This window comes from Paenibacillus soyae, assembly GCF_024623455.1.
Lineage (GTDB): Bacteria > Bacillota > Bacilli > Paenibacillales > Paenibacillaceae > Pristimantibacillus > Pristimantibacillus soyae.
On record NZ_JANIPJ010000026.1, the window covers coordinates 1 to 57,671 of the forward strand.

General features: G+C 53.5%; 49 protein-coding genes and 1 pseudogene. 11 read left to right on the plus strand and 39 right to left on the minus strand.

The genetic code is table 11. The annotated features are described in order from the left end of the window. Positions 1 to 170: 170 nt before the first annotated feature. Positions 171 to 1,058 carry an alpha/beta hydrolase family protein gene (locus NQZ67_RS26030; RefSeq protein ID WP_257451756.1) on the minus strand — a complete coding sequence of 296 codons (888 nt, stop codon included), beginning with the start codon at positions 1,056 to 1,058 and terminating at the stop codon, positions 171 to 173. Positions 1,059 to 1,261: 203 nt separating this feature from the next. Between NQZ67_RS26030 and NQZ67_RS26035 the strand changes: the two genes are divergently transcribed. Further along, complete coding sequence (locus NQZ67_RS26035) at positions 1,262 to 1,615, plus strand: DUF1801 domain-containing protein (RefSeq protein WP_257451757.1); 354 nt, start codon at positions 1,262 to 1,264, stop codon at positions 1,613 to 1,615. A gap of 414 nt (positions 1,616 to 2,029) precedes the next feature. Here the strand turns inward: NQZ67_RS26035 and ltrA are convergent, their stop codons facing one another. From ltrA to bglX, 3 genes are all read right to left on the minus strand, one after another. After that, a complete protein-coding gene (gene ltrA / locus NQZ67_RS26040; protein ID WP_257451759.1) occupies positions 2,030 to 3,421 on the minus strand; it encodes a group II intron reverse transcriptase/maturase in 1,392 nt (463 codons plus the stop codon). A gap of 456 nt (positions 3,422 to 3,877) precedes the next feature. Further along, positions 3,878 to 4,426, minus strand: a complete 549-nt coding sequence (locus NQZ67_RS26045; RefSeq protein WP_257451761.1) for a hypothetical protein — start codon at positions 4,424 to 4,426, stop codon at positions 3,878 to 3,880. Between the two features lie 169 nt (positions 4,427 to 4,595). Further along, positions 4,596 to 6,788 (minus strand): beta-glucosidase BglX, encoded by a 2,193-nt coding sequence (bglX, locus tag NQZ67_RS26050; protein WP_257451763.1) that lies wholly within the window; start codon positions 6,786 to 6,788, stop codon positions 4,596 to 4,598. Positions 6,789 to 6,929: 141 nt separating this feature from the next. On the opposite strand from bglX, the gene NQZ67_RS26055 reads away from it, so the two are divergent. After that, positions 6,930 to 7,715 carry an AraC family transcriptional regulator gene (locus tag NQZ67_RS26055; protein WP_257451765.1) on the plus strand — a complete coding sequence of 262 codons (786 nt, stop codon included), beginning with the start codon at positions 6,930 to 6,932 and terminating at the stop codon, positions 7,713 to 7,715. 92 nt (positions 7,716 to 7,807) lie between these two features. Further along, positions 7,808 to 8,731, plus strand: coding sequence for a diguanylate cyclase domain-containing protein (locus NQZ67_RS26060; RefSeq protein ID WP_257451767.1), 924 nt, complete (start codon positions 7,808 to 7,810; stop codon positions 8,729 to 8,731). 70 nt (positions 8,732 to 8,801) lie between these two features. Here NQZ67_RS26060 and NQZ67_RS26065 read toward each other — a convergent pair whose 3' ends face one another. From NQZ67_RS26065 to NQZ67_RS26075, 3 genes are all read right to left on the minus strand, one after another. Then, entirely contained in the window at positions 8,802 to 12,554 is a 3,753-nt protein-coding gene (locus NQZ67_RS26065; RefSeq protein ID WP_257451769.1) for a glycosyl hydrolase 53 family protein, read from the minus strand. 227 nt (positions 12,555 to 12,781) lie between these two features. Continuing rightward, positions 12,782 to 14,428 (minus strand): hypothetical protein, encoded by a 1,647-nt coding sequence (locus NQZ67_RS26070; protein WP_257451770.1) that lies wholly within the window; start codon positions 14,426 to 14,428, stop codon positions 12,782 to 12,784. Positions 14,429 to 14,591: 163 nt separating this feature from the next. Further along, entirely contained in the window at positions 14,592 to 16,886 is a 2,295-nt protein-coding gene (locus tag NQZ67_RS26075; protein ID WP_257451771.1) for a beta-L-arabinofuranosidase domain-containing protein, read from the minus strand. A 242-nt stretch (positions 16,887 to 17,128) separates the two neighbouring features. On the opposite strand from NQZ67_RS26075, the gene NQZ67_RS26080 reads away from it, so the two are divergent. Then, positions 17,129 to 17,977, plus strand: a complete 849-nt coding sequence (locus tag NQZ67_RS26080; RefSeq protein ID WP_257451772.1) for an AraC family transcriptional regulator — start codon at positions 17,129 to 17,131, stop codon at positions 17,975 to 17,977. A gap of 7 nt (positions 17,978 to 17,984) precedes the next feature. Continuing rightward, a complete protein-coding gene (locus tag NQZ67_RS26085; RefSeq protein ID WP_257451773.1) occupies positions 17,985 to 18,446 on the plus strand; it encodes an NUDIX hydrolase in 462 nt (153 codons plus the stop codon). A gap of 350 nt (positions 18,447 to 18,796) precedes the next feature. On the opposite strand, the gene NQZ67_RS26090 is transcribed toward NQZ67_RS26085, so the two are convergent. The 6 genes from NQZ67_RS26090 to NQZ67_RS26115 form a co-directional block, all read right to left on the minus strand. Continuing rightward, a complete protein-coding gene (locus NQZ67_RS26090) occupies positions 18,797 to 20,668 on the minus strand; it encodes an ABC transporter ATP-binding protein (protein WP_257451774.1) in 1,872 nt (623 codons plus the stop codon). Then, positions 20,631 to 22,403: an ABC transporter ATP-binding protein gene (locus NQZ67_RS26095; protein WP_257451776.1), complete on the minus strand. Its 1,773-nt coding sequence runs from the start codon at positions 22,401 to 22,403 to the stop codon at positions 20,631 to 20,633. The genes NQZ67_RS26090 and NQZ67_RS26095 overlap by 38 nt, the downstream gene beginning before the upstream one ends. A 1-nt stretch (position 22,404) precedes the next feature. After that, positions 22,405 to 22,782, minus strand: a complete 378-nt coding sequence (locus NQZ67_RS26100; protein WP_257451778.1) for a hypothetical protein — start codon at positions 22,780 to 22,782, stop codon at positions 22,405 to 22,407. Between the two features lie 142 nt (positions 22,783 to 22,924). Continuing rightward, positions 22,925 to 23,377, minus strand: a complete 453-nt coding sequence (locus NQZ67_RS26105; RefSeq protein WP_257451780.1) for a YdeI/OmpD-associated family protein — start codon at positions 23,375 to 23,377, stop codon at positions 22,925 to 22,927. Between the two features lie 2 nt (positions 23,378 to 23,379). Beyond that, positions 23,380 to 24,189, minus strand: a complete 810-nt coding sequence (locus NQZ67_RS26110) for an alpha/beta fold hydrolase (protein WP_257451781.1) — start codon at positions 24,187 to 24,189, stop codon at positions 23,380 to 23,382. Between the two features lie 79 nt (positions 24,190 to 24,268). Further along, positions 24,269 to 24,637, minus strand: a complete 369-nt coding sequence (locus tag NQZ67_RS26115; protein ID WP_257451782.1) for a winged helix-turn-helix transcriptional regulator — start codon at positions 24,635 to 24,637, stop codon at positions 24,269 to 24,271. Positions 24,638 to 24,798: 161 nt separating this feature from the next. Here NQZ67_RS26115 and hxlA point away from each other — a divergent pair, with 161 nt between their 5' ends. Both hxlA and hxlB read left to right on the plus strand, forming a co-directional pair. Further along, positions 24,799 to 25,431 carry a 3-hexulose-6-phosphate synthase gene (gene hxlA, locus NQZ67_RS26120; RefSeq protein WP_257451783.1) on the plus strand — a complete coding sequence of 211 codons (633 nt, stop codon included), beginning with the start codon at positions 24,799 to 24,801 and terminating at the stop codon, positions 25,429 to 25,431. A gap of 1 nt (position 25,432) precedes the next feature. Further along, complete coding sequence (gene hxlB, locus NQZ67_RS26125; RefSeq protein WP_257451784.1) at positions 25,433 to 25,993, plus strand: 6-phospho-3-hexuloisomerase; 561 nt, start codon at positions 25,433 to 25,435, stop codon at positions 25,991 to 25,993. Positions 25,994 to 26,256: 263 nt separating this feature from the next. Here hxlB and NQZ67_RS26130 read toward each other — a convergent pair whose 3' ends face one another. The 6 genes from NQZ67_RS26130 to NQZ67_RS26155 form a co-directional block, all read right to left on the minus strand. Beyond that, complete coding sequence (locus NQZ67_RS26130) at positions 26,257 to 27,123, minus strand: SDR family oxidoreductase (protein WP_257451785.1); 867 nt, start codon at positions 27,121 to 27,123, stop codon at positions 26,257 to 26,259. Positions 27,124 to 27,239: 116 nt separating this feature from the next. Continuing rightward, positions 27,240 to 27,656 carry an Rrf2 family transcriptional regulator gene (locus NQZ67_RS26135; RefSeq protein ID WP_257451787.1) on the minus strand — a complete coding sequence of 139 codons (417 nt, stop codon included), beginning with the start codon at positions 27,654 to 27,656 and terminating at the stop codon, positions 27,240 to 27,242. 140 nt (positions 27,657 to 27,796) lie between these two features. Continuing rightward, complete coding sequence (locus NQZ67_RS26140; protein WP_257451790.1) at positions 27,797 to 28,153, minus strand: nucleotide excision repair endonuclease; 357 nt, start codon at positions 28,151 to 28,153, stop codon at positions 27,797 to 27,799. A gap of 62 nt (positions 28,154 to 28,215) precedes the next feature. Next, positions 28,216 to 29,613 (minus strand): hypothetical protein, encoded by a 1,398-nt coding sequence (locus tag NQZ67_RS26145; protein WP_257451793.1) that lies wholly within the window; start codon positions 29,611 to 29,613, stop codon positions 28,216 to 28,218. Then, positions 29,613 to 30,383: a dioxygenase family protein gene (locus NQZ67_RS26150; protein WP_257451796.1), complete on the minus strand. Its 771-nt coding sequence runs from the start codon at positions 30,381 to 30,383 to the stop codon at positions 29,613 to 29,615. Before NQZ67_RS26150 ends, NQZ67_RS26145 begins: the two co-directional genes overlap by 1 nt. Before the next feature lie 7 nt (positions 30,384 to 30,390). Next, the gene (locus NQZ67_RS26155) at positions 30,391 to 31,053 is read right to left on the minus strand and encodes an alpha/beta hydrolase (RefSeq protein ID WP_257451798.1); all 663 of its coding nucleotides are present in this window, start codon (positions 31,051 to 31,053) and stop codon (positions 30,391 to 30,393) included. Between the two features lie 145 nt (positions 31,054 to 31,198). Between NQZ67_RS26155 and NQZ67_RS26160 the strand changes: the two genes are divergently transcribed. Then, a complete protein-coding gene (locus NQZ67_RS26160; RefSeq protein WP_257451800.1) occupies positions 31,199 to 31,750 on the plus strand; it encodes a helix-turn-helix domain-containing protein in 552 nt (183 codons plus the stop codon). Between the two features lie 122 nt (positions 31,751 to 31,872). Here NQZ67_RS26160 and NQZ67_RS26165 read toward each other — a convergent pair whose 3' ends face one another. The 7 genes from NQZ67_RS26165 to NQZ67_RS26195 all read right to left on the minus strand — a co-directional run bounded on the left by NQZ67_RS26165 (position 31,873) and on the right by NQZ67_RS26195 (position 39,690). Next, entirely contained in the window at positions 31,873 to 32,334 is a 462-nt protein-coding gene (locus NQZ67_RS26165; protein WP_257451801.1) for a hypothetical protein, read from the minus strand. Positions 32,335 to 32,399: 65 nt separating this feature from the next. Continuing rightward, complete coding sequence (locus NQZ67_RS26170) at positions 32,400 to 32,780, minus strand: hypothetical protein (RefSeq protein ID WP_257451803.1); 381 nt, start codon at positions 32,778 to 32,780, stop codon at positions 32,400 to 32,402. Beyond that, on the minus strand, positions 32,777 to 33,976 hold the full coding sequence (locus NQZ67_RS26175; protein ID WP_257451805.1) for a ParM/StbA family protein: 1,200 nt from the start codon (positions 33,974 to 33,976) through the stop codon (positions 32,777 to 32,779). The genes NQZ67_RS26170 and NQZ67_RS26175 overlap by 4 nt, the downstream gene beginning before the upstream one ends. A 635-nt stretch (positions 33,977 to 34,611) precedes the next feature. After that, the gene (locus NQZ67_RS26180; RefSeq protein ID WP_257451880.1) at positions 34,612 to 36,126 is read right to left on the minus strand and encodes a malate:quinone oxidoreductase; all 1,515 of its coding nucleotides are present in this window, start codon (positions 36,124 to 36,126) and stop codon (positions 34,612 to 34,614) included. A 197-nt stretch (positions 36,127 to 36,323) separates the two neighbouring features. After that, entirely contained in the window at positions 36,324 to 37,025 is a 702-nt protein-coding gene (locus NQZ67_RS26185; RefSeq protein ID WP_257451806.1) for a Na-translocating system protein MpsC family protein, read from the minus strand. 277 nt (positions 37,026 to 37,302) lie between these two features. After that, positions 37,303 to 38,841: an ATP-binding protein gene (locus tag NQZ67_RS26190; protein ID WP_257451807.1), complete on the minus strand. Its 1,539-nt coding sequence runs from the start codon at positions 38,839 to 38,841 to the stop codon at positions 37,303 to 37,305. Positions 38,842 to 38,991: 150 nt separating this feature from the next. Beyond that, entirely contained in the window at positions 38,992 to 39,690 is a 699-nt protein-coding gene (locus tag NQZ67_RS26195; protein ID WP_306813074.1) for a Na-translocating system protein MpsC family protein, read from the minus strand. A 229-nt stretch (positions 39,691 to 39,919) separates the two neighbouring features. On the opposite strand from NQZ67_RS26195, the gene NQZ67_RS26200 reads away from it, so the two are divergent. After that, positions 39,920 to 40,090 carry a hypothetical protein gene (locus tag NQZ67_RS26200; RefSeq protein ID WP_257451809.1) on the plus strand — a complete coding sequence of 57 codons (171 nt, stop codon included), beginning with the start codon at positions 39,920 to 39,922 and terminating at the stop codon, positions 40,088 to 40,090. 66 nt (positions 40,091 to 40,156) lie between these two features. Next, complete coding sequence (locus NQZ67_RS26205; protein ID WP_257451811.1) at positions 40,157 to 40,546, plus strand: DnaJ family domain-containing protein; 390 nt, start codon at positions 40,157 to 40,159, stop codon at positions 40,544 to 40,546. Positions 40,547 to 40,625: 79 nt separating this feature from the next. Here the strand turns inward: NQZ67_RS26205 and pelA are convergent, their stop codons facing one another. The 3 genes from pelA to NQZ67_RS26220 all read right to left on the minus strand — a co-directional run bounded on the left by pelA (position 40,626) and on the right by NQZ67_RS26220 (position 46,359). Then, positions 40,626 to 44,417 (minus strand): pectate lyase, encoded by a 3,792-nt coding sequence (pelA, locus tag NQZ67_RS26210; RefSeq protein ID WP_257451814.1) that lies wholly within the window; start codon positions 44,415 to 44,417, stop codon positions 40,626 to 40,628. Positions 44,418 to 44,450: 33 nt separating this feature from the next. Continuing rightward, a complete protein-coding gene (locus tag NQZ67_RS26215; RefSeq protein ID WP_257451816.1) occupies positions 44,451 to 45,332 on the minus strand; it encodes an AraC family transcriptional regulator in 882 nt (293 codons plus the stop codon). A gap of 187 nt (positions 45,333 to 45,519) precedes the next feature. Next, a complete protein-coding gene (locus NQZ67_RS26220; RefSeq protein ID WP_257451818.1) occupies positions 45,520 to 46,359 on the minus strand; it encodes a sugar phosphate isomerase/epimerase family protein in 840 nt (279 codons plus the stop codon). A gap of 208 nt (positions 46,360 to 46,567) precedes the next feature. Here NQZ67_RS26220 and NQZ67_RS26225 point away from each other — a divergent pair, with 208 nt between their 5' ends. Next, on the plus strand, positions 46,568 to 47,674 hold the full coding sequence (locus tag NQZ67_RS26225; protein ID WP_257451820.1) for a hypothetical protein: 1,107 nt from the start codon (positions 46,568 to 46,570) through the stop codon (positions 47,672 to 47,674). 242 nt (positions 47,675 to 47,916) lie between these two features. Here the strand turns inward: NQZ67_RS26225 and NQZ67_RS26230 are convergent, their stop codons facing one another. From NQZ67_RS26230 to NQZ67_RS26275, 10 genes and pseudogenes are all read right to left on the minus strand, one after another. Beyond that, the gene (locus NQZ67_RS26230) at positions 47,917 to 49,242 is read right to left on the minus strand and encodes an alginate lyase family protein (RefSeq protein WP_257451822.1); all 1,326 of its coding nucleotides are present in this window, start codon (positions 49,240 to 49,242) and stop codon (positions 47,917 to 47,919) included. A 279-nt stretch (positions 49,243 to 49,521) separates the two neighbouring features. Further along, a complete protein-coding gene (locus NQZ67_RS26235; protein ID WP_257451824.1) occupies positions 49,522 to 50,685 on the minus strand; it encodes a nucleotidyltransferase domain-containing protein in 1,164 nt (387 codons plus the stop codon). Between the two features lie 71 nt (positions 50,686 to 50,756). Continuing rightward, a complete protein-coding gene (locus tag NQZ67_RS26240) occupies positions 50,757 to 51,836 on the minus strand; it encodes a glycosyltransferase family 4 protein (protein WP_257451826.1) in 1,080 nt (359 codons plus the stop codon). Then, complete coding sequence (gene pssE, locus NQZ67_RS26245; RefSeq protein ID WP_257451829.1) at positions 51,833 to 52,333, minus strand: PssE/Cps14G family polysaccharide biosynthesis glycosyltransferase; 501 nt, start codon at positions 52,331 to 52,333, stop codon at positions 51,833 to 51,835. The genes NQZ67_RS26240 and pssE overlap by 4 nt, the downstream gene beginning before the upstream one ends. Next, positions 52,330 to 52,788: a PssD/Cps14F family polysaccharide biosynthesis glycosyltransferase gene (gene pssD / locus NQZ67_RS26250; protein ID WP_257451831.1), complete on the minus strand. Its 459-nt coding sequence runs from the start codon at positions 52,786 to 52,788 to the stop codon at positions 52,330 to 52,332. Before pssD ends, pssE begins: the two co-directional genes overlap by 4 nt. Continuing rightward, positions 52,785 to 54,119 (minus strand): O-antigen ligase family protein, encoded by a 1,335-nt coding sequence (locus NQZ67_RS26255; RefSeq protein WP_257451833.1) that lies wholly within the window; start codon positions 54,117 to 54,119, stop codon positions 52,785 to 52,787. The genes pssD and NQZ67_RS26255 overlap by 4 nt, the downstream gene beginning before the upstream one ends. A gap of 24 nt (positions 54,120 to 54,143) precedes the next feature. Then, positions 54,144 to 54,809: a CpsD/CapB family tyrosine-protein kinase gene (locus NQZ67_RS26260; RefSeq protein WP_257451836.1), complete on the minus strand. Its 666-nt coding sequence runs from the start codon at positions 54,807 to 54,809 to the stop codon at positions 54,144 to 54,146. Continuing rightward, on the minus strand, positions 54,802 to 55,533 hold the full coding sequence (locus NQZ67_RS26265) for a YveK family protein (RefSeq protein ID WP_257451838.1): 732 nt from the start codon (positions 55,531 to 55,533) through the stop codon (positions 54,802 to 54,804). The genes NQZ67_RS26260 and NQZ67_RS26265 overlap by 8 nt, the downstream gene beginning before the upstream one ends. Before the next feature lie 228 nt (positions 55,534 to 55,761). Further along, positions 55,762 to 55,887: pseudogene (locus NQZ67_RS26270) on the minus strand (transposase); the annotation flags it as partial. Between the two features lie 155 nt (positions 55,888 to 56,042). After that, positions 56,043 to 57,215 carry an acyltransferase family protein gene (locus tag NQZ67_RS26275; RefSeq protein WP_257451841.1) on the minus strand — a complete coding sequence of 391 codons (1,173 nt, stop codon included), beginning with the start codon at positions 57,213 to 57,215 and terminating at the stop codon, positions 56,043 to 56,045. Positions 57,216 to 57,671 lie beyond the last annotated feature (456 nt).

Here is a 57,671-nt window from a genome sequence, read left to right on the forward strand (position 1 = left end):
GATCGCCTTCCACCTGGAAAGGAAGGCGAAGGAGGGCTAGACCAGCCCCTAACCCTCCTCAATTACGTGCGAAAACTAAAGAGAAACCCGAGCATCTTTAAAAAGATGCGGGTTTCTCGACATTCTGGAAAGGCTGCCATAACGGCAGCCTTTCTTTTTTTTCACAGCTACTACTCTTCCCCGCGTTCAGCCTCCGCCGCCTCGATCGGAAGCACCCGCAGAAGCCACTCCAATACAATCCGGCACAGCTCCCCGCGCTTTCCTTCGAAGCCATGGTCGGTGTTCTCCATCACCCGCTGTTCCATTCGATTGCCTTCCACGCTCTCGAAAGCTTGGACGAGCGGGTCGTGGTTCACATTCTTCGGAGTCGTCTCGTCATTATCGGATGCAAGGAGCAGGACCGGACGGTAGGCTAGCTGAGGGACGCAGCGAAGCAGATTCCAATTCTCGTAATTGGCGATAAGCTCTCTTGAAATATCCTTCTTCGAATAACCGGTTACGAAAGTCGTCGCATACTCGAAGGTAGTCTCGATGCTCTCGCGCACCGCCACGCTTCGGCTCATGGCCTCACCCATCCAGCCGAAGTTCACTCCCGCGATGGAGAGACATGCCGGAATCGACGGATCCTTCGCGGCCGTCATGATCGTCAGGAACCCGCCGAAGCTATGACCCGCGAGGGCGATGCGATCCGTATCGACGCCATATTGCCCGCTCACGCCGGGACTTCGCAAATAGCGAAGCACCGTCTCCACGTCTTCGAGCGCATGCGCGACAGAGCTATTGCCCGTGCTGCCCCAGCAGCCGCGGTAGTGAAACACGAGCGTCTGATAGCCGGCTTGCTGCAAGCCGGCTGCCAGATCGTGGTTCGATTGCGTACCCGGAAAGCCGTGGAGCAGAACGATCGTTGGATGCGGACCTTCCCCCGCTGGGCTATATAGTCTCCCCACCACATAATCTTCCCCAACCGGGATGCGCAGAAGATGTAGCGCAGGGAGACGACGGGGTGCCGTATCGCTGGCGTGCCCGGCAGCTGCCTGCCTATTTGACTCTGATGTCATGTTCTATCCCTCGTTTGTATATTTTTTTCATATCTTCCCCACTATTCGCTATCAAAAGAGGATTCTCCTGCGCGTTGCAGCTCGGCCGCGGGATGAGATCACCGCTTGTTACAACCGGCAACGGACGTGTTTTTTAACCTTTACGCTATTGCGTATCCTAAGAGGGCAAGCAATTTCCATCCCATATGACAGGAGAATAATCGATGTCAACTGCCGAAGTCGAAGCTTGGCTGCAAGATTACGAGCATCCCCTCAAAGACGTCATGCTGCATGTGAGGCAAGCGGTCATGGCCGCCGACCCGCGCATGCAAGAGTGTATCAAGTGGAAAAGTCCGACGTTCACCTACCAAGGCAATCTGGCCAGCTTCAACCCTCGTACCAAAAAACACGTCAGCCTTATGTTCCACACCGGCGCTTCCATATCTAACGACTTCCCGAATCTCCAAGGCGGGGGCGACACGGCCAGATATATGGCGTTCCACAGCATGGAGGAAGCCGAAGCGCGGCGCGGCGAACTGGAGGCTATCGTCCGCGTATGGTGCAGCATGAAAGGATAGCTGCACGATCGTAGCTGTTCTGACAGTCGAACAACTCATCGTCCCTCGGCACAGTAAGCAAGCTCTATAAGTTAAAATTTTACACCTAACCAGTTGTGTTATATTACGTAACACAACTAAACAGAGCATCGATTTCAATTGAGGGATGGCCGATCCGAAATCACGATATAGAGTAGAGAAATGTCGGAAATCTGCATCGAATGTTGTAGAGTAATCCCGATAAATGGCGAAGGTTCGTCGGACAAGGTGAGGGAGCATGTTAGTTAAGCTGTCCCTTATTGAAGGTGAAACTGAGGAGCCCGGCCCGTCGAGACGACGCAGGAATTCTGGAGCAAATCGAGTAGGAGGAGGCGGCTAGCCTCCGTCCTCTCACACCACCGTACATGCGGGTCCGCATACGGCGGTTCCAAAAGGTTAACAAAGCTCCAAATAACGAGAAAGCATACTCTTCAGCCCTTTCGCTTCCCAATAGGAAGTCGGAAGGGCGTTATTTGTGTTTCGGGACATTTCCCATGCGCCTCTTCTGGAATTAGCCATGACGAAACAAGCCCACTCCGGTACGCCTAGTGCTCGAAGCTCGCGGATTCGAGTGCGTACCCGTTTCCACTGCTTCCATAGACACATTCGCAGCCTTCGGCGTATCCACTGATCGAATCGTTCACAATGGCTTTTCGCCGACGCAAGTCGGAAATAGCCAAGCCATCCCATGAGATAGCGATTCAATTTCCCGATGCGGGATTCCATGGACTCGGATCGTGTTCGGTTTGTCAGTTCCCGTACTCTCTCTTTGAAGCGTGAGATGGTCTGCGGGGCGAGGCGAACCGTCGCTTTCTTGTCTCTTAAGAAACTAAAGCCAAGAAATTTACGGTTCCAAGGGCGGTCTACCGCACTTTTCTCCCGATTCACTTTCAATTTCAGCTTTCCTTCTACGAAGCTTGTCACCGATCCCATCACGCGCTCTCCTGCCCGTTTGCTCCCTACGAAGATATTGCAGTCATCCGCATATCGCACGAAACGTAATCCTCGTTTGGTCAGTTCTTTATCCAAGTCGTCCAGCAGAATGTTCGCCAAGAGCGGGCTTAACGGTCCACCTTGCGGCGTACCTTCTTCCGTTTTCGTTAGCGCTCCATCTGCCATGGCTCCGGCATTCAAGTAGGCTCGGATGAGCATGAGGACACGCTTGTCCTTTACGCTTCTCGCTACCCTTGCCATGAGCATATCGTGGTTGACTCGGTCAAAGAATTTCGCCAAATCCATATCTACGACCCATCGAAGACCACTTTGGATGTAGTTTTGGGCTTGTTTCACCGCATCATGCGCACGTTTTCCTTGGCGAAAGCCATAACTGTACCAGGAGAAGTGGGAGTCAAAGATCGGATTCATCACTTGTAGAAGCGCCTGCTGGAGGAATCGGTCCATCACAGTTGGGATGCCGAGCAGCCGCGCGCCGCCTCCGGGTTTGGGGATTTCTACCCGTTTGACTGGCGAAGGTCTGTACGTTCCCGTTAGGAGTTCAGCTTTCACTGTTTCCCAGTGCGTTTTCAGGTAAGCCTGTAGCTGCGCTACCGTTACACAGTCCACACCGGGGGCTCCTCCGTTCTGTACCACTCGCTTGTAAGCGAGCCGAAGGTTATCCCCTTCGAGCATCCGCTCCAGCAGATCGTTCTGTTCTTTGCGAGCGGAAGGGGCGATTTGTGCCGGCGAAGAACTCGGCGCTTCTGCATACCCTGGCGGCTTCACCGCTTCTATCTGCAGCAAGCTCTCTTGCGAGATATTCGGCTGTCTTTGCTCTTTGCGCGAACGCATCGGTTTCCACTCTCCTTTCGGTTCAGCCCTTCCGCAGGCTGTTGCAACAGTCTGCGTACTATGGCTTCTGCTGACTTCTGCGGGTTCAGCGCAACCTCTCGGTTGCGGTTACGAAGTGACTTCGCATTTTTTTTCTCCCGCAGATCTCCCCAGATAAGAACGTCATCTTTCTGCCCGCAGCTACTGGAGTTTACAAGGTAAGTCTTTGGCGACTTTGGATTTCATCATGTTGAGGTGACTCATCCGACTTCCCCTGCCTCAGATCCAGTTCGTGTACCTTAGCTCGTGCATTTGCCTCCAGCTTCCTTCAGATTCCACCTCACGATGGACACCCTTGCTCTTGGCTAACGGTAGGCGTTCGCCAGCCCCCGTTCGGGACTTTCACCCTAGAGATGACGCCCATGCTGGGCGTACGCAAAAAGCAGGGCATCCGCCCGGATGCCCTGCTTCCGTCTCTTAGGCGCGCTGTCTCCGAACCGTAGAGAACTGGATCGTCGTGCCGCTGATTCGGCGGCGAAGCACGCTTCGGAACGTGAAGGCGGCGACGCTGTTGTAGTTGCCGTAGTAGTCGGACAGATCGTCGTTGAAAAATTGGACGACCTGGGCCCTGAAGACCGGATAGACGAATGTCGTTCCGAATATTCGTCTGACGCGAACGAAGCTGAACCGTTCATTGGTCGCGAAGGCCTTGCGGTAGAGCTCGGCAATCTGCTGCGGCGTCAGCGTGCGGGTAATCGGGGTCACCAATTGACCGCCAGCCGTTCTTACTCTTACGGTGAGACGCGCATCGCCGAACATTCTGCGGCGGACCAGCAGCGTCGCAAGCGCCTGCGCCTTGATCTCGCCCCTTACGGTAAGCGTAACGACGAAGTCGCCGCCCGGCGTCTCGACCAGCGGTCCGACTTGGACCATATTATCCCTGCCGATCGCACTTCGAATTTCGTTGTAGTACGTAGCCGCAGGCGGAGATAATCCCGCTCGGCCATCCCTGCGCGTGAATGCCATTCCCTCTCTCCCCTCTCTGCAGAACACGTTGCATTCTATTAGCGGGAGAAACGAATCGAAACAGCATGTACCTACGAGGAGACGGGCCGTCAGGCAAAAAGAAATCCCTTAAGGCTCTGCTGGCCAAAAGGGATCTTACGTCGTTCGTTATAAAGGAATGCGCGGCAGCTTAATGGACCTGTATCGAGATGAATTGTCCCTCGCTCGCGTTCGGCCCGATCCAGATCGTAAAGCTTCCCGGTTCGACGGTCCGGTTCATATGTTGATCGATGATGGCAAGCGCGTCATCGTTCACAGGGAAGCTTATATCTGCGGATTGGCCCGGCTCCAGCAGGACCTTACGGAAGCCAATGAGCTTCTTGAGCGGCTGCGTGACGCTGGCTACTTCGTCACGGAGATAGCACTGCACCGTTTCTTCGCCGGCACGGTCCCCGATATTCGTCACCGTGACGGAAAGCGTCAGCTCCTCTCCTGCCCGCATCGTTGCGCGCTCCGCCCGGATCACCCCGTACTCGAAGCCGGTGTAGCTCAGCCCGTAGCCGAACGGATACAACGGATCCGTCGTCGAATCGATGTAATACGACGAGTAGACGCCAGCAGGCGGACGGCCGGTCTTCTTGCGGTAATAGTAGATCGGCACTTGACCGACGTTATGCGGGAACGTCACGGGAAGACGGCCGCTCGGATTGTAGTCGCCAAACAACACGTCGGCGATGGCGCACCCACTCTGAACGCCGAGATGCCACGCTTGTACGATAGCCGCGGCATATTCCTCGAGCCAAGGCAAAGCGAGCGGCCTGCCGCTCAGCAAGACCGCGATGACCGGCTTACCGGTGGCGGCCACAGCCTCCACGAGCTTACGCTGCGCGCCCGGCAGATCGAGCGACGTGCGCGAACGCGACTCTCCGCTCATCTCGAGCGATTCTCCCAGCGCGAGCAGGACGACGTCCGCTTGCTTCGCGATGCCTACAGCCGCCTCGAATCCGTCCTCACTGTCCGAGTCGATGCCGCAGCCCTCCGCGAATAGGACGGATGCCTCCTCGCCCGTCGCCTTGCTGACTCCTTCGAGCAAGCTCACCACGTCCGCGGGATTGCCGTCGAACGCCCAGCAGCCTAGCGGATCCTTATGATTGTCCGCAAGCGGCCCGATAACGGCGAGCTTGACGCTCTCCTTTGGCAGCGGAAGGACATGGCCTTCATTACGAAGCAGCACGATCGATTCTCTAGCCGCTTCGCGTGCCAGCGCCTTATAGGAGCTCTTCTCGGACGCCGCTTCATCCGGCGTCGATCGCAGGACGAACGGCTGCTCGAACAAGCCGAGCCTCAGCTTCACGGCGAGAATGCGCAGCACGGACTCGTCGATGACGCGCTCCGGCACGCGCCCGTCCCTGACTAGCTTCGGCAGATGCCTCATATAGAAGCCGGAGTGCATATCCATGTCGCAGCCCGCCATGACGCTGCGCTCGCAAGCTTCCTCCTCGCTCCCCGCTACGCCGTGCACGAGCAACTCCTGAAGCGCGTTGTAGTCGCTTGCCACGATGCCCTGGAAGCCCCATTCATCCCTCAGAATCGTCTTCAGCAAATACTCGTTCGCGCAAGCCGGAATGCCGTTCACTTCGTTGAACGAAGCCATGATGCTCAGCGCGCCCGCTTCCACGGCTTCCCGGAATGGCGGCAGAATGACTTCGCGCAGCACGCGGTCGGACAGGTCGACCGTATTATAGTCGCGCCCCGCCTCCGCCAGGCCGTAACCCGCATAATGCTTCGGACAGCTTGCGGCCGCCTGTCCAGCGCCGTCATCGACCTGCGCGCCTTCAACCCAGGCTTTGGCGTACTCGCTTGTCAGCAGCGGATCTTCGCCAATGCTTTCGGCGATACGTCCCCATCTCGGGTCGCGGCTGATGTCGATCATCGGCGCGAATACCCATGCTACACCATCCGCCATTGCTTCACGGGAGGCGGCTTCCGCCGTCCGCCTGGCCAGCTCCGGCTTCCAGGCCGATGCCTGCGCCAGCGGAATCGGGAACACCGTCTGATAGCCGTGAATAACGTCGCGTCCGATCAAGAGCGGAATACGGTGCGGCGTATGCTCCTGAATGAGACGCTGGAGCTCGTTCGCCTCTTCGGCCCCGGATAGATTGAAAACGGACCCGACTCTCCCTTGTTTGATTTCCTCCAGCAGCAGCTCTCTCTGGGAAACGCCCGTCTCGGGATTGATCGGGTTGTAGCCCCAGTCGTATTGCGTCATCTGGCCGATCTTCTCCTCGAGCGTCATGCCGGACAGGATGCGCTCTGCGCGGCCAAGGATTTCCTCCGTGAGCCATTGCCGCGGATCTGCTTGCGATTGTTGCCGTGTCTTCATCGTGCCGCTCCTTCCCCATCTATCTGAATGTCATTCTTTTTATTATAATTGGAAGCAGTTTCGTTCTTGTAGAAACAATATCATTGAATATATCAACAATCTGATTGTTATTTACTGATTAGGGCGGAGGGGGCGCACGGCATGAATGCCATTCAGGTGCTGTTCAGCGATATGTCCAAGCACGGGGAGCCGTTCCGGCATCAGTTCGCGAACGGACTGGACGCCTATATTATTCGTCTGCAGATCGAGGGCAATTGCCAGGCGCTGGTGGAGGGCGCCTTAGAAGACATCGGCCCCGGGGACATGCTTCTGTTCCAGCCCGGGGACATCTACGATTTGCGCATTGATGCAAGCGAAGGCAAGCCATTCTCCGGCGATTATTATATCTACGGCACCGGACCCGGAATGCGGGAATGGTGGGAGAGGAGACAGCGGCCGACGAGAACCAAGATTGCCGAGAACAATCGGCTGACGGCCGTCTGGCAGCAGATCGTGCAGGAGAAACGAAGACTGGACGGCGGCGATCCTGACATCCTGACGCCGTTGGTCTGGTCGCTGCTCCTGCTTATTGACCGGGCGATTGACGACTCGCGGGAGGGCTCGTCGCCGCCCGCTTACCACGCTCTCCGCATGAGGCATTACATCGAAGAGCACGCCGCCGAGGCGCTGACGCTCGAGCAAGTGGCCCGGTATACCGGACTTAGCGTCTCCCGTGCCGTCGCTCTGTTTAAGGAGCAATACGGCATCTCCATTATTAGCTACGCCCAGCAGCTGCGGCTCGCCCGCGCAATCAACCTGCTCGAACACAGCCCGCTCTCGCTGGAGCAGATCGCCGCGGAATCCGGCCTTGGCAGCTACGCGTATTTCCACCGTCTCTTCCGCGAGCGGTATGGCATGTCGCCGGGAGCCTATCGTCGAGGACGATAAGCCTCAAACTAACCATTGACTTTCCTGCTAGGGTAAGGTTTATCGTTATTGTAGTGATTCCGGCCGGAGTACGAGCAGAAAGGATACCTCTAATGAAAATAGGAGAATTCGCGGAACGAAACCAAGTCACCGCCAAAATGCTGCGGCATTACGATGAAGTCGGGCTGCTGAAGCCTGCGGCGATCGACCCGTTCACGGGTTACCGTTCCTACGAACCCGAGCAGTCCCATCGTCTGAATTGGATCCTCATATTGAAAAACTTGGGGTTCTCCCTTGGCGATATCAAGGCCATATTAGGCGGCCCCGTCGACGTGGACGTCTTGATCCGAGAGCTGATCCGCAAGCGGATCGAGATCGCTTCCGCCTTCAATGAGCAGATGCAGAAGAAAATCGCGATTGACCGCCTCATATTCATTTTGGAGAAAGAAGGGTTTGCCATGGAAAAACAAGTCGATTTACTCCATATTGAGCAATCCAGCGTACATGATATCAAAAAGAACATCCCCAATATGGAGACGTTCCTCGAGGAAGCCGCCCGAATCGTCTCACGGGGCAAGGACGGCGAAAGCATGGCCGTGCTCCGACTGGACATCAGCCGCTTCAAACAGGTCAACGACGATTACGGCTTCGACGTCGGCGATAACGTCATCGTAGCGATCTACCAGATAATTGCGGCAAGCATCGACTCCTCCCGATGCACGGCAGCCATTGGACGCGCCCACGGCGATGAATTTGTTATCTTCGCCAGGGCCGAAAAGATTGCGAGCGAACAACTGGCAGCATCCATTATTGAGACCGTCAAATCGTTCGATTTCGCCGCAATCGGCTGTCCGAGAGCGATGGGCTGCTATATCGGAGGCCTCGTCGGCTATCCCCGTACCGTTCTGGACATTCGGAGCATAATCGAGCATTCGATCGAGACGCTCGACCAGGCCCGGGCAAAAGGTCCGAACGCTTACGCGATCGAGCCGTTCATCATGCCATCCTCCCATGCGGGACAAAACTCCGCCTCCTAACACCGAGCAAGGGGCTGGCCTCCAGGCATCTTCGTTGCCTGGAGGCCAGCCCCTTCTTGATTGCCGTCCATTATTGGCCGTCAATGAGCTTCGATTTCACCAACAAACGCTGCACGATCACAGCCGTCTCCGCACGGGTGATCTCGCTCTGCGGCTTCAGCTGCCCATTGCTGCCTTGCACCAGCTGATGGTTGGCGGCTGCCGCGGCTGCTTGCTCCGCCCAAGCGCTGATGTCGCCGGCATCCGCGAACGCCGACAATGCATCGGCTGAAGCGCCTGCGTCCAAGCCGGCAAGCGCCATCGCGCGATATAGAATGACCATTGCTTCTTCGCGCGTAATGGTGGCGGAAGGTCGGAACGTGCCGTCTTCATAGCCTTCAATCAAGTCGTAAGCGGCCGCTTGGGCTATGACGCCGTTGTACCACGCATTCGCCTCCACGTCTTTGAACGCGTCGGTCGATGCTTGATCGCCTAGCCCCAGCGCGCGGACGATTATCGCGGCGAATTCGGCGCGCGTAATGGACTCGGATGGCGCAAATTGCTCGGCGTTCAAGCCGTTTACGATCATCCTCGAGGCCATATCGTTAACGGCCACTTTCGCCCAATGTCCTTCCATGTCCACGAATGCCGCCGCGTTCGAAACAAGCGAATACAGGCTGTTGGTAAGGCTACGGATGACGGCGTAGTACTTGCCATCCTTCTGCACAATAGAGGTCGGTACATGGCGTACCGTTCCATCCGGCTCCAGCACCAAGCCGGTCGTCACTTCGTTCGGGTCGACGCCTTCGGGAATTGCGATCGTTCGCTCAACATACGCGCTGAACCGATCGACCGATATTGCCGTCCCCTTATAGGAAACCGTAATAGAGAACTCGATTGGCGCCGCTACTATAGCGAAAGAATTCTCCTCCGCCGCCTGCTCCATGCGCGTGACGGCCTGTTCATCGCCTTTTGCAATCGTTACCTGCACTTGAATATCGGATAATGGCACTTGGCTGCCGAGCTCTTGCGCAACATTGCCAATGAACGGCTCATTCACAGGCAGCTTATAGCTTCCGTTAACCGTTTGAATATCCAATACCGCTTGCTTGTCTTCCATCTTCTTCACGATATCGCCGGTCAAACCGATCGACACCTTATCCGCGGAAGAGGTTACCGGAATGACTATGGAAGGCTTACCGGCCGAGCCATCTAGCAGGGTGGAAATCTTGTCCACGTCGAGAGTGGCCGTAAGCACACTTTGTCCGCCCTCGGTCGAAGGCACCACCGTTGCGAGCTGTCCTTGCGGCTTGCCGTCTACGATGATATCAATTCCGTTATTTGTCTCGGGCACGGTGACGATTGGGGGCGCCGCGACATAGTCCCTAGCCTTGTACAGGTAGAAATCGTCTAGCGTGCCCCACGCTCCGCCGCCGGCCTTGATTCTTGCTCCGATCGTGAGAGTGCCGCTGGTGACGAGAACATCCTGCAGCTGCGGGTTCTTCCAGTTCACCCATCCGTCTACAGCGGTATCGGCTTTAACTTCCTTGCTGCCGGTTTTCGCGTAGAGGTACATTTCGGCGTCCGCTGCGTTGCCGCCCTGCAGGAACATGGACAGATTGTAGTACCCTGGCGTCAGACCGGTAATGGTCTGTTCCACTCGGAAATCAACGCTGGTGTCCGAATAGAAGTGGAGCGAATAACTGCCCGACTTTGCGTCGGAGGCGCTGTTCAGGTAGTCGGTATGCGGTTTCGTTTCATCTACGTGGGTTATGCTCCACATGCTTCGTACCCCATTCTCGAAGCTTGGGTTCACCACGTAATTTTGTTTTTTGATCTCCAAAAGAGCTCTGACCGTTCCGCCTTCCACGGTGCCGTCGATCACGTAAGCGCCAACGCCGCCGTTCACGGCCTGCTGAAGGTCGGCCGCATCCCAAGTCACCGGTACGCTGCCTTTTGTTCCGTCGTTGAACGTCACGCTTACGGTTTGCGGCAGCGAGATGGTCTCGCCTTGCGTCACGCTAAGCGAAATATCCTTGATCTCGTCAACCCGAACACTTGGGGCAACCGCTCCCGTGTCCACGTATTCGAATACCTTTAGCGAAGGAAGCGGATGACCTTGGAAATCGAATAACGCCTGGTTATCGACCGCGCTGCCGCCGAACCATACGCCCGCGTCATGCGCGTCATATTCTGCCGCATAGCTGGAAGCCCAGCCCGAGCCGAATTCTTCCCACTTCACCTTATTTTGCGCGAGCTGATTCGGAGGCCCTACCGGCAGCCAAGCCGGCTCCCAATAAAACACGCCGATTCCCTTTTCGCCAACCTTGGCCACCGCATCGATGACGTCGCGAAGCGCATGGGCTTGGCCTTGCACGGTAATCGGGTAATTCAACGTTTGGCCGGAGCTTTTCGGCGCCGTATTGCCATGGCCGTCCCCGTCTTCCGCTGTGTAGGTGTACGAGGTTTCCGCTACCATTACTTTTTTGTCGTACTGAGCGGCTACATCGCTTAGGACAGACGTTAGGTTGTCGAGCGTGCCGTGCCAGAACGGGTAGTAAGAGGAAGCGAATACGTCGTAGTCGACATCATTGGCATTCAAATTTTGCGCGATGCTCGCGTACCTGCCCGCGGTTTCCGGGTTCGTGAAGTGCAGCGCGACCAGAATGTCTTTATCGTATTTATCCGCCGCTTCCCGGACGGCTCTGCTTCCCTCGTTGAACAAAGCGCTCATATTCGCCCAGCCGGTCTCACCGGCGACGCCGCCGTTCGTCTCGTTGCCGACCTGCACCATGCCGATATCAATGCCCGCATCGAGCATGACGTCCAAGCTGTTGTACGTAAACTCGTAGAGAGCGACTTTCTTCTGGTCTAGCGACATTTCGTCCCAGGCCTTGGGCGCCTGCTGCTTGGCCGGATCCGCCCAGAAGTCGGAATAATGGAAGTCCACGAGCAGCTTCATGCCATGCTCCGTCGCCCGCTCCCCAATCAAGATTGCGCTGTCTACGTCATTGTTTCCGCCGCCGTAGCCTCGGCCTTGCGAGTCGAACGGGTCGTTCCACACGCGCACACGCACGTAGTTGACGCCGGATTCGCTCAGCGTTTTGAAGATATCCTGCACAACCCCCGCTTCATTCTTGAACGTCACTCCGCTTTTTTCCAACGCAAGAATACTCGAAACGTCCACGCCCTTAATGAAATCGTCAGACAAGCCGTCGACCTTTTCGACGAAGATGTCGGCTTCGACCGGCTGGCTCGTATCCGTGCTCAGCTGCTTCAAGCTCACGTTGTCTAAATAACCGTAGGCGTTAGGCGTGCCCGTCACCGTCGCGCCGATCTCCACGTTGGCCGCCTCCTCCTCGACAACAAACTTCAAACTGACCGTACCCCATGCGTTATAGCCCGTCGTCGATACGGCCGCACTCTGTGCTTCTGATCCTGCAAACAGCTTCACCTGGCCGCCTTCCCCCATGGAAACAGCCGACAATTCATAGCTGCCGGGCGACAGCGACGCAACCGTCTGCTTGACCGTAAACGTGTGATTCCCGGTCGCCGTGTTATTGATCCAGTACTTAAAAGCATAATTCCCAGTATTCGAATGAGGCTTCATCCATTGATCGCTTGCATAAGCGAAATGAGAAACCACCGCCGCTGCCGATCCCGTAGTCGACCAGGTTTGATTCGATTCAAAATTGATTTCATAATCGTTTTCAAACCCGCCATTCGTCACATACTCGCCCTGCGCGCCGTTGGCGTAGCCCGTTCCCGTAAATGCCGAAAGCGAACCTACCAGCATCACGCAAGCCAATAATGCCGCTAAAACCGCCGTCCTTTTCTTTCTCATATCGTCCCGCCTTTCTCTATTTTTATTGCAGCACATCCCGTTGCCGTTCCCTCGTAAGCGTTTCCACATATCCGCTTTAACTAGCGCCTTGCAGATCGCTGTATCCCTAATTCTAAATTTTGCCCCTTGACATTGAACAGGCGACGATTGCAACATTTCGGATGGTTATTCAACACGTTGAAGAGCCGGAACCCGCATTGGTGCCCAAAAATAGAAAAGCCGCCGATCTAAGATCGACAGCCCGTTTCCTTGTTTTTATTCGCGCTCAAAGCGGAGATCTCATACACTCTTATCTTCATGGTCTTGGCGCCGCCCTCTTCATGAGCGGCCCCCGTTCCTGTCAGAATGCAGAGATTGCCATGGCCGTTTGTATAGTGGCTATATACTTGCCCCTTCAGCCGATGCCGTGAAATCTCGTTCAGCTGGGCATCCACTATTACTAGGGTACTAAGGCCTGAAATCAACACCGCTCTCCCGAAGGAATCTGCCGTTAATAAGAAGCAGGAAGGATCAATTCCCTTATTGACATTCATCCTGTAGCTCCTCGTGTCGATGACAGCCAGCCCCCCATCTAAGGAGATAAATAATCGATGATGAGCCGCATCGACGACTGCATGCTGGAAATACCCCTCGATTATCCATTCATGCATTCGTTCCAAGCTCTCATTCAGAAGCAGAACTTTGCATCGAAGCTGATTATTATGAAAATTACTGCAGGCATAATAGACCTCGCCTGGGGATCGCTCATCAAATATAAATCTACCTGCGAAATACCCAGGTTCAACTGGATGCTCGGCTACTATTTCTCCGCGCCGATTTACTTTTACAAGCTCCGTTGATTGATCGGCTTCACTTTGCCTGCTCATGTAGATGGCACCATTATGGTAGTACGGATGTTCCGCCGAAGCCACCTTCCACCTCTTGGTCATGTCCGGGCCGAACTCGACAACACTTTTTCCGGTAGAATCGAAATAAAGAAATGCTCCTTCTTCCAGTAGGCATAGAGGATCAATAAACAGCCCGCCTAAAGAGTTATCCGAAATCAGCTGCCCCTGTCCATCAAATAGATAGTACCGACCGCGAGCATGGCAGAAAAAAGCCAAATACCCATTCGCCGCCCTTAATACGCCCGTCGCCTTCCGGTATCGGAAAGAGCTGACATCGAGGAGCGGCTCAAGCGCCCCATCCGCGCCAAACTTGTAGATTCTTTCTCTCTCGTAACGGTCCTCATAGGCATGATACGGAGGCTCCCCAATAAGAAACTTATTGTCCCCTACTATTTCAATTAAGCCGCCTTCAAGCTCTGTGAGCAACTTTGTTTTGGTTTGATTCCGGCTCGGTTTTCTCCTGTTCGCTTCACGGAAATATTCCTCAATATAGGGGAGGTTGCGTTGACTGCACCCAACCGATTCCGGGTGCTCGGACAGCATTCTATGGTCGATCCAAAGCGTCGTGCCAAAAAAATATTGAAGCAACTGCAGCTTCTTCTCCAGCGCCTCGCACTCCAGAATAGGCTTTAGAATAATAGCCTCGCTGTCATCGAATCCAAGCTCCCTTACGAATACCTCCGGTTTGCCCCGTTTCTTCGCGGCTCCGAAACTATTGTCGCCGATATGCGCGGTCAACGCCTTTCCGTCTCTGTAGATCGACATCTTAAACCAGTCGTCATCGAAATACTCGATGGACAAGACGCTATGATCTATCACTTTTGACAGCTTCTTGGCAGCCGCATCCATTCCGCCTGCATGGAGATGCTCGCTAACAATCGTCGTCCAGCCTTCCGACAACCGGACGACGGTGCAATCGGGCCATATTTTATGAGCCTCATCCACTATATCAGCTCTTACTTGCAAATTCGCGAAGGTAGTACCCACCCGATCGCCCCCTGTACATGTAACAGCAGTGTTACGACTTCTCCTCGCGTCCCATATCCTTCCTAATAAACAATTATAATCCACGCCAAGATTCATAGTAAATCAAAAAAAAGCGCATTTCCGCGGCTTGCTAGCCGCTGGAAATGCGCTGAAGTAACGGGAACTAATTTTCTACAATCGGTCTCATCGTTCTCAGAATGCCGTAGATGCCGTTAATTTTGCCCTCCGGAACGAACTTGAACTCGACCTGCTCCTTGCCTTGCACCACGGACTCGGGAATGTCGAACGACAGAGTGAGGAACTCGCGCTTGAATGCCGGAGATGATTGATAGCTTGTAATCAGCTCCCCGTCCGCATAGATGTTCATGACGCGGTCGTGGTGAACCGAGAAGAACAGGAACTGTAGGCTGTTGCGAATGCCCGGGACCACCTTCAGCTTATAGCTGAACCAGCCGCCGGGATGAGCGGCCCGGCCGTTCTGCCCGTCCCACGCGCCGCCGAACGTCTCCTCGCCTTGAATGCCGTGCTGGAGCTCGTATTGATCGTTCCCGACCTGAACGCTGTCGATCGTCGCCTCCCGGATGAGCTCATCCATTCTGAGCTGCTCCTGATGCCGCTTCAGCTCCTCCGAGTCCTCCCCGATGACGTGCCAGTAGATGCCGTAACGCTCGCTATGCTGCTCATAATGCGGCGTAAACGCCAGACGGTCGTCCTCGTCCGTATGCCGAAGCTTAAAGACAAGCTCACGGCCTTCCCTCACCAAATGCCGCTCAATGCCGGCGATCCATTCGTCCGGGCTCATCCCCGTCGGGATCAAATAATCCTTGATCCGCATGCGCTTAGTCGGAACTCGCACCATGATGCCGGTAGACGCCTGCGTCATGTCCTCGGTGCCGAGCGCCGCGCTTAATACAACCGGGCCGTACTGGAATCCGACGGCTTGCGGATTGTCCGGCAGCAGAGAAGCCGTTACCTTCATCGGCAGGCCCAAAGTAATCGTGTCGCCGTCCGACCATGCGCGTCGGATGACCATATACCCTTCCCGGATATCGGGAAGGACGGCCTCACCGTTCACACGCGCCTCGAGCTCTCCGCTCACCCAATACGGCACGCGTAAATGCACGGCAAAGCTTCGCGTCTCGCCGTTCTCGATCCCGATTCGAAGCGTCGCTTGATCGTCAGCCGGGAGGTTTTCCTTCAGGGAGACTGTCGCCTGCTGCTCGGCCCAATCCAGGGTGGAGCTCACGTATTGGTTAACGTACAGCTCATCGTTTTGATGGAAGTACACGCTGTCGTTCAGCTTCGTGAAGCTTTCCATGCCCGTCCCCGTGCAGCACCAGAAATGCTCGAACGGCGAGCTGTATATTTTGAAATAACCCGTGGCCATCGGCTGGAAATACATCGTCATGCCGGTCTCGGGATGCTGCGAGGACAGAATCGCGTTCAGGTACGTTCTTTCGTAGAAATCCGCGTATTTGCGGTCCCGGGTCAGCTTGAACAGCTCGCGGGTCAGCTTCAGCATGTTGTAGCTGTTGCACGTCTCGCATGTGATGTCCGTCCGCTTGGCGTCCAGCAGGTCCGGCTCGCCGAAATGCTCCGACTCGCTGTTGCCCCCCGTCATGTAGCTGTGATGATCCACGACGATATCCCAGAACTTCATGGCCGCCTCCAGATAGAACCGCTCGCTCTCGCCGAGCGTCAGGTAACGGTTCAAGGCCCCAATGAACTTCGGAATGGTCGTGTTGGCATGCTTGCCCTTCAGAATGTCGCGGCCGTCGCGGATCGCCTCGAAGAGCGGGAGCTCGTCGAATTGATGGGCGGCGGCGAGATGCTCCTTCTTGCCCGTTATTTGGTACAAATCGTAGAGACAGTCGTTCATGCCCCCGTATTCCACCGCCAGCACCGTCGCTTGCAGCTCCTTCGTCCATTGCGACGTCCGGGAGGACACCCAGTCTCCGAGACGGGAGACGATATCGAACGCTTCCTTCGACTGCGTCGCATGATAGATGGAGATGAGGCCCGCGATGATCTTGTGCATCGTGTACCAAGGCACCCAGGCCGGCTGCTTGTTCTCGACGTTATCGATCAGCTTCTCCGGGTAGGCGGACAGGTAGCCGCTCTCGAATTGGCAGTCGGTCAGCTCGGCGATCATATAGTTCAATCGGTCAAGCATAACGGGATCCTTCGACGCGGAGTAGGCCTGCGCGCAAGCGGTCATGTAGTGGCCGAGCGTATGCCCGCGAATCTCGGTATTCTCCCAGCCGGGGTATTTCGAAGCCTTAGGCTCAAGCCCCCTGTTCTCCCGGAAACCCGCCAGCAGGCGGTCCAGCTCGTAAGCGTGCAAATACTGCAGCTCTTTCTGGATCGCGTTTGTATGGTAATCTCCGGTCAGCCTTACCTGATGCAGCGCAAAATCCGATAATGGAATTTGCTGCCGCGTCGTTCCTCCGATCGTCATGTTCATCCGCCTCTCTTCATTCGGGTTCTCGTGTGATAGATCTTCTTCAGATTACTACCCCGGTAGACGGCCTCGTAAGTGGCGAAACGTTCGAATTGGTGTAAAAAAGTCAGATCATATAGCGCGGCGCAGATTGCTGTTTGTTAGTAAATATTTCGAGTTCGTCTTGTCATACCGCTATTCTCCTGCTATCCTTGATGCACATTAAGGTGTGAAAAGGTCAGATAGGCGGTGAATAATCCATGTCAGGGTATACCTTTAACGTCGAGAGGCCCTTGCAGCTGAATATGACTGGCAAATTCGTCGCTCCCTCCCCCGAGTGGATGCACATGAGCCGGATCTTAATGGATTACGAGCTGTTCGTGCCGACCAAAGGCATCCTGTATATAGCCGATGAGCGGGAGCAGCATGCGCTTCGGGAAGGCGAGTTTCTGCTCATGCCTCCGAGAACGAAGCAATATGGGTACCGGGCGTCTGACTGCAGCTTTTATTGGCTGCACGTCACGGCTGTCGGGCAGACGGATGCGGCGGTTGATGCTGTGGATGAGGACGCGCCGGGCGTCATTCGCATTCCCGGCAAGGGAAACCTAAGCGGGGCGGATAAGCTCATCGTCATGATGAAGCAGCTGCAGGACTCGATTCGCAGCTTCCAGGACCCGACGCTGAACAATTACTTGGCGACGAGCATCCTATGCGAGCTTCACAATCAAGTGAAGCTCGGTCAGAGCGGCTCCGGACAGCGGCTCAAGCAGCTGCAGCTGTACAACGACGTGGTGGACTACATCAAGTGGAACCGGTTCGAACGGCTGCAGGTGTCCGAGATCGCGCATCGTTTCGGTTACAACGCGAAGTACCTGTCCCACATGTTCGCAGGCATTGCAGGCATGTCTCTTAAGCAATTCGTCATGCAGCAGAAGATCGAGGCCGCCTCCTTCCTGCTGACGGATACGAATTTGACGGTTAACGAGATCGCGCTACAGCTCGGCTTCCACGATAGTCATCATTTCATGCGGACGTTCAAGCAGATGACCAGCCTAACGCCGACCGGCTACCGCAACTCGGCTGCCAACCGGCTGTTGTTTTACGAGTAAGGGCGATTTGGAGGAAGGGGATTTATTCCATGAAAGAGTAGATGTTGCCTATGTGCTTCTCTTTGATGAACAAAGAAAACATGTATTGATGGTCAAAAACAAGGGGATGAAATCCTCCTACTACACACTACCTGGCGGAGCAGTAGAACAGGGAGAAACACTTGAAGAAGCAGCTATTCGCGAGGTAAAAGAAGAAACGGGCTTAGAGGTTGAAATCAATGGTATTTTCAGTGTAAGTGAAGCGTTTTTTGTAGATAGGGGGCATCACACCATTCTCTTTACCTTTAGAGGGAATGTAATTGGTGGCGAAATAAATATCTCCTTCCCAGAAGAAATTGAGGAAGTTACTTGGATGGAACCCCAAATAGCAGAAGAATACATGCATATGCCAAGTGAGTCAAAGGGATTACTATCGGGTAACATATCCGCACCCTATGTACGCAGAGGAACTGTTCATCATAATTCTTAATACAGGTAATTTTAATAACCACTAAGCTGCTGCACAATCCTGAACGGAACTCACAGACGTTATTCCCTCTATTTCTGGTGAAATGTGGCTTGTAACGGAACTGGCCGACGCTATTTGCGCCATTTTGGTTGTGGACCAGTGCCATTCGGATGAATAAAGGCTTATGGTTCCGTAAGAATCCCTAAAACGCGGTTTTAAGCGCAGATAAGGTCTGGTAGTTCCGTTAGCAGCTTATTTCCTCGGCGCGGCTAGAATAGACACTTAATAAACAGCGACAGCCCAGGACTTTATTTCTTGTCCTTGGCTGTCGCTGTTTAAATCTCTATGACACGATGAAGGCCGAGACGCAGCTAGCTCGCGTCCCCCTGCGCGAACTGATACCGGTACAGGCCGGCGTAGAACCTGCCGCTCTCCAGCAGCTCCTCATGCGTGCCCTGCTCCGCGATCCGCCCGTCCCGGATGACCAGGATGTTATCCGCTTCCTTAATCGTGCTAAGCCGATGCGCGATCACGAAGCTCGTTCTTCCCTTCATGAGCAGCTTCATCGCCTCTTGGATATGGAGCTCCGTTCTCGTATCGACGCTGCTCGTCGCCTCGTCGAGAATAAGAATGGACGGATTCGCTAGCACGGCCCTCGCGATCGTCAGCAGCTGCCGCTGTCCCTGGCTTAGGCTGCCGCCTTCGGCGCTGACTGGCGTGTCGTAGCCTTGCGGCAGCTTCTGGATGAATCCGTGAGCGTTCGCCAGCTTAGCCGCCTCCTCTACCTCCCGGTCATCGGCGTTCAGACGTCCATACCGGATATTTTCCCGAATGGTGCCGGAGAAGACGTGGGCATCCTGCAGGACCAATCCAATCTGCTGGCGAAGATACGGCTTGCTCAGCTCGCGGATATCCTGCCCGTCGATCCGGATGCTGCCGGATTGGATATCATAGAAGCGCGTAAGCAGATTGATGATCGTCGTTTTGCCCGCACCCGTCGGACCGACGAGCGCGATCATCTGGCCGGGCGAAGCATGCAGCGACAGCTCCCTGAGCACCGGCGCCTCCGGCTTGTACCCGAAGATGACCCGCTCGAATACCACGTCGCCCGCAATCGGCCGGTCAATCATTCTGCCGTCTTCCTCCTCCGATATCTCGGGCTTCTGATCCAGTACCTCGAATACGCGCTCCGCGCCGGCAACCGCCGACTGGAACAAATTATATTGATTAGCCAGCTGGTTGATCGGCTGGCTGAATTGATTGGAATACTGAAGGAAACTGGCGATGATTCCGACCGTGATCATATCTTGGTAAGCGAAGATCGCTCCGAATACGGCAATAACGACGAAGCTCAGGTTCCGCATCGCGTTCATGATCGGCCCCATCGATCCGGAGAAGCTCTGGGCTTTCACGCCGACCGCCCGCAGGCGCTCGTTCATCTCCCGGAATTGGCCGGTATTGGCGGATTCCCTCCCGAACACCTTGACCACCTTCAGTCCCGAGATGTTCTCCTGGACGAAGCCGTTCACTTCCCCAAGATGCTTCTGCTGCTGCGAAAAATATTGCCGCGTATACGACGCGATCTTCTTCGCCAAGAAGGCTGCGACCGGCACCGTCAGCAGCGTGACGAGCGTCATCCAGCCGCTCAGGCTCAGCATCATCGCGACGCTGCCGACCAGAATCAATACGCTGGATATAAGCTGCACCACCGTCTGGTTGAGCGTGTTCGAGACGTTCGAGATGTCGTTGGTCGTTCGGCTCATCAGCTCGCCGTGCGTCCTCTGATCGAAGAACGACACCGGCAGGCGCTGATAGTGCTCGAACAAGGCTTGCCGCATGTCGCGGACCGTATGCTGGGACAGGCTCGCGGCCGTGTACTGCTGCAACCATGTGAATGCCGCGCCCAGACCGTACACGGCCAATAGGAGGAGGCCCATTCGGACAAGCCCGTCCGCCTGGCGCGGCAGCACATAGTCGTCGATGATGACGCCTATCAAGTAAGGCGCCAGCAGCGTCAGCGCCGTCGTAAGGACCGTACTGCTAATGACAATCCATAACGCCCGGCGTTGAAGCTTCAGAAAGCCCCATATTCGGCGCAATGTGCCTGCCGTATCCTTGGACCGGACCTTCGGCGCCTCTCCGTGATGCGGGCCCTGCCTTGGCTGAAAGCCCATTTGCGCGAACGGCTGAGGCGCCCCGCCCGCGCTAGCCTTCGTAGGTTGAGACGGATTGCTGCGAGACATAAGCCACCCCCTGCTTGCCGTATTGGGAACGATAAATATCCTGGTAAACCGCGCATGTCCGCATCAGCTCATCATGAGTGCCAGAGCCAACGATGGCCCCTTCGTCCAGGACCAGAATGTTCTGGGCGTGAATGACGGACGAGATACGCTGGGCGATGAGGAACGTGATGCTATCCTTCATCAGCGGCTGGAGCGCCGTGCGGAGACGTCCTTCGGTTGCCAGATCGAGCGCGCTCATGCAGTCGTCCATGACGAGAATCGGCGGCTTCACGAGGAGCGCCCGCGCGATCGATAACCGCTGCTTCTGGCCGCCCGACAGATTGACGCCCCTCTGTCCCAGCTTCGTATCGTAGCCATCCGGCAGGCTAACGATGAAGTCATGAGCCTGGGCGATTGCCGCGGCCTCTTCGATTTCCTCCTGCGTGGCGTCCGATCTGCCGAACGCGATATTGTCCCGGATGGTGCCGGAGAACAGAATCGACTCCTGCAAGATCATCCCGACCTGACCCCGAAGCTCCGGCAGCGGAATATCCCGGATATCCCGGCCGTCGATCCGGATGGAGCCGGACGTCACGTCGTACAGCCGGGGAATGAGTTGGACCAGCGTGGATTTCCCGGAGCCGGTAGCGCCAATAATGGCAACCGTCTCTCCCCGGCCGGCCTCCAGCTGAATGCCCCGCAGCGCTTGCTCTCTCACATCCGAAGAGCCGGAATAAGAGAACGACACATCGCGGAATTCCACGCGCTCCGCCGATCGGCCGGGAGCCGCCGCAAGGCTCGCGCTTGCAATGTGCGGCTGAGTCTCCAGCACCTCGCGGATGCGGCGTGCGGATACGTTCGCCTGCGAGACGTTCATGAGCAGTCCGCTCACCATCAGCAGGGAAGACAGCACCTGCACGACATAGTTAACGAACGCGACCAAGTCGCCCACTCGAACGGAAGAATCCCACACCAGATGGCCTCCGTACAGCAGAATCGCCACCATGCATACGTTCATAATGAACGTCGCGATCGGGGTGTTCAGCGCGATGAACCGCGCCGCCTTAATCGAGATGTCCGTGTAATCCCGGTTCACTTCCCGGAAGCGTTCCGTCTCGTATCGGGCCCGGACGAAAGCTTTGACGACTCGGATCCCGGCCAAATTCTCCTGCATTCTTATATTCACGGAATCGAGCTTCGCCTGCACGCTTGTGAATAGCGGAGTAGAGAATCGGATAAGGACGACAAGCACGGCGACCAATACGAGCAGCGTTCCGAGCAAAATCAAGCCAAGACGGACGTTCATGAGCAGCGCCATGACAACGCTGCCGATCAGCAGGCTTGGCGCCCGGACGAGACCCTGCAACGCCATCTGCACCAGGTTCTGCACTTGCAAGACATCGCCCGTCATCCGCGTAATGAGGGAGCCCGACTTGAACCGGTCGATATCCTCGAACGAGAACGTCTGGATTTTGGCGAATAAGGCCTCGCGGATGTCCGCTCCGAAATTTTGAGAGGCGCGGCTCGCGAAGAGGTTGCAGCCCACGCCCGTAATAAGCGACAGCAGCGTGACAACCGCCATCGTGATGCCCGTCTGCTGGATGACGCCGAAATCGCGCTCAACGACGCCGAAGTTCACGATATGGGCGGCCAGCCGGGGCTGCATCAGATCGAAAAACACCTCCATCATCATGAACAGCGGGCCAAGCAGGACGAACTTCCAGTAAGGTTTGAGATACGCCTTTAATCCCCACATGCTACTGGGACCCACCCTCGTTGTCTGCTTCTTCGTCGCCTGCCCCTGCCGCCTCTTCAGCCTCGTTCCCCGCTCCTCCGTCCTCGCTCTCGCGAAGCTCGAAATGCTTCACGTACTCGTCGAGAATTAGCTCGACCGCCTTGAGCTCGCCGAGCAGCACGCTCTTAATTTCCTGGAACTCCGGCGCCTCCAGCTGCTGCTTAAGCGTCGCCTGCCTGACCTGCAGCCTCTCCAAAAACTCGATCGCCCGCCCCCGGCGGAACGTCTGGGCGCCGTGACGGTGATGATGCCCGTGCTTCCCTCTATGCCCGCCTCTGCCTCTATGGTTCTCGCCCTTCATGTGGCCATGATCGTGACCGTGATCGCCAAAACCTCTCATTGTCACCCGCTCCTTTGTATACGTTTGTATACAAACACTGTATACAAACGTATACGCGTTGTCAATCGACAACGCAAAAAAGCCCGTTCCCATGAAGGAACGAGCGAGGTTAAAAGGCTACAGGCCGTCGCCAAGCAGTCGGCTATTGAAGCTTGCCTTCGCTCAGCAGCCCGACGGACTTCTCAATGCGACGCTGCCTGGTCTCGGCGCTCTTGGCGCCTTCGATATTCAACACGAATCGGCGTTTGTTGCTGTAGGACAAGCCGTCATAGAACTGCTTCGCCTCGGCACTTCGGTCCAGCGCTTCCGCGAAATCCGCCGGCGTCTCCACCTCGCGCGGCGCGGTGTCCAGCTCGAGCGTGACCTCGATGTCGTCCCCGGCCTGAATGCCCGCGCCCTCGCGATGCTCCTGGCTGACCGGCAGCATATACCTGCCTCCCATGGACGCAATCGTACTGCGGTACGAATACGACCCGATCGTCACCTTGACGGGCGGCTTCTTGCCCGCGACGAGCGTCTCGACGATTTCGTCCGGGACATGAATGCCCGTGGCGGTTTTTTTGGCCAATTCAAGCGTCGTTCTGAATGTCAGCATCGTTACCCCCTCCGACTCTCTTGATAAAATGACGCAAGCACGGGAGCGAGCGCCCCTGGCTTCACGATATGCGTCTCGCCCTCAAGCATACGCAGCCCCGCGTTCGGCAAGACGCCGGCGAGCGACTTCATCCCCGCTTGCAACCAGGCCGGGCTCTTGCCGCCGTAGACGACGAGCGTCGGGACAGCCGCGCCGGACCATTGTCCGGCTGGCAGCGGCTTGCCGCGCTGGTAGTCCGCCGTCAGCATCGTATCATGCGGGAGCGTATGGGCGACGGCCTTCAGCTTCTTCCACGCGGGCATCATCGGCATTATCGCCACCGCGAACGCGGGCAAGCCCACGCCTCTTCGCATGAAATGCTTAACCGCGGCACCTCGCTTCCCCGCCGCGAGCAAACGATTCATGACCGCCGCGTAATCGTCCCGCACCGGCGGGCGGCTGCCCTCCACGACGAACGGCGCTTCATAGAGAGCAAGCATCCGAACGGAAGGAAGACGGCTCGCCGCTTCGAGCGCCAATGCCGCACCCGACGATATTCCGTACAGGAAAGCCGATCCCCCCGCCTCCCCGATCAGGGCGGCGATATCCTCCACTTCCCGCTCAATCGCATACGGCCCCGCTTGATCGCTCTCTCCCCGGCCCCTTCGGTCGTATGTATACACGGTGAATTGCGGCGCCAATTGCTCCGCAAGCGGCTCGTTCGGCCCGGATTCCCTATAGCAGAGGGCGCCGTCTACCAGGATTAAGGCCGGGCCTTCCCCTCTTCTTGTAAAAGCAATGGACGTGCCGTCTTTCGATTGGACGCGATTCATCCGATCATCCCTCTTTCCATTCAGGCTTTTACTCTAACGACGAACCACTTCCCCGGAAATCGACACGTCCTCAAAAAAATTATTTCGCTTCCGGCACGTTCCGGATCGTGACCGCCTGACCGGACTCCGCAATATACTCCTTACCCCATTCGTACATGAGATCCAGTATCGGAATCAAGCTTTGGCCGCGGGTCGTCAAGCTGTACTCTACCTTGGGCGGCACGACGGGATAGACGACCCGGTCGACGATGCCGTCCTCCTCCAGCTCCCTCAGCTGCGTCGTCAGCATGCGCTGGGTAATATCGGGGATGAGCGCTTTCAGCTGGCTGAAGCGTTTCGTCCCTTCTTTGCCCAGGTGCCACATGATGATCATCTTCCACTTTCCGCCGATGATAGAGAGCGTCAGCTCCTTCTCGCAGTTGAATACCTTCTCCGTATTTCTGGACATGATGCTCCATCCCCTTCTTTGTCCCATAGTATACTTTCCGACACTATATAATAAAAATGTGCCTACTTACAAGAAAAATACTGTCTCGCTATAATAAAACCGCAAGCGGAACACGCATAACGATGCGAAATCATTCAAAATTCGAAGGAGGCACCTGCCCTATGAAACTGCAGTTAGCGCTCGATCTGGTCAACATTCCGGAAGCCAAGGAAGTCGTCAAGGAGGTTCAGGAGTTCATCGATATCGTGGAGATCGGCACGCCGGTCGTCATCAACGAGGGCTTGCGCGCGGTCAAGGAAATCAAGGAGGCGTTCCCGGATCTGGAAGTGCTGGCCGATCTGAAAATCATGGACGCCGGCGCCTATGAAGTGCTGAAGGCTTCCGAGGCGGGAGCCGATTATATTACCGTGCTCGGCGCGACCGACGACTCCACGATCCGCGGCGCGGTCGAGGAAGCCCGGAAACACGGCAAACAAATTGTCGTCGACATGATTAACGTCAAAAACCTCGAGCAGCGCGCCCGCGAGGTCGACGCGCTCGGCGTAGACTACATCTGCGTCCACACCGGCTACGATCTGCAGGCCGAAGGCGAGAACTCCTTCGAGCAGCTTCGCGTGATCAAGAGCGTCGTGAAAAACGCCAAGACGGCGATTGCCGGCGGCATCAAGCTGGCTACTCTGCCGGAAGTCGTCGCGGCTTCTCCGGATCTCGTCATCGTCGGCGGCGGCATTACCGGCCACTCCGACAAACGCGCCGCGGCTGCCGAGATGAGACAGCTCATCGCGGCCCGATAAGATGGCTGCGACGATCAAAGGCCACGTCGCTCGAATCGTCACGGAGCTCGAGCGGGCGGCCAATTCGCTGGCGGACGCATCCGGCGAGCAGCTTGCAGAGGCCATCCTGGGCGCCGATCAGGTCTTCGTCGCCGGAGCCGGACGGTCGGGCCTCATGATGAAGGCTTTCGCCATGCGCCTGATGCATCTCGGCATTCGCGCTCATGTCGTAGGCGAATCGGTAACGCCCGGCATAACCGGGAAGGACCTCTTGGTAATCGGCTCCGGCTCGGGCGAAACCCGGAGCTTGATCGGCATGACCGACAAGGCCCAGTCGCTCCGGGCCACGGTTGCGGCGGTGACCATTCAGCCGCAGTCCTCCATCGGTTCCCGCGCCGATATCGTCGTTCCGCTGCCGGGCGTGCCCAAGGACCGCGACGGCACCGAGCTGACGGTCCAGCCGATGGGCTCCCTGTACGAGCAGACGCTGCTGCTCTTCCTGGATGCGGTCATTCTCCGCATCATGGAATTCCGCGAGCGGGACTCCCGCGCGATGTACGGGAATCACGCGAATCTCGAATGAAAGGAATAACGGACAATGTACCGCTATTTCTCCGCCAGAAGGCGGTTTAAGCAAAAATAACGCCGAAAGTACCTCTATTTCCGCCGACTGGAAGGCCTTTTACGGTCTCCATCCGAACTAGAGGTACTTTGGGCGTTATGGGGTTTACAGTATGATGGCGGGCTCGCAATAACGCCATTTTTGCCGCTATTGCCCGGCAAACCTCCTGCTGCCGTCGGCTAACTGTCGGCTGGCTGCCGGCTAATTACCAAGCGCAATCAGCCTTACGCGTTCGACGCAGCCATGATCTGACGAAGCGCCTCCCGAACCGGCGTCAGAGGACGGCCCAGCAGCTTCTCGAAGTCGCCGCTCTCCACCTCCAGGTTGCCTTCCCGGATGCCTTGCTGAATGCCGACGAGGATCGGGATCACGAAGTCCGGCACGCCGGCGTTCTTCATGATGTCGGCATAACCGGCATCATCGACTTGGACGACCGGCACTTCCTTGCCGAGCACGTCGCCAAGCGCGGACGCCAGCGCTTCCTGGGTCAGCAATACGCCGGACAATTCATAAATCGTATTCTCATGTCCCTCGCCTCCGAGGACCGCCGCAGCTGCATCTGCGTACTCCTGCTGAAGAGCCCAGCCGACCTTAGCGGCGCCCGCGGACGTGACCCACGGCGCTCCAGCCAGTACGCCTTGGATGCTCGAGATTTCGTTCTCGAGGTACCAGTTATTGCGCAGGAACGAATACGGGATGCCCGTCTTCCGGATGGCTTCTTCGGTCGCTTGATGCGGCTCGGCGAGGAACAGCTTGCTGTCTGCCGCATTAGCCACGCTCGTATACGCGATGAAGCCGACTCCCGCGCGAGCCGCCGCTTCGACCGCGTTCGTATGCTGGCGAATCCGCGTCTCCGTATCGCCGTCGGCGGAGATGATCAGAATCCGGTCGATGCCAGCGAACGCCGCGTCCAGCGACTCCGGCTGGTCGAAATCGCCTTGGCGAACGTCCACTCCGAGGGCGCGAAGGCTCGCCGCCTTCTCCGGGTTGCGCACGCTGACGGCCAAGTCGCCCGCCGGTACGGTTTTCAATAGAGCCTCCACCACTTTGGATCCCAGCTTGCCTGTTGCTCCTGTCACTAATACCTTCATTTCTCCTCTACCTCCATTTATTTGTTTTGATTTATTATGTTATAACCAAACTGGTTACAACATGTGTAAAAATAAAAGCTCTCTTAACAGAGCTCCTATTTAAACTTGATAGGTGATTATTCAAACTTCGTGATCAGCTGATCGAGCGTCGTCTGCGCGAGTCTCTGCTCCATCACCAGCTGCGCTTCTCTCAGCTCATCCTGCAGCACCTGCTCGATATTCCGGCCTACGGGACAAGCCATATTCGGTCCCTCGTGAATGCGGAACAGCTGATTCTCCTCGGCCACGTTCACCGCGCGGTAAATATCGAGAAGCGTAATCCGGTTAGGCTCCTTCCGCAATGAAGCGCCGCCCACGCCGGCGCGCACATCCACTAATCCCGCCTTCTTCAGCATGCCCATAATCCGCCGGATGACGACGGGATTCGTATTCACGCTCCCCGCAATGAAGTCCCCGGTGCAATCCTGCGGACTGGCCGCGATAAGGGAGAGGGTATGAACCGCCATCGAAAAGCGCGTACTGATCTGCTTCATGTGCATCACCACCGTTGTAACCATTTTAGTTACTTCTAAATGTTTTGTCAAGAACCATCAGAGGTAGCCGTGCATTCGCATCCGGGGCCCGCAGCTCGGTCATCCATGAAAGCCTGTCCGCCTCCGCCGCCCCGGAGCCCCTAGCCTTGCGTCACTTTGTCCGGATTGTACTTGGCTTTATGCTTGTTGGCGATGTATGTCTCGTATAGTTCCCGCTCTACGGGATCCTCTACGAGGCAAACCTCGATCTTCGCGACTTCGTCCCGATGATTCTTCATAGGAGAGACGGTGTCTTCGAAATGCTTCTTGATCCGCTGGCGAAGCTTGCGGGCTTTCCCCACGAACAGCAACTCGTCCTTGTCGTTGTAGAACATGAAGATGCCGCCGCGCTCACGCGTAATCAGATGGAAATCCGTAAAGCCGTAAATATGGCTAAGCTGCGGATTCTCCTGCTTCAGTATGGTTACATCAGGCGTTGGAATGGTAATAAGTATCACGTGTCATTGTCACTTCCTCTATCCGTTTAGGCTTCCATCGTACCACACTCGCATCACGGCATCTAGACGCTCATGATCGCTAAATAAACAAGCAGCGCCACGCCCATCCAGGCTGCGAATTTATAATTCGGCCGCGCAAGCTCATAGACCGACTTCCGGTACAGACCTGCCAGCAGGTTATTCACGGCCGAGGACGGCGATATGCCGTTCGACAGGCACCAGCTGCCGAGCAGCAGCACCGCGACTTCGTTCGCGCTCATCTGTACCGCCGCGGGCTCGATGCCGGTTGCCAGGATCGTGACAAGCACGATTGGATGAAGGCCGACGATCGACGTTACCATCACCATCACAATCGTTAAGATCGAGAAGGATAGCGCGACCGGCAAGGGGATCCATTCCAGCAGAACCGGCACGTAATCGCCAAAGCCTACTATGCCGATCGATCCGCTGAAGAAGCCCGCCGCCAGGAACAGCGTCATCTCCTTCTTGAGCGCCGGCAGCGTCACGGACAGATGATTCGCCAATCCTTGGCGATAGGTTGCCATTGCCCTTTTGCCGAGGCACCATATCAGCGGATACACAACAGCCGCCAAGCATGTAAGAAGCACCATGGGCAGCTCCATCATCCGTTCCAGCACAAGGATGACGACAATCGCCCCGATCAAATAGACCGCGAGCCCCGCCGGGAAGACGGACCTCTCGCCACTGCCCGCCGCGGGATCGGTCCGGCTAACGATGTGCTTCTCCTCTTCCTGTGCCTCCGCACCGCCCGCTTTGCGCAATTCCTTGAAATCCACCGCAATGCTGACCAGCAAACTGACCACTGCGAGTCCAAGCATATAGGGCAGAATGGCCGTCCACTCGACGGACAGCGAAGAGAGCACAACGGCCATAGCGGCAAAATAAGGCGACCACAGAATCGCTCCCGCAAATCCGCGATTCAGCGCATTGGCAAGCAGCAGAGCCATGCCCGGGTGCGCCTTGGCGAACACCATGTGATACACGACGGGAATGGAGCCGACATTTAGAAAGACGCCCATGATCTGCGTCAACAGTTGCGTCCCGCCGAACAGAACGAACCGGCTGCGCAGCCTGGTTTCGTAGAACCGCTTCAAGGCGTCCATATACGCGGGCAGACGAACCGGAATGCCGAATAACGGGGCGAAGACGAACAACGTGACGAGCGTGACGTTGACGCTGGCCGCATCGAACCAGTAGCCCGCTTCCGCCCTCTGAACCAGAAGCAGCAGCACCCCTACAGTCATGAAAGCAACCGTCAGCCACAGCGTCAGTCCTCTGAGATGCCGCAGGAACAAGGCGATCGCGGCGAATACCAAGCAGCCGAGCACCGCTGTCAGCGGCTGCCAATGCGTGAGCTGCAGAACGATAAACACGGCGGCCATCGAGAAGATGACCGCCAGCTCTAGATTCGCTTTTATATTCGAAGCTGCCTTCAACATTAATTGAACTTCCAGCAGCTTAGGCTTAAATTGCCGTACTGATAGCTTCGGTGGAGCAGCTCCGCTTGGCGGTTCTTGTCTCCCGTCCCCATCGCGAGCAGCAGCGGGATAAAGTGTTCGTTCGTCGGCACCGCCTCTGCGGCATAAGGGGCCTCTTCCCCGTAACGGAACAGCGCCTCCGTATCCCAGGCTTCCAGCTTCTCCTGCAGCCAGTTATCGAACGATGCGGCCCACTCGTCGATTCCTTCTCCCCGCCAGTTCAATCTTCGCAAATTATGAACGGTACCGCCGCTTCCGATAATGAGCACATCCTGCTCCCGGAGCTCGCCAAGCGCCTGGCCGATTCGGTATTGCTGCTCATTCGTCAGGTATCGGTTGACGGACAACGCGACAACCGGAATGTCCGCGTCGGGATAGATCAGCTTCAGGACGGCCCATGCGCCATGGTCCAACCCTCTCTCTTCGTCGAGCACGCTGTCTATGCCATGCTTGGCGAACAAGTCCGCCACTTGATTGCTAAGCGCCCGGTTACCCGGGGCCGGATAGGTCATCTGATACAGCTCGTCCTGGAAGCCTCCGAAATCGTAAATCGTGCCGTACTTATCCGCCGCGCCGATCGATTGCGTCGACTGCTCATAATGCGCGGAGAACAACACGATCGCTTTCGGCTTTGGAGCGCTTGCCGCGAATTTTTTCAATAAGTCCGTATACTCGTTATTCTCTAATACAAGCGATGGCGCGCCATGCGCGAAAAAATAGGATGGCATCATTTATCATTCACTCCTTGTTGGAAGTTATTCCGGCATCCTGCCGCAGCCAATTCGCGAAATCCTTCTGGTTCTCTCCGGAGACGCCGTGGTCGGTCTCGTAGATATTGAACATCAGGCTTCGCGGCGACAAAGTCTCCAGATAAGCGGCCGTCTCATGGCCGATTCGAATCGGGAATACGGTATCGAATTGTCCGTGGGAGACGAACATCGCCACCTGGCTGACGTCCTTCAAATCGTATTCCGTTTTGACAAAGCCGGGCACGTAACCGTTCAAAGCCACGATCCCTCTCAGCTGATCCCCCATGGTAAGCGCCAGCGTCATCGACAGAATCGCTCCTTGACTGAAGCCGAGCACATAGCGTTTGGCCGGATCAATCGGGTACCTGTCCGTTGCATAGCGGATGAAGGCATCCAGCTGTCCGACCGCATCGTCGAACATGGCTCTAACGGGGTTGCCAAGACTGATCAAATCATAATATTGGTAGCCGTTGCCTAATCTAAGATTACCGCGAATACCGACAATAATAAACTCCTCGTTCAGAGGCGCAGCCAGATTCAGCATGTTTTGCTCGTTCGAGCCTTTGCCATGGAGCATGAAGACGACCGGGTATTTCTTCTCCGGGTCCATATGAGGCGGATATTGAATGTCGTACTGATAGGCTGGGTGCATACGATCAGCTCCTATATATATTACTAATACTAAATTTACTTTTGTAACACTTATATTAAATACTAACGGGTAGCCTGTCAATAGATATATTGCTATTATGAATGTATGTTGCGTATGACAAATATTTCGTTAAGGTGGATTCCTTATGAACATTGGCTCTTCGATCCGAGCGATCCGTAAGCGCAAAAACGTCACCATCATGCAAATTTGCGAGGAAACCGGCTTATCCCAAGGCTTCATGAGCCAGGTCGAAAACAATAAAACCTCGCCTTCCATCGCCACGCTGGAGAGCATCGCCAAGGCGCTTAAGGTGCCATTGGCGTATTTGCTTCTTCGCCAGGAAGAACGGATGCAGATCGTCCGCAAGGACGAGCGGCGGATCAGCAAAAGCGGTGTCGAGCGTTTGAAGGTCGAGCATCTCGGCTCCACGCCGAACGTCAGAATGATGATCGTCGAAATCCCGCCCGGCGCTTCGACGGGCGACGCTCCCCATGCGCATGAAGGCGAAGAGGTTCATCTGGTGCTCCAGGGGAAAATTTATGCCGAGCAAGGGGAAGACAACGCCGAATTCGGGGAAGGCGACTCGTTCAGCTGGAACGCCTGCGTCCCCCATCTCGTGAAGAACATAAGCCAGGAGACGGCCATCGTCCTCATCTCGGTCTATACGGAGAAAGAACAATCGAACCCCTATTTGTAGCGCCCAGTGCCTACACCAAACGAAAAAGACAGCTCCAGGACGCAAACCTCGCGACTGGGGCTGTCTTTCGTTATAAAGCCACCCGATTAGGCGGCTGTACTATGGCTGTGGTATGGATCGTATTAACTGACCAGTCTTCTCCAGGCCGGATATTCTTCCAAATAACCATGCTCGCTGAGCTCCCTCAGCGCCTTGCGGACATTCTGCTCGTCGTCGCCGGATTCTCCCGTCATCTCGAGAAGCGTCTGCATGTCGATCGTCGGATGCTCCTTGCAGAAATGCAGGAGCCCCTTGGCCGCCCAGGACAGACGATCATCCCGGAAATCGCCGACCATCCGGCGGTACAGCTTGTTTGGCAATATTTTGACTTCGACCAGCTTCTGCAAGGCTTTTATCGTCTGCTTCTCCGTCATGCGGCCCAGCTTGGACACCTCCGACACCTCGGGTGCTTCGGTTTCGGAGGTCAGCTGCCCCCTTAGCACGATATACACCATTTGCGAATAGATATCCAACCCCGGGTGGTGAAAAATATCTTCGGAAATGGTGATCATGCGCGCCTGATCGTTTGGTGGTACGTTCGGCATACGCGATTCCCCTCTCCTATTGGCCCGGATCGCTCCGGGCTTACATCGTTTCGTTGCGCTTCCGGTCAACCAAGCAGCTTGCCCGCATTCCGCGTCGCCTGCCGGATAATATCCTCCGGGCTGAACGGCTTCGGAGGCTCCGGCGCGAAGTCGGGGGCGGATGGCTCCGGCTCGGGAGCTTCTTCCATGGCTGCGGCGGCAGACTCGTCGATCCATGCGTCCCAAGGCGCGGAGCCGGCTTCCGAGTCAAACCCTTCTGCCGCTGCCGCTGCCGCCTTCCGCCCAAGGATATGTTCATTCAGAATATCCATAATGCCCTGACTGAAGACGCCTTCCGCCTTGAGCCTGTTCAAATAACGAATGACCTCAGGCGGCGTATCCGACGGGATGTACAGCGTCACATCCTTGCCGGGCGCCACCATGACCATCTGGCGACGTTTCTTCAATCCTTACCGCTCCCGTCGAGATTCTCGGGCGGCGCCGCTTCTTCCACGTCGGCCGCAGCCTCCGAGCCCGCTCCAAGCGCGTGGGACAACAGGAAGAAGGTTCCCCGGACATTGCGGAACTGGCTGTAATCCGAGTTGTCGAAGCGAAGCGGCAAGCCAAGCTCCGCGTTCAATCTCTCGATCCACGGCTGCAGCACGACGGAGCCTCCGCCGATGAACCAGAACTCTCCCGCGTAACGGGCATGCTTCCACGCGTTGCGGGCGTACTTCAGCACCTTCTCCGCGAGAATCCGCATATGGCGGTTTACGAGCTCGGTCATATCGAACGCGACCTTGCCTTCGGCGTAAATCGCGTATTCTTTATTCACCAGCATGAGCGTAAGCTCCGCCGTGCTGGAGATGAGCTCCTCGCCCTGCGCGTTCACTTCGTTCCGGATGTTCTCCAGCGCGTTATTCAGGTAGATCTTCGCGCCGGTCGAGAGACGCTGGTCCAGATCGAGTCCCGGCCGGAAGAAGGCGATATCCATATCCACGCCGCCGACGTCGGCGATGCCGAACCCTTTGGCCGCGAGATGCGCCTTGGAGGACGCCTCCATATCGTAAACGCCGGAGACGTCGTCGATGCTTATATCGGTCGGCAGCACCATCTCCATCTCCACCGTCACGCCTTTGAAGACCGGCGTCGTGACGAACGAGACGGTGTGGATGCCCGACATGATCTTCTCCGCGTATTCTTCGCGGAACTTCGCGATTTCCTGAATCGGCAGGCCTGTCCCAAGATTAACCTTGGCCCGGATTCGCTTCTTGCCCCGCTTGATGTCATCCTCATGCTTCGACGCGATCGCGTAAGCCGCGGCCGTGAGCAGCGTCACCATCGTTTCCTGCCGCTGCGCTTTCTTCTGAACCGCCTTGTCGCCGATGATCTCGTGAACGATGCCTCCGTCGCCGATGGCCAGGTTGCCTACATAGACATGTCGGTACTGCTCCGTCTGGATCGCGGGCGAAGTAATCTGCACATCGAGAAAATCAAGCGGATCCCCTTGATCCATTAAGAAGTAGCGTTCGCCGAACGGCTGCGCGACCACATTCGGGAAAATGAAGGTGTTATTCAAATCATCGTAAATGCCTTTTATGTGACTGCTTCCATTATCGATTGCTAACGTGATGGTGGTGGCAAGACTTTCTTGTTTGGCCATACTATCGATCTCCCCCAACCTACTTGATATATAAATAGTTTCGTAGATCAGGGCTTGTTTATGGGGAAAATTAGAAGATTTTCATAAATATATTTTCCATGATAATGCGACAGCAACCGGCAAATAACAACCTGCCATTCTAGCCTGGATGGCGAAAAATACTTACTATCCTTTAAGATTTAAAGTTTAAACTTTACCCTTTAAACGTTAACGTTTAACCTTCGACTTTTAAGCTTTAAAGCTTACCGTTTAGGGTTTAAACTTCCTTGCGACAGAACAGCTCGGAATTCCAAGCCCTCACTCACCCGATGAGACGGCGCTGTTTTGGAATAACGGCAATTTTACTGCTATTTCTACAGAAACTTCTTTATATCGCCAAATAGCGGCAAAAAATACGGTTAATAGCTCCCTATTCAGGACTCGCCCTCATTTTCTAAGGATTTAGTGCCGTTTATGCCGCTATTTGAGCGGAAGCCTGTCGTTGTTTAGGAATAACTCCATTTATGCCGCTATTCCCCTACAACTCCCAATGCCGCCGGAACAACTTCAAGCGTCATTCCCCTTCTCGGCGATGCATAACTACACAATCAACAAAAAAAACCGTTCCGCCTTACCGCGGAACGGTTTCTTCTCATCTACTTCGCTCTCTGCAGCTCGCCTGCTAGACCGAGCGTACGAGCCGTCGACGTATGGATCTCGTGAATCAGCTCTGGATTCTGAAGCAGCTTCACCCCGTACGAAGGTATCATCTTCTTCAGCTTCGGCTCCCATTCCTTGATGTGCTGCGGGAAGCAGCGGTTAATGACCTCCAGCATGACGGATACGGCCGTCGAAGCGCCCGGAGAAGCGCCGAGCAGCGCGGCGATCGAGCCATCGGCGGCGCTGATGACTTCCGTGCCGAACTGCAGCGTGCCTCTGCCGGTCGGCGTATCCTTGATCACCTGTACGCGCTGACCCGCTACGACCAGATCCCAATCCTCGCTCTTGGCGTTCGGAATAAACTCCCGCAGCGCCTCCATCCGCTTCTCCTTGGACAACATGACCTGCTCGATCAGGTATTTGGTCAATCCCATTTCCTTGACACCGGCCGATAGCATCGTGACGACATTATACGGTTTTACCGAGGTGATCAGGTCGAACATGGAGCCTGTTTTCAAGAACTTTGGCGAGAAGCCGGCGAACGGCCCGAATAACAGCGATTTCTTGTTGTCGATATATCGCGTATCCAGATGCGGCACGGACATTGGCGGCGCGCCTACCGGAGCTTTGCCATACACTTTGGCGTGATGCTGCTCCGCTACTTCCGGATTGGTGCATACCATGAAGAGTCCGCTGACCGGGAAGCCGCCGATGCCTCTTCCTTCCGGAATGCCGGATTTCTGCAGCAGATGCAGGCTTCCGCCGCCGCTGCCGATGAACACAAACTTGGCCTTATGGCGCTCTACGACGCCCGAGTCGACATTCCGCACCTTCAGCTCCCACGAGCCGTCGTTCGCGCGTCTCATATTGTCCACGCTGTGCTTGTAATTAATCTCTACGTTCTTGGTCTTCAAGTGATCGAACAGCATTCGCGTTAAAGCGCCGAAGTTGACGTCCGTACCCGTGTCGATCTTCGTGGCCGCGATCGGCTCCTTCGACGCGCGCTCGTTCATCATGAGCGGAATCCATTTCTTCAAGGTTGCCGGATCATCCGAAAATTCCATTCCCTCGAACAACGGATTGGCGGTCATCGCTTCGTAACGCTTCTTCAGATAGGCGACATTCTTCTCGCCGTGCACAAAGCTCATATGCGGCAGGGGCATAATAAAGTCCTGCGGGTTGCGGATCAGCTTGCTCTCCACCAGGTAAGACCAGAACTGCTTGGACACCTGGTACTCTTCATTGACTTTAATCGCTTTGCTGATATCTATGGACCCGTCCGGTTTCTCGCTTGTGTAGTTAAGCTCGCATAACGCGGCATGCCCCGTCCCCGCGTTATTCCATTCGTTCGAGCTTTCTTCACCGGCCTTCGACAGCTTCTCGAACACCCTGATTTTCCAATCGGGCGCCAATTCCTTCAGCAGAGCGCCCAGTGTCGCGCTCATGATGCCGGCGCCAATTAAGATGACGTCTGTGCTTGTTTGTTCGTTACTCATATTAACCGTCCTTATTATAAATTGAGATATATTCTATTATAGAATAGTTGCACGGTTTTTAAAAACCGGTAAATTTCGCTCATAGCCCGCTGCTGCGCAAAAAGTCAGAAAACGTACACAACATGATAAAAAATAAAAATCAGGGCAATAAAAAAAACCATCACCGCCCCTGCATATTTATTCATATGCGAGGGGTTGGGCTTTGGTTTTCCTTACGCTTTCGGGCTGACGATAAACACGATGACGCTGCGGTCCCGCCCGAAATTCCAATCGACAAAAACATCAAGCACTTTCGTCTTCAGGATCTGATTAAATCGCGAATTATTCCGAAACTGCTTTTTCTCGAGATTCTGCACCGCCTGCTTAAGATGGGCTTCATCTCCCAGCCGAATCAGCTCCTTGCCTATGTCGATCAGAATCCCGCTGCGCACGACAAGCAGCGTTCGTCTGTTAATCAGGAAGGATTCGATAAGATCCGGCTTTTTCTGGACACGATGACTAATCGCCTCGATCTCTTGGTGAAGCTGCTCCCGTCCTTCGTAGCCTTCTTGCGAAAGCGCGGCGAAGGGCTCTTCTTCCCGCTGACGCCCCACGATGACGCCCGACTGATGCTGCAGGTCCCAATCATAATAAAACTCGGATACATGCATGCCGGTAAGCAGCAGCAGATACGCCTTAATCTCGGGAATCAAGGACTTCATCACAATCGCTCTTGTATGCTTAACGGCGAAGATCTGCCCCTGCTCCAGCAGTATCCGCTCCGTCGGCGTTAGAAAGTGGCGCAGATAGATGATAAGGAACGGCCCGCCGATGCTGACATGAATAGACTGCGGTCCTTTGCCGAAAGCGTCCCGAAGAAGCTTTCCCATGTGACTTGCGATTTCATTCTGTACATGATGTTCATTCGTATTCAAACCATTCATCCTCGATCTCGGGGATTTGGACACTGCCTGCGCAGAACAGGCCCGGAAAAGAAAAAAAGCCCAAATAAAAGGTCGCAAAAGCGGCTTTTATTCAGGCTTATGTCCAGCTCAACCTCTGGCTCATTACTGCCAAGCTCGTGTATAGTGCTAGTTGGTCTACCCTGTTCGCGGGTTTCCCCGCATCATTCCGTAAGGCAAAAGCGCTATATCTTTTGCCCAAATTTATTTTAATCATTTCATCATCATTTAGCAAGAGTTCCCGCTTAGTTCACGCGTTACCGTACTCCTCGATAGCCTGCTGCAGAGTTGTTCTCGTCTCGATCTTCTCATGCAGCGCAATTCCTAATTCCAAAATCGTCTTCGTCATTTCCGGATGTATCCCCGTAATAGTCGCTTTGCAGCCCTGAATAGCGATGCCATTCACGATTTTGAAGAAACGCGAGACGATGTCCGCATCCAAGAAGGCGGCGCCGGATAAGTCAATGACGATATGTTTAATCCTCATCTCGTAGATGCGGACGAGAATCTGCTCTTGCAGCCTCTTCGCCCGGAGCGCATCCAGCGTGCCGACGATCGGCAGAATCGCCAAATGGTCGAAAAGCGGAATAACGGGAACCGACAGCTCCTCGATGACCTCCCGTTGCGAGAGCAGCGATTCGTTATGATACTCCGAATAGCTGGAGGCGAAATGCTTCAAGTAGAGGTCGAAATGGTCATTCACCTGACGCTCCAGCTCGAAAAATTCCATCGGAGATCGCTCGACATGCGAGCAGTAATGACAGAGAAAATGCCAGTACGTTCTGCGCAATAGCTGAATCCAATCCAGCTTCGATATCAGGTCCAAATGATAGCTTGCCCAGCTTCTCCCGCGCTCTTTGGCGTGCGTAATCAAGCCGTGTTCGTCACCGCCGTTGAGCAGGGCGACAATCTTCCGGGCGGATTCCAGGACATCTTCCGGGTCCGCTTCTCGGACCTTGTCCAGCACTTCCCTCCCTTGCCCTTGCAACAGAAGGGCTTGCATGAAAGACTCTTGATTCGCCGAGTAGAATTGCGAAAAATTCTGACCTTCCGTATAGATCAGGTTCATGATGACATCCCCCTGCCCGCTCGTATTCTCGATTGGAAACTGTAACGCGAATTCCGTTCCGCTCCCCACCTCGCTCCTTACCCTGATCTTGCCGCTATGCTCATACACGGAAGAGAATACCTGTGCCAATCCCATACCGGTACCTTGCGTCTTGGACGTGTAGAAAGGCGTGCCGAGCATATTGATTTTTTCCTGAGGGATCCCCACTCCGGTATCCGCGACCGAAACCATGAGATGCTGATCGGACACATAATGCTTAATTGTGATGCTTCCTTCGTCCTCGATCGCTTCAAAGGCGTTTTTCAAAAGGTTGAACAACGCTTTTTTCAGCTGGTTTCGTTTCCCGTAGATTCTCACGCTCGTATCCGCGAATTGTTTATGTATGGCGATCTGATAAGATTGCTCTTGGAAGAGATACAGCAGCGCTTCCAGCTCCGCGCTTAAATTGATGGCGTCGATCGGTTCATTCTCCATGTCCGGCTTGGACACATGCAAGAGATTCTGCAGGGTGTCGAGCGCGTTCTCGAGCTCCGTATACGCATAATCGAGGTACTTATGCGAGGACTCGTTCTTCATCATCAGTTGAAGAAAGCCTTTCACCGCCGTCAAAGGATTCTTGACCTCATGGGCGATACCCATCGCGATCTGCCCGACCGAAGCCAGACGGTCCAGCGCCAAGTCGGATTCCGTGACCCCTTCACTTCCATTTGATACAGACAATGTTCGTCCCTTCTTTCGATGCTTGAATGTAGAACTCGTCCATCATTGGCTAACGACCGCAGGTAAAATAAAAAAGCCTAAATAAAAGCTGCACAATCAGCTTTTATCTAGGCTTATGTCCAGCGCGATCTCTGGAGCATTGCTGCCTGGTTATGGTTTGGGATTCAGGATAAACACGATGACGCTTTTGTCGAGCTGGAAATCCCAGTCCGCATACGCGTCGATCACCCTGGCCTTCAACATGCTTTCGAAATGGCCGTTGTTATGCAAATGCTGCTTCTCCAAGTTGCGCTTGGCTATCTTCAAATTCCCTTCATAGCCGAGCCGGATCAATTCCTTCTCGATGCTGATCAGAATGCCGTTCCGCACGACGAGAAGCGTTCGTTCGTTAAGCATGCAGGAGTAGATACCTTCCGGGGCTTTCTGGACAAGCTGACTTATGTGCGCAATTTCCTGCTCCAGCGCTTGCTTGCCGGTAAACGTCTCACCGCTTAGCGATTCGTAACGTCCATCATCCGATTCGATGCCCACGAACACGGCGGATTGATTGTGCAAGCCCCAGTCATAATAAAACTCCTGCAGATTCATACCCGCGATCAATGAGGTATAGGCTTTCAGCTCGGGTATAAGCGTCTTCATTAGTAAATCCCGCGTATGCTGGACAGAGAATACCTGATCCTGCTCGAGCAGGATCTTCTCGGTCGGAGACAATAGTCCCCGCATGTAGAAGACGACAAAGGGCCGGCGTATCGAGACATGGATAAATTGCGGGCCTTTGCCTAAGGATTCCCTCAGCACTCTGCCCGCGTGGCTCGCCAATTCGATTTCGGCTTTTCGATCAAGCTCCAACAGCACTCATCCTTCTTACGGAGGTGAAAGCGTCATTTCTTCCACCCGCTTTTTATTGTAACCTAGTTATTGGAAGCGGTTCAACCTACCAATTCCTTATATTTTGCAAATATGGGGGGGCCCTTATGCATGCTCTTGGCAAGGTTAGCCTCGGGCAGCTCTTCAATCGGGTGTGCAGAGAGAGTATAATAGGAGGTATTCGACGTAATCGCAGAGGATGGTTCGAGGAATGAACGGATGGATGTGGATCGCCGTCGTGCCTGTACTGTTAGGCGTTTTGATGGTCATAGGCATAGCGAAGCTGATGGCTTCGGCTAACAAGGACAAGGCGAGCGAGTTGGAACAACAGATGAGGGAGGAGCTTCCGAGGCCCGAACGGCATGCCGGAAGCGACAATTAAGCCGTATTCGGCCTTGCGAATAAGGATAGGCTACAATCATCCGAGTGATCCGAGGAGCTGAAGACAATGGATATTATGCGCATGATCGCGGAAGAACGAATACGCGAGGCGATCCGCCGCGGGGAGTTCGACAATCTGCCCGGCATGGGCAAGCCGCTTCCGCCGGATGAGCTGGAGGGCATCCCGGAGGAGCTTCGGATCAGCTACAAGCTTCTTAAGAACGCCGGGGCGCTTCCCGAGGAGATGCAGCTTCGCAAGGAGATGGTCACCCTCGGCGACCTGCTTTCCGCTTGCCGGAACGATGGAGAACGCGAGAGGCTGGAGCGAGAGCTGTCGCTCAAGAGGCTTCGCTACGAGTCGCTTATGGCTGAGCGCGGCTGGCAGTCGCTCGGGGCGTTCGATGAGTATGAGCGCAAGCTTCAGCAGAAGCTGACGGATGACGAGAACGGGTCCTAAGCTTATGGAGAAAAGGGCGGCACAGGATGATCTCCTGCGCCGCCCTTTTTTCGTGTACTTGAATATCCTCCGTCGCCCGCTATTCCGCTTGCTTCGGATCCCAGCCCTTCAGCACGTTCTCGACTGTCCACTCCGCCGCTTCCTCGTCCGTAAGCTGCTTGCGGAACTCGTTCACGACGGCGCCCTCTCCCGTGTTCTTATACTCCGCGAACCGGGCTTCCTTCCAGGAGAAGCCGGACATATCCGTCCACGGCTCATCCTTAATATGCGGCCCCATCTCGGTGTTCATGAAGACTACGCTCGCAATGGCGTTCGGATTGCCGCTTGGATGCCATGGCCTGCCGAGATAGACGGTGCCCGCAGGCGCATCGCTCGTCAGCCTGCTGTTCAGTATGAGATAGCCGTAAGGCTCTTCGATCAAGGTGCTTGCCGCCGTAATGTAGCCGTTATTCGTATCCGAGCCCCGGTCCAGCGAATGGATCGTGCAATCGTCGAATACCGCCCGCGAGCCGCCGAATATGAAGTCGACGTCACCCTCAATGTAGCATTGGCTGAAGTATTGCGTGCCGCCGTTAGTCAGCAGCGTATCCTGATTGCCCAGGAAGCGCACATTCGCGAACGAGACGCGATCGCCGCGCACGTTCATCGCCACCGCCTGCTTATCCTTCTCCGTCACCTTGCTCTCGTCCGTGCTGTTCTCGAACGTCATATTACGCACCGTCACATCATTCGCCTGTATGAACGCCGTCGCGCTGCCGCTCGTGCCGAACGTGCCGCCTGCGCCGTTATCCCGACCCGAATAGTTGTCGTACGTGATAACGGTTTTCTGGCTGTCCTCGCCGACCAGCGTGATGAACGGCTTGTCGCTCGGAATTCGAACAACCTCCTTGTAGATGCCGTTCTTCACATGAATCGTAACCGGCGCGCCGTTGCCGGCCGGCACGGCGTCGATCGCCGCTTGAACCGTTCGGTAATCTCCGGTGCCGTCCTGCGCTACCGTCAGTTCGTTCTGCAATTCACTTAGCTGCTTCGTCAAGCTGGTCACCTGCCTTATATCGCCTGTCGCCAATGTCCGCCCGCTTCCATCCTTGGACGCGGCCGCCGTCACCTCCGCATAGACGCGTCCCGGGAAGTATCCGGTCGTCGACGCCGTCTCGAGCAGCTGCTCCGCGTAGTTGCCGCCCCATGAATACCCGTCTCTGCGCTCCTGCTCGATTTCCTGAATCGTCCGCTTCTTCACGCCGTCGCGGCCGGAGAAGATCGGTTCGTTCGTGCCGATCTCGTAGAAGCGGTACCAGCTCGTCGTATTCGGATCCTCCACGAAGTAGACACCGTTCGGGTCGGCGCTCACGTACCGGATCCCCTCCAGCTTCACTTCGTCGAACCAAGCAAGCGCCGCTTGAATCGCGCGCTTGATCTCCGGCGTCTGATCGGGCCTTGCCATCAGATAGCGGACAATGCCGACCGCTTCGGAGCCGGATAGAGAAGCATGCTCGTACGCGCGAGCGCCAACCGCTTCGTAAGTGACGGGGTCATGCTGCGCGCCCCAGCCTTGCAGCTGGCCGTCAACTTGGATTTGGGCCTTCAGAATGTAATTCAAGCCGTCTGCCATAGAAGTTCTCAGCTTCGCTGCCAGTTCATCGCTAATCAGATCACCGCCGAACGGATAGCTGCGCTCCGCCGCGTCCTCCATCAGGTCAAGGACGTTAATCATCGCGTTATCGTTGAAGGTTACCGCGTTGGAATACTGCACGTTGTCGCCCGGGTTGCCGCGCTTCGGATACACCTGCGGGAAGCCGCCCGTATCCGTCTGCAGCAAGAACAGGAACTCGAAGCCCTTCAGAATAGCTTCCTTGTACGCGGCATCGCCGGTTTCCTGATAGATCTGGGCCAGGAACTGCAGCTCTTTGACGGTCGCGTCGTTGTCGATCATGCCCAGATCCTCGCCATTTGGCCCCTGCCACTCCGACCGCTTCGATTTGCCGTCCCACGGCTTGCTGTAATCGATCGCCTTGGAGAAGCCGCCGTGCTCCATCTGCCACGAGACCATGTTATCCGCTTGCCGGGTGGCCGCATCCAGGTCTCCCGTGAACTTCGGCTCCGCGGCCTCGGCCTCGAACCGGACATCGCCGTCCCACTTATCGAGGCTTTCGTACAGGAGCACCGTCTGACCGAGCCGGTTCACGCCCTGCGCGGCTCTGCTTAGGCGCAGCTCCTTCAGGTTAGGCGTCAGCGTATCCCAGCTGCCCGTCGGAACGCTGATCGAGATATCTTCGAAGTCGAAGGCGTCGAAGCGGCTGTTCAGCGTCACCGCGACCAGATTGTCCGCCACCGCCTGCGCGGCTACAATGCGAACGCGAGGCGCCTCTACTTCGTGACGCTTGGCGATCTCGGCGGCCAGCTCCTTCGCTTCGCCAACCGTGAATGGCTTAGCGGGACTGAAGCCCCCTCCCGCGCCGGTCATATAGCCTTCGGCCGCAACCGCGCCTATCGCTCCATTGCTCCAGTCCGGCAGCTTGCCGAAGCCGCCTGCCGCCTTCGGATTCGGCGCGAGGTCCAGCAAGCCGGCCACCATGACGGCGACTTCCTGCCGGGTCATCGGCTCATCCGGCCGGATCGTGCCGTCCGGGAAGCCCTTCACGTAGCCGGCTTGCTTCGCCGCTTCGAATACGTAGGCATACCACTCTTCAAGAGAAACCTCCCATACGCTCTTCTCGACCCCAAGTCCGACGAACCGTTCCTGATGGACGAAGCCGAACGTATCGTTCACGAGCGACATCCACTCTAATCGCGATATGGGCTCATCATCCTGACGTTCTTCGCCTGCGATCAAACCGAGCTCCTTCAACTGCTTAAGCTGCAGGCCGCTGACGAGCTCCGACAGCTCCACAACCTCCAGAGGGGCCGTCTCCTCGCCGCCATTCGGCTTGTTATGAATTCGCAGATGGTCAATATTCGCTCCTCCGCTCGCCCCAGCGCCGGTGGCGCGAATGACGTTCTCCCCTTCTTGAAGAGAGACCGGCATGGAGGTCGTCAGCCAAACATCCCAGCCGCCGGTCGGATCGAACGCCAGCTCGGCCGCCGCTTCCTTGCCATTGACCGATATGGCGGCCGGCCGCTTGTCCGAACCGCCGTGCGCATAGCGGAACTCCAGCGTGTAGTCGCCTGCCGCCGGCATGTCGATCTTCCACTCCAGATAGCCGCCGGGAGCGTTCGGGTTATAGTCAGTAAAGCCTGCTCCTGTATAGCCTGCATGCTTGGTGTCCACAATGACGCCTTCCATAGCGTCCGCTTCTTCCGCTTCCGCTACGATATCGATCTCTTGGTACACCCTCATATGATCGATATTGGCCCCGCCGCTGGCTCCGGCGCCGGTCGCGCGGATGACGTTCTTCCCAGCCTTCAGCTCCGCCTTCGTCGAGATGGTCAGCCAGTTCGTCCAATCTCCCGTCGGATCGAACGCCAGCTCCTCCTCCACGACTTCCCCGTTAACCGATATGGCGGCCGGCCGCTTGTCCGTGCCCCCGTGCCCGTAACGGAACTCCAGCGTATATTCGCCCGCCGCCGGCACGTCGATGGTCCACTCGATGTATCCGCCCGGCGCGTTCGGATTGTAATCCGTGAAGCCCGCTCCCGTATAGCCGGCATGCTTCGTATCGATAATGATGCCTTCCATGGCTCCCGCTTCTTCCGCCTCGTAGATATCTCCTTTGGCAGGGGACGACGTTTGCTCCGCCGCCTCCGCCGACGCCACTTGAAGGCCAAGACGGTCGCCCAAAGGTATGTTTCCGAGCGCGGAGGTTATGCTCGCCGCTGCCAGCACGGATACGAGAGAAACTTTGCCTGCAAACCTCATTTTGCTTTTGCTCATGTGAATCTCCTTTCGAGTCGTTGGGTATGTACGCTACAGCTTGTAATCCTGCCTCGCCGCCGATTCCCGGAAGTGCTTGGGCGTCGTCTTCATCTGCTTCTTGAAGCTGCGAATAAAGTTGGAATCGCTTACAAAACCAACCGCGGCAGCGACCTCCCGCACCGGCATATCGGTGTTGATCAGCAGCTTCTGCGCCTCGTGGAACCGCTTCTGAAGGATGTATTGCTGAATCGTGACGCCGACCTCTTTCTTGAAGAAGTGGCACAAGTAAAACTTGTTCATATGCAGCCGTCCCGCCAGCCCCTCGAGGCTCCATGCCGTATTCCATACCGCGTTCAGCTCCCGCAGCACCGCTTCCAGCATGTCCACCCTGTCGGAGGGTCCTTGGACGCTTCGCTCCGTCCCCGGCCGCTTATGCCTGAATTCGCGGCAGACGAAGAGCAGCAGCTCGAGCAAATAAATTTGGATCGCGCCTTTCTTCCCCCACAGATCGTCGCTCTGATTCTCCTTGTACAGGCGATCGATAATGCCTTGGAATACGCCCGCATCCCGGTCTTCGAGAGCGAGCAGGAAGTGCGGAGATTCCAGGCGGTCCAGCATGCGCTGAAACTCCTCGTATACCTCCTGTTCGAAGGCAAAAAAATGACGGGTGAAATGGATGACGCACCGCTTATACGCATGGCCCGGATGTACATGTACCTTATGCAGCGCGGAGCCCTTGAACACCAGCAGCTGTCCGCCGGTTACCTGATAAACTTTGTCTTCGAATGAATATTGCGCCTCGCCCTCCATCATCCACACCAGCTCGTAGCCCGGATGGGAATGGAACTGTTTCGGATACTTCAGATCCGTCTTGCAATCCATCGAAAAATCGTTTAACTGAAGCAGTATCGCCAGATCCCGCTTCGTTGTCATCCACCTTCCACCTCCCGGGTTATCCTGTGATTGGTCTTAAGTAGTTCTAACTTTACCACAGGTTGCCGAGGATGTTGTATGCATGGTTTGTCTTGTTTATATGCATAGATTGCTTTTTCCTTTCTCCCGCACGTTTCAAAAAAACACAAAAAAAGAGCGCCGAATGGGCGCTCTCTCCTTTCCGTACCTATTGCCGCGTTTGAAGTCTTGCCGCAGCGCGGCCTTCCCGTATGAACCGCGCCGCCTCCGCCATTTGCTCCTCGGTTACCGCTTCCAGCGTCGCGAAGCCATACGGCTTGTACTGCTCGAGCAGCTCGAAGAACAGCGAATAGTTCAGCTCGCCGAGGCCGGCCGCCGTCTCCTTCAGGGAGCCATCCGCTCCGCGGCGCAGATCCTTCACATGCGCGCTGACCACTCTTGCACCGAGCAGGCGGAAGGCTTCCCGGATGGTGCGGTCCTGCTCCTCGAACCGCTGCCGGTTCATCAGATTGCATGGGTCCAGCACGACGCCGACGCACGAGGACGGGAACCGTTCAATGGTTTCGGCCAGCGTCTCCGTCGAATCGATAAGATGTCCCTGGGCCGCCTCCAGCCCGATCGTCACGCCCCAGCGCTCCGCTTCCTCGACCAGCTCTTCCAGCGCCCGGTTCAGCCGCTCCATATGCTGCGGACGAAGTTCCGGATCCTTCATGCCGCCGACCTCCGTCGCCACGATCGGCGCTCCGAAGTGCCTCGCGTTCCGCAATTGCTCCTTGAACCGGTCTACGTTGTGGCGGTAAGCTTCGTCATCCAGCTCAACCAGGCTCGCGTAGCAGCCCAGCACCGCGATGCGAACGCCCCGTTCGGCGAATGCCCCGCCCACTTCCTGCGCCAGTCCCGGGTTAAGCCTGCCCAGTCCGGAATCCACATCCGAGAACGCTTTGGCCAGCGCCAGCTGAACATAAGGGAAGCCCCGCTCCGCCACCTTCCCGGCAAGCTCCTTATAAGGCAATTTTCCAAGCAAGTGCGCCAATACTCCAACCGACATGACCCTCATCCTCTCTGCGACTAGTCTCTTCTATGCCTCCCATTATACTTGATATCGACTGGCTCTGAGCATAAATTTGCTAAACACCTCTTGCGTTGTCCCGGAATATGCTGGGCGTAGGCATTATCCCAGGTACTTATGCATTTCGCAGTCCCGTATTTCCTGTAAGCCTTATCAGTGTCATGAAAAACCTAAAGGAGTGTTCAATATGAAAGAGACGGCATCCCATTACTTCGCCCGAGGCAACACGGCCCGCGGAGCCCATTTCTTGTATGAATCCGCCTATCAGGGATTAAATCGGTTATTTGTCCTCCAAGGCCCTTCGGGGACGGGCAAGTCGACCATTATTCGCGGCTTGGCGGACAGCTTGCTGGAGAGAGGCCTGCACGTGCAGTGCTTCCACTCCCCTCTGCGCCCCGACGAGCTGGACGGCATTATCGCAACGGACTTGAGGGTTGGCATTATCGACGAGCAAGCCAGCGGGGGAGTTTCGGGCATCGAGGCAGGCGAAACGATCTTCTTCGATTTCGTCGATGCCCTCGACCTCAGTCGATTGTCCGCGGAGCAACGGAACATGTTGGATGAGCTCCACAAGAGGTTCCCCGCCGCTTATTCCGAAGCCCTAGAGGGATATGGCGCCGCGCTGCGGATTCATGACGATTGGGAAAAATATTATATCGAGAGTCTGGACTTCGCCAAATGCGATCAAATCGTCTGGGAGCTCATGGAGGATCTATTCGCCGGCCAGCCGCAAGGAGCGCCAGGGGTTACACGCCATTTGTTTTTCGGGGCCGCCACGCCGAAGGGCGCCTTCGATTTCATTCCAGACTTAACGGCATCGCTGAGAAGAAGGATCTTCATCAAGGGAAGACCCGGCTCCGGCAAATCGACCATGCTGAAGAAGCTGGCGGCCGGCGCGGAGATGAACGGCGTCCAGGTCCAAGTGTTCCATTGCGGCCTCGACCCGCACAGCCTCGACATGCTCATCTTTCCCGAGCTTAGCACCGCTATCTTCGACAGCACGGCCCCTCACGAATACTTTCCCGAGAGGGAGGGCGACGAGATTCTGGATGTTTATGAGCGCGCGATGACGCCGGGCACGGATGAGACTTACGCGGACGAACTGGCTGCCATAAAGTCGCTCTACTCCGCGAAGATGAAGGAAGCAACCGGCCATCTGGCGGAGGCCGAGGCCATAGACGCCCAGCTCAAGGCCCTGCATACGGCCGCTACGGATTTTTCGATCGTCGACGGTCTTCGTTCGCAGCTGTTCGCAGAGCTGGAGCATTCCTTAGCTGAGGTTTCCGATAAGTAGTTGTAAGGCCCCTTCCGAGTCGAAGGGGCTTCTTCTTTTGGGCTCATTCGCGTGCGAATCCGAACAACTGAGCATTCACGGCGCTAATGATTATGGCATGACGCCCGGCGCTTTCAGCAAGTGCTTCTAAGTTGACTTGACATTTTCGGTGCCCTTCTACTGACTGAGCATGCTCTTGGTAAACTCTGTAGAAAAAAGGAGCTGTCGACCTTACCGGTCAGCAGAGCCCGTTCATTCCTTCATTACTTCATGAATGACATCGTGGAAATTAGTTCGATTCCGTATTTGCTTTGCAGCAAGCGGTCCTTGACCTCATTCATATCTACATCCGAATCGTGCAATGCCCACATGCTTACATAGCGGGCAAAGCCCGGGCCCAGATTCGCCCCTCCAATATCCTTATATTCCCACTTTTTTTGCCCGAGAATAGAAGGCAATACAAAATGAACCGCATTCTTGAGATTTTGGCCGCTACCGGATGTGTAATCCCATAAATTCACACCCACCATATCCCCGATCCTGGAAAGCGTAATGAAGGCTTCTAAATTGGAAACCGTGGATTGCAGCGATTTGTTCCTCTCCAATTCCCTCGGCATGGTGCCGTCAGGCTTGATCTGTTTGTCGATTCGATTAGTTTTGGCTGCTTCAACGATCGTTCTGGCAAGGTCCACATCCCCGGAAAACCAAGCGGAAGCAGCTGTTATGGCATCATACCAAACACCGTTGTTATTGTTGGAGCGTTCCGCACGCTTTCCGAACTCACTTGTTCGGAGCCATGTCACATATTCATGAAACCACTTTTTCATGCCTTGGTCATCCGCTTCCGTCCATGCATCTGACCCTTCAATCATATGTACGCTGTCGATTACCGAAATGAACCGCCTTCCCTCAATGATGCCGCTCGGCGATCCGTTCGCTTTCCCGGGTATTTCCTGGCCGAATTTCATGTTCGGATTCATATTGGTATCGTCGTTCAAAAACCACACCTTCAACAACTTGGCCGCTGCCTCGGCATAAGATTGATCACCTGTCAGCGTATAAGCGTAACTTAATTGATCAACCATCGTGATCATATGATTCATGCGGATCGAATCATATTTCGTTGAGTCCTCGTACTCCGGATTGACATGTCCGTCTTTAAAGATGTAGGGCTTGCCGTCTTTCTTGGCCGGGTCCGGCCAATAATAGATGGAGAAGCTAACATAATCATGCGGATCGGCGCTTGCCGGAAGTGAAGTCTTGGCTGTTACCGAAGGCGGATCTTCTTTAAATGCTTTCTCGGCGGCGGACTTCAAGATCTGCATACTATATCCGAGTTCTTGGGGCAAGTTATCTCGAAAGGATGCAAGCCCATTCCGATCCGCTAAGATCAACGGCATCCCAGGTTGCATTTTACTTGCAACAAACGAGGAATTGTCAGATTGCGAAACCGGTGAAGCTGCTGACCTCAAAGGAGCTTCAGGAACAACCTCCGTCACTTTGGCGGAATTCGTTTTACAAGCTGCAATGAGAGAAAAAAACAAACAAAGGAAGACCATCAGACTGCATAATCGTTTCAAGACTATCAATTCTTTGTTTCTCCTTCCGACAGTACCCGAATCTTGGGGTATCTCTTGAAATTACAAGAGAATCTATAATTAGACATCCGCTCATTTGCAGATACAGCTACTTTTTCTCTTGTTGTCCAAAATGAACGTTCAATTGCCGGTAAATATATCCACTAAGTCGTAGAGTTCCTTCTGAAATAAATTCCCATTTCACCAGCATCGTGCATTCTCCATAATCGCATAAAGTGAAGAAAGGCCAATGGCTTGGGACCATTGACCACTAACATCAGTCATTCGCTTTTAGTCTTCCATGGTTCCGAATTTCAATCTCCGGTACAAAAACAAGAATGGCCTGAGCGGAAAATACAATATGTGCAGAGATTTGGGCAGAGGCAGCGTCTCCGCATCCCGCCAATTGGGATAGAGCTGGCTCAGGATATAGCTGAAACGTTGAGTTCCCGTGCGGAGACCGTAAAGATATTTCCGGAAGAAAACAGCGCGCTCCCGAAGGACCGTAAAATCGGTCATCTCCGTAATGAAAACCATGGCCTTGTCGGCCATCTCCTCCGACTTAGAGGAGTGGGCCAACTCTCGGACGACCTCCGGGATGGGGCTGCCAAACAGCCGGTTTGCAAGCAAGAGCGTCTGTCCGCCTGGAATGAGCGCATGGTACTTTTTCCAGAGGGCAAGTGTCAAATCCCAATTGATCTCCGATCGCAGCAACATCACGATATCCATCAACCAGCGCAACCTAAACCAGGCGTGCCTGGCCCCGTGCGTTGCGAGAAACATGAATAGATCTTCACTGCCCATATAAGGGACACCCCTCTGGGCCAATACTCTTCTCCTTGACCACAACTCATCGAAGGAAGGTTCAAATCCAATTTCCGGATTTAAGCGCCAATGCAGCTCCACTTCAAGCCCTTTCCCAGGGTGGATGTATGACAGATGATGATCGTTCCATTTCCAGCTGTTGAGTATTTTCTTCTTGATATCAGGCTTATATCCAAGCTCGACAAGAATCCGGTTGGCCTCATCGAAATCGACCAATGAAATCATGACATCCATATCTTTACAGGTTCGGAGCGAAATTTCACCGTATATACACTCCGCCAAAAAAGGCCCTTTTAAGCTTAACAAGCGGATGTTAGCCTGATCAAACAACCGGTGGATTTTCTCCAGCTCGTTTTCCTGAAAGACCATATGGATCGTATTCCACTTGTAATCCGAGGATAAATCCTTCAGCAGACTTTCTGGAATCCAATCGGGCGTGAGCTCTTTCAAAGCACGGTAAACCAAAGGATATACTCGATGATGAATACTCAGCTGATAGACCAAGTGAAAATCCAAACTGCATGCACGAAACTCCTCCATACGCTCAAGCCGTTTATCCGGGTCGACGGTCAAGCATGCAATTACAAACCGTAATTCCGGCATAAGGTCGTTTGTCGGTTCCGAGATCATGTCCATTGAACTCCTTTGTGTTTCAATTCAAGCTCTGCCTTTACCTCATCTGAACCGTGAATCTTAATCAATCAGGAGGTGAACTCCTTTTTTGGTGAAGACAGTAATTCGCGATAAACCGAGGAAAGCTTGCCCATGAGGTTGTTTAAATCAAACCGTTCGCTGATAATTTGATTATTCGCTTTGCCCATACGATTTCGAAGTTCCTCATTGAGAAGTATATCTTGAAGAGAACGCGCCAGTTCTTCTATATCACCGGGTTGAATAAGAAATCCATTCTCTCCATTTACGATTACCTCAGGAATGCTGCCTACAGTGGTCGATATGACCGGTAGGCACTCATTCATAGCTTCGAGGATTGCCATAGGCAGCCCTTCATTATAAGAAGGTAGCACCAACGCATCAGCATTTTGAAGGAGTTCTTCCTTCTGTTTCCCATCTATCCACCCGAGAAGCTTCGTACAACCGCCTATGCCGTATTCTTCGATTTTCTTTTCAGTTAGTTCCATTTGGCCATCACCGGCAAGAAGGAATTGGGCTCGAACCCCTCTTTGCTTCAGGATTCGGATCGCTTGAAGCAAGTCGTACGTCCCTTTTCTTTCACCGAGACGCCCTAGAAACAAGCATGTTGGTTCATTCCGGGCTGCTTTTATACAGGGTTCCTTATAAAAGACTCCATTATAAAGAACTTCAATTCGTTCTTCTGGTACAATGGAGGAGAAGTAATCTTTCCAATAATTGGATAATACTATTAATTTATTGACTTTTCTTAGAACGTAATCACAAACTTTCATCTGAAATCGACTTGAGCGATAGAATTCATCGAAACTTGCAGCATGTATATGAACGATCGTTGGAACATTAAAAACACGCGATGTCAAAATGAAAAACATTTTACGATAAAAACTTCCCTTCTCAGCCATATGAATATGTACTAACTCGGGACGTTTAAAGAACATTCTCCAAAGAAATCTCATAGCTCCATTAAGGAATATGGCTAGTTTTGCAATCACGCTTCCCGTAATATATGTCTCCAGACGTGAAAGTTCATACTCTTGTGCAATTCTTGAATTCTCGATATTGCGAATTACTGTTACAATACCACCCATATCTTTAAGAGAGGAGCCGACTACCATGATTCTCCGCTTCACGATAGCTTCCCCCTTCTATCGATGCTGACCACAAAATCTCGAATTGAATCCAAAAGAAACGACGGTTGTGGTTGGAATGGGACAAAGTCCTGTTCATATATATGCATGATCTGTTCTTTCATTTCTTCATAATTATGTGCGACAGTCAAATGTCCACGCTGTTTGAATACTGCAGCAATTTCTGACTGATGGTCGTCAACATGCTCACCGAACTTCTTCTCCCTTGGGAAAATGAGCACTTTTTTTTGCATACTGAGTGCCTTAGTGATGGTCCCGACTCCTGCATGGCAGATTAACAAATCAGCTTGAGCCAAATAATTATCCATCGTTTCAGCATCAGCAAATTGAAAGGTCTCCATTTGTTTGGCCTTATATTCCGTATATCCGATTTGAGCAATTACCTTATCTTGAATGATTTTATTTTCAATTAATAAATCAACAGTTTCCAAGAGGCGACCAAATGGGAAGCGCTGGGTACCAATTGTTAGAAAAATCAATATAGCGCCCCCTTGTACTTCGCTTTCGGATAACTTTCCGCCAGTTCTTCCCACTGAATATAAAATTCATCCGCAATTTTATATAATAATCTCCCTGTCATGCTCGGCGTAAAGATTTTCGCATAACTTTCCACACAAACAATTTTCGAACCAAAAATCATTCCGATTAAACACATGGGCAGAGCAGCCCCAGCACCGGTTGTAACAACAATTTTTGGCCGTTCTTTTAAATAGTAGCGAAATGATCTAAAAATATTGATCAGGAATGTAAACACGAAGGTTGCGTCTTTTCGTTCCTGCTGCCGAAGATACAACACTTTGTGATCTTTTCCCGCTCCCAGCGTCAATTGACTGTGTTCAGTAACGATGAAATAATCGTAATCCTTCACTGCCGGTACAATCTTTAGCAGCTCATCAAAGTGCCCGCCGGTGGAACTGATCAAACAAACTTTCATATGGGCACAACACCTTTCCCAACTTGTGCCTTTTCCCTTCCTATAATATAAAGGGCATTCAAGTATGCACAAAGCGGCATAATAAATTGGTTTGTGGAAAGAGTATTATCCGAGATACTGTAAATAAGTACACCCAGAATAAACGCTAAATAATATCCACGAATTCTTTTCTCCTGCACTCGGTACACTCTTGCGAAAATCAAAAATAATGAAACAAATAAAAGGGTTGCACCAACAATGCCGCAATCATAATAAAAACGAATATACTCGTTATGAGGAACCACAAATCCGCCGTATAACGTTCCGTCATTCCCAACCAGTACCGAACCGAGTCCCTTACCGAAGACCGGCGTCTCCTTCGCACCCTTTAAGAAGTAGCTCCAAGCTTCATCTCTCCCCGAGAGCAGACTAGTGCTTTGTCTAACCTTATAGTTGTTAAGCTGATGAAAGAAAATAACCACCATTACTGCAAGAAACGAAATGAACGGTAAGATAGCTAAAATACGGCCCCGAAGGAATTTTCGCACATGTTCAAAAACATAAACAATCACAAACGGCGCTAAAGCTATTAAGGCACCCCTGGTACCCGAACCTACAATAATTACAAAGTTAACGACTGCGATTGCGTAAAATGCAAGACTTTTATCTGGATTTCGGCTAACTTCAATCATCGCTGCAACAAACCCAATAAATCCAAGCATCGCTAAATGTGCGGCTATATTTGCTCCTTGCAACCGAACCGCTCCGGAATATTCAATTCCGATGAAGGGAGCCATATTCGCCATGCTTAGAAGGAAGCCGAATAACACACTAACCATCGGAAGCAACATAATTAGAAGGATGATTTTCTTAGAAACGTTCACCTTCCAGTTAATAAATAAAAAGACGAACGGAATCACTAAACCAATAAAAGCCTTCATTGGGCCTAGCCCGCGGTTATCCAACGGTAACGAGGATAAAAAATAGGATTGAAATAAAAGGTAAATAAATACGAAAGTTGGCGCCGAGAGTTTCCTGATTCCCCCGTCTCTTAAGAAGATGGGAATCATCATGGCAAATAAACCAAGCTTCTGAAATGAGTTAATGTCCATTCCGGCAATACTAATTTCGATATACTTTTGAAATGAAATGGCAAATGAAACCACGGAAATGTACCCCAAATAATGAGGGAACCGAAGACATGAAACAAAAATAAATACTCCGAACACCAGAATGACCATAGGGATCGGAATAAACACAGCGATGGTTGAGAGAACTATTGCAGTGACGATCAATGACATTTGCCGCACAGGAAAATCAAACAACGTTGAAGATGTTTTTCGACCTAACATCTTACCCACCCTCAAATACTATTTTCAAACTGCACCCTTTACATCTTTTGGATCGCGACCATTCAATACGACCCCTAAAATATTGGCATGTACGAGGTCCAGGCTGTTTTTGGCCTTCTTCAAACGATCCTTCTCCACCTTACCTGCCAACACTACAATGATTACCCCGTCACAGTAAGAACTCACAATTACACTGTCGGCTACACTATCAAGGGGAGGGGTATCGATGAGCACATAATCGTATGTTTCATTCAATTCGGTAATTAATTGCTTCATTTCATTCTTACCTAGCATTTCCGAAGGATTTGGCGGAATGATTCCGCACGTCATTACGGAAAGGCCTGGAATGTGGGTATTGTGAACTGCTTCCTGCCAACTAAGATCGCCATTCAAAACATTTGTCAAACCGTACGTATTACTCAACGCAAAAATCTGGTGCATTTGCGGATTACGCAAGTCGGCATCCAACAACAATACCTTTTTACCATCAAGCGCATACGTTACAGCAAGGTTGCTGATCGTTGTTGTTCTTCCCTCATTACGTTTCGTGGACGTGACCATTAATACTTTTTTCGGGGTGTCGATGGAAGAGTATTGAATATTCGTTCTTAATTTACGGTAATGTTCTGCAATAGAAGACTTCGGGCTCAAATGTGTAATTAATGAAAATGATTTATCTATTCTAGACATTAAGTGATTCCCCTTCCATCCTTTGAACCCGCCCACGCTTCTTGAGATTCTTCTTCGAAAACTCGGCAATACTTACTAAGGTTGGGACGGCCAATACTTCAAAAACATCATCTTCAGTTTTGACTGTATTGTCCAGATAATGAAGCAGCACAACGAATCCTATTCCCAGAAATAAAGTCACAACAACAGACACCATCAAATCCAAAACAGGGCTCATATTTATAGGGTATTTGCTATCTTCATCCACTGCTTCACTGAGAATGGTGACATTATCAACGTTCATAATCATAGGAATTTCTGCTATAAATACATGGGCTATGGCATTAACTGCATTCGTTACATTCTTATTTGAAGTTCCAATCAGTGTAAGATTCATCACCTGAGATTGATTGGCTGAGGTTACAGATACGCTTGCGGATAGTTCTTTTGGAGTATAGCCTAGGTCCGGATATGCTGCGACAACTTTATTCATGATCGCTGCAGACTTGATAATCTCACTATAGGAATTAATCAACATGATGCTTGCATCAATGGAATTAGAATTAACATTCCCCGTATTTTCAATCAAAGAAGCATCGTTAACAATCAACTGCGCTTCCGCTTGATATAGAGGGGTTGTAAGTATATAGCTTTTGATTAACGCCCCAACTATCCCGACTAAAACAAAAATAGATAACAACCACATTTTCTTTCGTATCACTTGAATAAAATTTTTTAGTTCCACCCTTTTCCCTCCAAAGACCTACTCAATATACTTTTTAATCATAAATACGCAAAAAATGTCGGACCATAGATTCACTTTACGATAGGACATATTACATGTCAACGAATAACTTTTAAACTAGGGCATTTTGCATAATTCCTCAATTTTATTAACAGCCAATATGACCCCATGGACTAGTACAAAGTTTTCAAAATGAATAGACTCGCAGAATTTCAGCATTCGACTCATTTAAGCAACCACTCTTTTCTTCTTCCCAACTAGTGCAAGTGCTGAAGCCAGTAGGACAATTGCATTGAGATATTGACGAGCAGTTACTTTCTGGATTCCCCAGACGTGCACGTCATCCGCGGTCAAATTAATTTAACCCCCAGTCTACTCGACCGTTTAACGTCATGTAAGTTAGGACACGATACTCGCGAATGCAAAAAGGCCGCCGCGATTGCGGACGACCCTTGCGCGATTACTCTTTCGCTAACGACGTTCGTTTGCGAAAGAAGTATATAGATGGTTTACACATTAACAGGGTACTTTCGTCTTTTTCCTGTCTCTCTACTCTCCAGATTTCCATTGGCCCCAACTAGATACTTCCCAAAACTAAATATGTTCACTAATTTAATTATAATTATCGATGTGACAACAGCAGAAACAAACAATACCATCATCTTGCCATATCCAAGATTAATACCGAGTACTCCAAGCGTTTTATTAATAACCATTAAACATAACAGATGCACTAGATATATCCCGTATGAATATTTACTTACGAATAGGAGAAAACTAGGTTGTTTACTTAGCCTAGAAAATATCAAGAATAGTACCAATACTATATTAATAGTGAACGGTATCATGTCCATGCGCTTTGATCCATAACCAAATATCCCTGATTGGTTGTCAAACAAAATTATGGCTAAGGTCAAAGGCAGCGAAGAATATATCCATATTTGGTACTTGCGGATAATCTGAATAAAATACTCATAGTTTTTTCCGCAATAATAAGCTATAAAGAAGTAAAACACCCATCCTAGACAAAGCGCCCAAAAGCCCCTGTCCCAAAAATAGTCGGTAAATGCAGTACTTTTCGGAGTAACTAGGTTAAATATTCCAAGATACATGATGTTTACAAAAAGGGAAACTGAAATAATTGTTATTGGACGATGTTTGTAAAGATATTTGGCTGTTATCTTATGAAGTATATAGAACTGAAACACAACCAAAACAAACCAGCCATGATACCCACCTAGTAAATTCACAACGATGTTAGTCGGTATACTTGTAGGATTACCGTAGTGATCCGCTACCGCATATATGACTGCACAAGTGATAAATGGAAACAAAATGAATTTAATTCTTTTCCAGTAAAATCCATCTGGTAAGTGCAGCGGATAAGAACGCGCTAGAATTAACTCCGAAATAAAAACGAAAGTTGGCGTTCCGAATGCCAGTATACCTGCAATGGATAAGAACACTTCATCAGTAAGTGTTGACTCTTCACTCAACTCAAACCCAACAGTGTACTTAATAGAATGCAGTAAAACAACGCAGAGACAAGCAATTGCCCTTATTGACTCAACTTCGGTTATCCTTTTCCTTTTCTCACCAAACCCACTAATTATAACTACCTCCCAAAAGGAATTGACTATGGACAAGGATACCACGAAATCCATACTCGGGGAATACTTCATTCCTCTGGACACCAACATTTTGTTACAGGCAGGTAAAAACCTTACAGTTTGATCGCTATGTGAAGAAGCTTGATACCGTTACCACAAGCAAACCGTTCATTTTTGCCCAGCTTATGCAGTTTATATCCCTCGAAGATAATAGCCTGGCCCTTTAAAACAAGAAGGCTTTACAGCAGACAGTTCAACTGGAATTGATCAGCTCGTCTCAACTCTCCCGGTAGCTGCGGGAACTTGATCCCGCTATGTTTGACGCTATGTTTCATGATCTGGTGTGGAAGATCACACGCCATATCGGTGTGTCATTCACGCTTCATCTGGGGAACATTCAATCTGGGGAAATACCTTGTCGATCATACCAGGATTGTAGAGTCAACCCACTCTTGCGATAGGCCTCAACCTGCTTCTCCTAGTGAGATAGCAACGTTGGATAGGTCATGCTATAGCACTACTCTCGTT

Excerpts from the sequence above, each read along its gene's own strand:
- NQZ67_RS26200 (WP_257451809.1), top strand. The coding sequence starts at position 39,920 with ATGAACGGATGGATGTGGATCGCCGTCGTGCCTGTACTGTTAGGCGTT.
- pelA (WP_257451814.1), bottom strand. The coding sequence starts at position 44,417 with ATGAGCAAAAGCAAAATGAGGTTTGCAGGCAAAGTTTCTCTCGTATCC.
- NQZ67_RS26055 (WP_257451765.1), top strand. The coding sequence starts at position 6,930 with ATGAATGCCATTCAGGTGCTGTTCAGCGATATGTCCAAGCACGGGGAG.
- NQZ67_RS26260 (WP_257451836.1), bottom strand. The coding sequence starts at position 54,809 with ATGTCTAGAATAGATAAATCATTTTCATTAATTACACATTTGAGCCCG.
- hxlB (WP_257451784.1), top strand. The coding sequence starts at position 25,433 with ATGGCTGCGACGATCAAAGGCCACGTCGCTCGAATCGTCACGGAGCTC.
- NQZ67_RS26225 (WP_257451820.1), top strand. The coding sequence starts at position 46,568 with ATGAAAGAGACGGCATCCCATTACTTCGCCCGAGGCAACACGGCCCGC.
- NQZ67_RS26215 (WP_257451816.1), bottom strand. The coding sequence starts at position 45,332 with ATGACAACGAAGCGGGATCTGGCGATACTGCTTCAGTTAAACGATTTT.
- NQZ67_RS26175 (WP_257451805.1), bottom strand. The coding sequence starts at position 33,976 with ATGGCCAAACAAGAAAGTCTTGCCACCACCATCACGTTAGCAATCGAT.
- NQZ67_RS26095 (WP_257451776.1), bottom strand. The coding sequence starts at position 22,403 with ATGTGGGGATTAAAGGCGTATCTCAAACCTTACTGGAAGTTCGTCCTG.
- NQZ67_RS26100 (WP_257451778.1), bottom strand. The coding sequence starts at position 22,782 with ATGAGAGGTTTTGGCGATCACGGTCACGATCATGGCCACATGAAGGGC.
- NQZ67_RS26135 (WP_257451787.1), bottom strand. The coding sequence starts at position 27,656 with ATGAAGCAGATCAGTACGCGCTTTTCGATGGCGGTTCATACCCTCTCC.
- hxlA (WP_257451783.1), top strand. The coding sequence starts at position 24,799 with ATGAAACTGCAGTTAGCGCTCGATCTGGTCAACATTCCGGAAGCCAAG.
- NQZ67_RS26045 (WP_257451761.1), bottom strand. The coding sequence starts at position 4,426 with ATGGCATTCACGCGCAGGGATGGCCGAGCGGGATTATCTCCGCCTGCG.
- NQZ67_RS26035 (WP_257451757.1), top strand. The coding sequence starts at position 1,262 with ATGTCAACTGCCGAAGTCGAAGCTTGGCTGCAAGATTACGAGCATCCC.
- NQZ67_RS26255 (WP_257451833.1), bottom strand. The coding sequence starts at position 54,119 with ATGTTAGGTCGAAAAACATCTTCAACGTTGTTTGATTTTCCTGTGCGG.
- NQZ67_RS26080 (WP_257451772.1), top strand. The coding sequence starts at position 17,129 with ATGTCAGGGTATACCTTTAACGTCGAGAGGCCCTTGCAGCTGAATATG.
- NQZ67_RS26060 (WP_257451767.1), top strand. The coding sequence starts at position 7,808 with ATGAAAATAGGAGAATTCGCGGAACGAAACCAAGTCACCGCCAAAATG.
- NQZ67_RS26090 (WP_257451774.1), bottom strand. The coding sequence starts at position 20,668 with ATGTCTCGCAGCAATCCGTCTCAACCTACGAAGGCTAGCGCGGGCGGG.
- NQZ67_RS26160 (WP_257451800.1), top strand. The coding sequence starts at position 31,199 with ATGAACATTGGCTCTTCGATCCGAGCGATCCGTAAGCGCAAAAACGTC.
- NQZ67_RS26065 (WP_257451769.1), bottom strand. The coding sequence starts at position 12,554 with ATGAGAAAGAAAAGGACGGCGGTTTTAGCGGCATTATTGGCTTGCGTG.
- bglX (WP_257451763.1), bottom strand. The coding sequence starts at position 6,788 with ATGAAGACACGGCAACAATCGCAAGCAGATCCGCGGCAATGGCTCACG.
- ltrA (WP_257451759.1), bottom strand. The coding sequence starts at position 3,421 with ATGCGTTCGCGCAAAGAGCAAAGACAGCCGAATATCTCGCAAGAGAGC.
- NQZ67_RS26275 (WP_257451841.1), bottom strand. The coding sequence starts at position 57,215 with ATGAAGTATTCCCCGAGTATGGATTTCGTGGTATCCTTGTCCATAGTC.
- NQZ67_RS26150 (WP_257451796.1), bottom strand. The coding sequence starts at position 30,383 with ATGATGCCATCCTATTTTTTCGCGCATGGCGCGCCATCGCTTGTATTA.
- NQZ67_RS26145 (WP_257451793.1), bottom strand. The coding sequence starts at position 29,613 with ATGTTGAAGGCAGCTTCGAATATAAAAGCGAATCTAGAGCTGGCGGTC.
- NQZ67_RS26205 (WP_257451811.1), top strand. The coding sequence starts at position 40,157 with ATGGATATTATGCGCATGATCGCGGAAGAACGAATACGCGAGGCGATC.
- pssD (WP_257451831.1), bottom strand. The coding sequence starts at position 52,788 with ATGAAAGTTTGTTTGATCAGTTCCACCGGCGGGCACTTTGATGAGCTG.
- NQZ67_RS26165 (WP_257451801.1), bottom strand. The coding sequence starts at position 32,334 with ATGCCGAACGTACCACCAAACGATCAGGCGCGCATGATCACCATTTCC.
- NQZ67_RS26130 (WP_257451785.1), bottom strand. The coding sequence starts at position 27,123 with ATGAAGGTATTAGTGACAGGAGCAACAGGCAAGCTGGGATCCAAAGTG.
- NQZ67_RS26030 (WP_257451756.1), bottom strand. The coding sequence starts at position 1,058 with ATGACATCAGAGTCAAATAGGCAGGCAGCTGCCGGGCACGCCAGCGAT.
- NQZ67_RS26105 (WP_257451780.1), bottom strand. The coding sequence starts at position 23,377 with ATGCTGACATTCAGAACGACGCTTGAATTGGCCAAAAAAACCGCCACG.
- NQZ67_RS26235 (WP_257451824.1), bottom strand. The coding sequence starts at position 50,685 with ATGATCTCGGAACCGACAAACGACCTTATGCCGGAATTACGGTTTGTA.
- NQZ67_RS26155 (WP_257451798.1), bottom strand. The coding sequence starts at position 31,053 with ATGCACCCAGCCTATCAGTACGACATTCAATATCCGCCTCATATGGAC.
- NQZ67_RS26220 (WP_257451818.1), bottom strand. The coding sequence starts at position 46,359 with ATGTCGGTTGGAGTATTGGCGCACTTGCTTGGAAAATTGCCTTATAAG.
- NQZ67_RS26115 (WP_257451782.1), bottom strand. The coding sequence starts at position 24,637 with ATGTCCAGAAATACGGAGAAGGTATTCAACTGCGAGAAGGAGCTGACG.
- NQZ67_RS26110 (WP_257451781.1), bottom strand. The coding sequence starts at position 24,189 with ATGAATCGCGTCCAATCGAAAGACGGCACGTCCATTGCTTTTACAAGA.
- NQZ67_RS26075 (WP_257451771.1), bottom strand. The coding sequence starts at position 16,886 with ATGACGATCGGAGGAACGACGCGGCAGCAAATTCCATTATCGGATTTT.